Source organism: Halochromatium glycolicum, from assembly GCF_016584085.1.
In the GTDB taxonomy this organism is placed as follows: Bacteria; Pseudomonadota; Gammaproteobacteria; order Chromatiales; family Chromatiaceae; genus Lamprobacter; species Lamprobacter glycolicus.
Genome location: NZ_NRSJ01000006.1, coordinates 57,672 through 115,342, shown reverse-complemented (window position 1 = coordinate 115,342; position 57,671 = coordinate 57,672). Strand labels below are relative to the sequence as shown.

Here is a 57,671-nt window from a genome sequence, read left to right as displayed (position 1 = left end):
GGCTGACCGCTGGCAACCGCTCCAGCCAGCGGGATCAGGGCGGTCGGCAGGTAGACCGCAATCAGTGCCAGCAGGGGCCGCGCCATAATATGCTCGTCACCCTGTACTCAGCGGACGATCTCGCGGCGCCGCATCCAGCTTGACCTGCTGCGCTCGAACGCAGCCTAGCGCCGGACACGATCGATGAGGATACGGATCGTTTCATCGCTCGCGTTCGAGACAGGACCGCTCTCGCCCTCGAGGTCGCCGGGGCGCGGCATCGCCTGACCGCTCGGCGAGACACGCGCGCCGACGATCACCTGCGGAAAGTTCGACAGCTGCATCGCCGGCATCATCGCCATGCTGTCATCGAGCTGGACCGCGACCGGCAGCTGCCCGAGCGTCGTCCGCTGCACGGCCAAGGGCATCGGGGGGCCGGAGGCGGCGCGGGCGAAGATGAAGACGGTGGTGTTGGGCGGATAACGGCCGGCGAGCGCCGGATCGAGCTCGGCACGGACCTGGAGCCCACCGCTGTCGGCTGCGCTCGTCGAGCCCTGTTCCTGTTCCTGCGCCTGTGGCTGGCCTGCCGACGCGGACCCCATCTCCGCCGATGGTGCCTCGGCGGTGCGTTCGGCCGCTGCCGGATCGGCCGCCTGGCCGCCGCCGGGCGTTGTCGTCTCGGGCGCTGTTGTCGGCTCAGATCTCTGCTCAGGAGTCGGCTCCGCATCTGAGTTGCCGGAGGCCTCGGCGGCGGCCGAGCTGTCCTGGGTATCGGCCTGCGCGAGCTGTCGCGCCTCGGGCGGTACCCCGGCTCGCTGTTCGGCCTCCTCGATCAGCGAACGCAGCTCGGCTGCCTCCTCGGTGGACGGGTCCGTCGCCTCCAATAGACGTTGCCAGGTCGTCGCTGCGCTGCGGAACTGACCGCGCTGGAAGGCGACCATCGCTGCGAGCCACCGCGCGGTCGTGTTCTCGGGGTCGAGCTCCAGGGCCTCGGAGATCAGCTCGGCTGGCCGCCCCTCGAGCTGGTTGTCGTTGTTGGTCGCGATCGACTCGGCGTAGGCGAGCACGATCATCGGGTCTTCAGGATTGAGCTTGTACGCCTTTTCCAGCGCCTCCTGGGCGCCTTTGCGATTGCCGGTCGCGAAGTAGGTCCGGCCAAGCATCATCCAGCCCTCCGCGTCGTCGGGCTGTTGCTCGAGACGCTGCTCGAGCCGGGCAACGAGCTCTTCGAGCGGCGGCAGCTCGCTGTTGCTGCCGCGCTGGGCCGGACCGCTGCCGGCGGCGGCGATGCGCTCCAGCTCAGGGATGATCGACTGATTCCCGATCAGGGCATAGAGCGCCCAGGCGCTCAGTGGGATCACGAACAGCAGCGCAAGCGCAGTGATGCGCGGGCCCGGTAGGCGACCTGCGAGCGACGTCGAATCCGGTCCGGCGGCGCCGGTGGTGAGCGGGTCGCGATCGCCGAGGTCGTTCAGCAGTTCGCGCTCGAGGTCACGGCGAGCCGATTCGTAGCCGGTCTGATCGAGTTTTCCAGAGGCGAGATCGGCATCGAGCTCAGCCAGCTGCTGCTTGAACAGCGCGAGGTTCATCTGCGCCTGATCGGCGTCGGAGTCATCCGTGTCGGAGCGGTCGTCGGTGGGTTGCTTCGGTGCTTGCAGGAGCGGGGCGACGACGAAGAGGACCGCCAGGCCAGCGAGCCCGGCGGCGAGAATCCAGAAGGTGGTCATAGGGACAGCGTGTCAGGGGTCGGAGGGTCAGTCGCGATCGGCGGTTCGATCGGCGGTTTGATCGGCCGTTTGATCGGCGTTGAGGAGCTCATCGATGCGGGCCCGGTCGGCCTCGGTGACAGGCTGATCGGGGGTCGTCTTCTTGCTCAGCAGGGTGCGAATCACGACGACCGCCCCGATCCCGATCAGCACGAAGGGGCCGAACCAGAGCAGGTAGGTCGAGGGCTTGAGGGGCGGATCGTAGAGCACGAAGTCGCCATAGCGCGCGACCAGGAAGTCGAGGATCGCATCCTCGGACTGACCGGCGCGCATCATCTCATAGACCTCGTTGCGCAGGTCCTGCGCGAGCTCGGCCTGCGATCCAGCCAGGGATTCGTTCTGGCAGACCAGGCAGCGCAGCTTGCCGATCAGCTCGCGGAACTGCTCTTGCTGGGCCGGGCTATCGAACTCGAATTCCTCGAGCGTGTAGGCAGCAGCGACGCCGCCGAAGAGCAGGCCGGATAACAGACTGGCCAGCAGCAGGGCGGTGGGCAGGAGCGGAAGGGTCGGTCGGGTCATCATCAGCCTTCGGCCTTGAGCTGTGCGATCAGGGGCTGCAGGGTTTCTTCCCAGACCTTGCGGTCGACGGGCCCGATATGCTTGTAGCGGATGATCCCTTGCTGATCGACGACGAAGGTCTCCGGGGCCCCATAGACGCCCCATTCGATACCGACATCATTGTCGGGGTCATAGCCGATGCGGTCATACGGATTGCCGGTCATTCGCAGCACGCTGAGCGCATCCTGCGCATCGTCCTTCCAATTCAGGCCGACGATCTGAAAGTCCGGATTCTCGGACAGCACCATCAGCGCCTGATGCTCCTGCCGGCACGAGCTGCACCAGGAGGCCCAGACATTGACCAGCGAGATCTGGCCGCGCAGGTCATCGTCGACGAGGGTGCGGCCGGTATCGGTCAGCTCCGGCAGGCTGAACTCGGGGATCGGCTTGCCGATCAGCGGCGAGGGGACCTTGCGCGGGTCCTTGCCGAGGCCGATGACCAGGAGGATCACCAAGGCCCCGAAGATGATCAGCGGAATCAGAAAACGCCAGGATTTCGCCATCGTAGTGTGACTCGTGAGGGTTCCGTCGTTGCAGGCGCACCGGCGCGACCCGTCGCGCTGGTGCTCGTCCAGTTCTGGTTCGCTGTTTTCAGGCGCGTCTGTTTCAGGCGCGTCTGTTTCAGGCTGGGGCGGTGGCGGCAGCGGCTGGGGCGCTGCTGCGCACGCTCGCGCTGCGATAGCGTCGATCGCTGACGGCGATGGTGCCACCAAGCGCCATCAACACCGCGCCAAGCCAGATCCAGCGGACATAGGGCTTGTAGTAGAGCCGCAGTGCCCAATCACCACCGCCGACGGCCTCGCCGAGCGAGACGTAGACATCGCGGAAGAAGCCGGCGTCGATCGCCGCTTCGGTCATCGGCATGCCGCCGCCGAGATAAGACCGCTTCTCCGGATACAGCTCGGCGATCTGGCGATCACCGCGGTAGACCCGGAAATGGCCTCGGTCAGCACGGTAGTTGGGGCCGTTGACCTTCTGCGCGCCGAGGAACTCGAAGCGATAGCCGGCCATCTCGTGGCTGTCACCCGGAGACATGCGCAGATCCTTCTCGATCTGATGGTTCGAGACCATGGTCACGCCGACGATGAACATTGCGACCCCGAGGTGCGCGACGACCATGCCGTAGAAGCTGCGGCCGTTGCCGCTGAAGTCGGCCTTCAGCGCCTGCCAGAGCGGCTGCTTCTTGTGCTTGAGCCGGTCGCGCACGATGGTCAGATGCGAGAACAGCAGCCAGCCGGCCAGGGCGATCCCGATCGGCACCCAGAAGTCCCCGCCGCTGATCGACTCGCGCGAGCTCAGCGCGAGCAGTACGATGCTGAGCGCGAAGGCGAGCCAGAGCATCTTGGTCAGGCGCCAGGGCGAGTCGTGCTTCCAACGGGCGGCCGGACCGATGCCGAGGAGCAACGCCAGGAACGGCGCCAGCGCGACGAACATCTTATTGAACCAGGGAAAGCCGACCGAGATCTTGCCCAGGTTGAAGGCCTCGTAGATCAGCGGTGCCAGGGTGCCGAACAGGACCAGCACCGTGAAGGCGACGAAGATCAGGTTGTTCAGCATCAGCGCGCTCTCACGCGAGACCAGATCGAAGCGTCCGCCCTCGGAGACATCTGGCGCCCGCCAGGCGTAGAGCGCCAGCGAGCCGCCGATGACCACGCACAGGAACAGCAGGATGAACAGGCCGCGCTCGGGGTCGGTTGCGAAGGCGTGCACCGAGGTCAGCACGCCCGAGCGCACCAGGAAGGTGCCGAGCAGGCTCAGTGAGAAGGCCGAGATCGCCAGCAGCACGGTCCAGCTCTTGAACGCCGCACGCTTCTCGGTGACCGCGAGCGAATGGATCAGTGCGGTGCCGACCAGCCAGGGCATCAGCGAGGCGTTCTCGACCGGGTCCCAGAACCACCAGCCGCCCCAGCCGAGCTCGTAGTAGGCCCACCAGGAGCCGAGCGCGATCCCGATGGTCAGGAAGACCCAGGCAACCGTGGTCCAGGGGCGCGACCAGCGCGCCCAGGCGGCATCGAGCTTACCGCCGATCAACGCCGCGATCGCGAACGCGAACGCGACCGAGAAGCCGACATAGCCCATATAGAGCATCGGTGGATGGATGGCCAGGCCGGGGTCCTGCAACAGCGGATTGAGGTCGCGACCCTCCGGCGGCACCGGGAACAGCCGCTCGAACGGGTTCGAGGTCAGCAGCATGAACAGGAGGAAGCCGATCGCGACCAGCCCCATCACACCGAGGACGCGCGCGACCACCGGCAGCGGCAGATAGCGGCTGAAGACCGCCACCGCCGCGCCCCATCCGGCCATCATCAGCGCCCACAGCAGCAGCGAGCCCTCGTGCCCGCCCCAGACCGCCGAGAACTTGTAGATGTCGGGTAGGAGCGAGTTCGAATTGACGGCGACATAGTGCACCGAGAAGTCGCTCGTCAGGAAGGCCTCGACCAATGCCAGGAATGCGATGGCGACGAAGACCAGCTGCCCGTAGGCCAGGGGGCGGGCCATCGTCATCCAGGGTCGGTTCCCGGTCAGCGAGCCGGCCAACGGGAAGACGGCCTGCGCCGTTGCGAGCAACAGCGCGAGGATCAGTGCGATATGTCCGAGCTCGGGGATCATTGGGTCGGGCTCCGGGTCGTGCTCGTCGGGGCGAGGCTGCCGGCGGTCTGCTCCACGACGCCGTCGACATGGGCCGTCTGCAGCGTATCGGCAACCTCGGGCGGCATATAGGATTCATCGTGCTTGGCCAAGACCTCCTCGGCGTAGAAGGTGCCATCGGCCCCGATGCGTCCCTTCGCGACCACGCCCTGGCCTTCGCTGAAGAGATCCGGGAGGATGCCGTTATAGCTGACGGGCACGACGGCGGCGTTGTCGGTGACGTCGAAGTGCACGGTCAGTCCGTCGGACTGACGCTCGAGGGTATCCTCGACGACGATGCCGCCGACCCGGAACACCGCGTCGACCGGATGCTCGTTCGCCATCACCTGCGTCGGGCTGAAGAAGTAGGAGATGTTGCTCTGCAGCGCGCTCAGTGCCAGCGATGTCGCGCCGGCCACGCCGACCAGGGCCAGGCCGACGAACACCAACCGTTTCTGTCTTGCTTTCATCGTGCGGATTCCTCGTGGCAATCGATCGGCACGCCGCGGGCGTGCCGCGAGATCTCATTGTTGGACTCGAAGCTCATCGCTAGGGTTTCGCGCTGGCAGCGCCGGAGTCCTGCCCGGCGCCAGCGGCTGGCTTGCGCCGCGGGGTGCGCAGCCGCACCAGACGCGCGATACGGGTGAGCGTGGTGCGGTGGCTGCTGCGCAGCTGCAGGATCTCGATCAAGAGCAGTCCGAAGGTCATCCCGAACGCGCTCCAGACGTAGCCAGCATAGCCACCCTGCTGCAGGAAATCGATCATCAGACGGCCTCCTTGGCGACGACATCGCGCACCCAGGCATTGTCCGACTCACGCGACAGGATGATGTTCCGTAGCCGCGCGAACACGGCCGCGAACGAGTAGGACCAAAGCCCGAGTGTCATCGTCAGCATCGGGATCAGGATGCTCGGGTGGATGCTGCCCGGGTCGGAGCGCTGATGCAGCGCCGCGCATTGGTTTGGATCGGGGCAGTTGATCGACAGATAGATCACCGGAACCATGACCAGGCCGACGATCGCCAGCAGGGCGGCCGCGCGGTCGGCGCGGCGCATGTCGTCGATCGCCGAATGCAGGGCGATGTAGCCGATGTACAGAAAGAACAGCAGCAGCTCCGAGGTCAGCCTTGGGTCCCAGTCCCAGTAGGTGCCCCAGCTCGGCCGGCCCCAGAGGGCGCCGGTCCAGAGGGCCAGGAAGGTGAAGATCGCGCCAGTCGGCGCGACCGCCTTGGCCATCATGAAGCTCAGCCGGGTATTGAAGACCAGCCCGATCGCAGACCAGCCCGCCAGCACGAGATAGAGCCACATCGACATCCAGGCCGTCGGCACATGGACGAAGATGATGCGGTAGTACTCCTTTTGCGGGTTGCTGCCGCCGAGCCGGTCGGCGGTCTCGAAGAACCCCCAGTAGAGCGCGATCAGGACCAATGCGGCGGCGACCCCGCCGAACCAGGGGATCAGTCGGCCCGCGATCGGGTAGAACGCGGCCGGTGAGGCGAATTTGAACCAGTTGATCGTCATAATATTGCTTCGGCGTCCGGATTCTAGCAATGGTCCGAGACGTTAAGCCTTGAGCAGTGGTGACAGATTGTAAGTTGTTATCGCAATTTGCTTCGAAAAACCCGATTCTCCGGGTGGAAGCCGGGGACGTCTGTGCCCGGGCAGTCCTCGACCCGGTTCGGGTCAGCGCTCACTCGAGCGAGATCCGTAATGCCGCTGCGGCGGCCAGTGGTGCGAGCACCAAGGCGCCGAGCAGGAACGCGCCCAAAAGGTGGAAATAGGGCTCCGTATCGGCGATTTCGATCGCGCTGACGGTGACCGCGCCGGCACCATAGACCAGCACCGGGACATAGAGCGGCAGGATCAGCAGCGACAGCAGGATACCGCCCCCGCGCAGCCCCAGCGTCAGCGCCGCGCCGATCGCGCCGATCAGGCTCAACACCGGCGTGCCGACCGCCAAGGCCGCCATCATGACCCAGACCGCGGTCGCCTCCAGGTGATACTGCATCGCCACCAGCGGTGCGATCAGCACCAGTGGCAGGCCGGTGAGGAGCCAATGCGCAAGCACCTTGGCGAGGACCAAGAGCGCCAACGGCTGGCCGGTCAACAGGAGCTGCTCGAGCGTCCCGTCGTCGTAGTCGGCAGCGAACAATCGCTCCAACGCCAACATCGATGCCAGCAGCGCCGCAACCCAGACCACGCCCGGGCCCAGTGCCTGCAGCTGCTCGCGCTCGCTGCCGACGCCCAACGGGAACAGGCTGATCACGATGATGAAGAAGAACAGCGTCGTCAATACATCGGTGCGCCGCCGGAGCGCCAGCAGGATGTCCCTCGCGAGAACGGAGTAGAAGACCCTGAGCATCAGGTTTCAGGCCCGCGCAGGGTCGTCTCCAGAGGTCGGTGTCTAATCATCTGCCTCATCGAGCGTGAGTCGTTGGATCGCGCCTTGCGTCAGCGGGACCTCCTGATGGGTCGTCAGCACCACTGACCCGCCGTCTGCGACCTGCTCGGCGATCAGCTGCTGCAACAGGTCCACCGCATCGACGTCCAGCGCCGTGAAAGGCTCGTCCAAGATCCACAACGGCGCCTTGCTCAAGATCAAGCGCGTGAGCGCGACGCGCTTCTTTTGCCCTTGCGAGAGCATCCGGGTTGGCAGGTCCTCGAAGCCCTCGAGGCCGATCCGCGCCAGCGCGTCGAGGATGGCGTCATCGCCGACCGGGTCCTGATCCAGTGTGCGGGCGATCCGGAGGTTCTCGAGCCCGGTCAGATCCGCCTTGATGCCGTTGAGGTGGCCGAAGTAGAGCAGATCCCGGTTATAGTCCTCGGCCAGCTCACCGATGCTCTTCCCCTTCCAGCGGATGCGACCGGCGTCGGGCCGGAGCAGGCCGCAAAGGGCGCGCAACAGCGTTGTCTTGCCACTGCCGTTGCGGCCGCGCACGTGCAGCAGCGTCTGAGCGGGGACCTGGAACGACAGGCTGCGAAACAGCTGGCGATCCCCTCGGCGGCAGGCGAGATCGGTGACGTCGAGCATCTAGACGAGCGGGCGTATCAGGTGAGCGAGCGGTTCAGGTCCTTGCTGCATCGCGGTTCGCACTGCATCGGCAGGCCGGTCGGTCCTGCAGGCGGTCTCGGCAGGATCGGCATCCGTTCGGGCCGTCAGCCGATCCCGCGCCCGGCATCGTCGTTGGGTGGCGGCGAGCTGCTGTCGGGCGTCTCGGTCACCGCCTTCTCGGCTGTGGTGTCCACCGCTGACGCGCTGCCGGGAGCGGCCTGCCGGGCCGCTTCGGCGCGGTCGGCGCCGGCCTGTTCGGTCGGGACCGAGCTCGGGTCGAGCACCATCACGACGCCGGCGAGCGGCGGCAGGGCGAGCGGGATCGAGTGGGGGCGTCCCATCCAGCTCACCGGTTCCGATTGGACGCCGCCCTGGTTGCCGACATTGCTTCCGCCGTAGAGCTCGGCGTCCGAGTTGATCGCCTCGCGATAGAAGCCTTCGACCGGGACACCAATACGATAGTTGTCGCGCGGAACCGGCGTGAAATTGAACGCGCAGGCGACGAGCTGCTTGCCGTCCTTCGATTTGCGCAGATAGCTCAGCACCGACTGGCTGGAGTCGTGGCAGTCGATCCACTCGAACCCGCTGCTCTCGAAATCGATCTGGTGCAGCGCCGTTTCGGCCTGATAGAGCTGGTTGAGGTCTGCGACGATCTGCTTGACGCCCTGATGCGGTGGCCGCTCGAGCAGGTCCCATTCGGCCGCCGCATCGAAGTTCCACTCGCGCCCCTGGGCGAACTCGCAGCCCTGGAACAGCAGCTTCTTGCCCGGATAGGTGAACATGAAGGTGTACAACAGCCGCAGCGAGGCGAACTTCTGCCAGGCATCGCCGGGCATCTTGTCGAGCATCGACTTCTTGCCGTGGACGACCTCGTCGTGGCTGAACGGCAGCACGAAATTCTCGGTGAAGGCGTAGAGCAGGCCGAAGGTCAGCAGGTCGTGATGGTAGTGGCGGTAGATCGGGTCCTTCTCCATGTAGGAGAGGGTGTCGTGCATCCAGCCCATATTCCATTTCATGCTGAAGCCCAGGCCGCCGAGGTAGGTTGGACGCGAGACCTGCGGCCAGGAGGTCGACTCCTCGGCGACCATCAGGGTGCCGGGGTGCTGCTCGTGCGTGACGGTATTGAGCTGGCGCAGGAACTCGACCGCATCCAGGTTCTCGTTGCCGCCGTACTTGTTCGGTATCCACTCGCCGTCGTTGCGCGAATAGTCGAGGTAGAGCATCGAGGCGACCGCATCGACCCTTAACCCGTCGATGTGGTACTCGGCCAGCCAATAGAGCGCGCTCGAGAGCAGAAAGTTCTTCACCTCATGGCGGCCGTAGTTGAAGATCAGCGTGCCCCAGTCCTTGTGCTCGCCCTGGCGTGGATCGGCGTGCTCGTAGAGGGCGGTGCCGTCGTAGCGAGCGAGGGCGACCGTGTCGCGCGGAAAGTGGGCTGGCACCCAGTCGAGCAGCACGCCGATATCCTGCTGATGGAGGTAGTCGACGAAGTAACGGAAGTCTTCCGGGGTCCCGAAACGGGCCGTCGGCGCGAAGTAGCCGGTCGCCTGGTAGCCCCAGGACGCATCGAGCGGATGCTCGGTGATCGGCAGCAGTTCGATGTGGGTGAAGCCCATGCCCTTGCAATGCTCGGCGAGGCGCTCGGCGAGCTCGCGATAATTCAGGAAGCCGCCGTCGGCGTCGCGCAGCCAGGAACCGAGATGGACCTCGTAGACCGACATCGGTTGATGCTGCCAGTCGGCGCTTGCGCGCCGCTCGATCCAGTCGGCATCGCGCCATTGGAACTGGCTCGGGGCGAGCAGGATGCAGGCGTTATCGGGCCGTTCTTGGAAGGCGCCGCTGTAGGGGTCGATCTTGACCATCGGGATGCCTTCGGGCGAGCGCAGCTCGAACTTGTAGAGCGCGCCCGGCTCGAGCCCCGGAATGAATAGCTCCCAGACGCCCGAGCCCGAGCGCACCCGCATCGGATGCTCACGGCCGTCCCAGTTGTTGAAGTCCCCGACGACGCTGACACGGGCAGCACCCGGTGCCCAGACCCCGAACCGGAAGCCGGTGATGCCATCGACCTCATGCCGATGCGCGCCGAGGAAGCGATAGGCATGCCAATGGCGGCCCTCGCCGAAGAGGTGGAGGTCGAAGTCGGCGATCTGCGGGCCGAAGGTGTAGGGATCGTACTGGGTATGGACCTGGCCCTGCTTGTCGTACCAGCTGAGCTGGTAATGCCCCTGGATGGCGGCAGCGGGGCCTTCCCAAACGAAGAGGTCGGTGCCCTCGATGCGCTTCAACTCGATGTCGCCCTTGCCGACGCGGACGCGCTCGGCACGCGGCAATAGCACCCGCACGACGGCCGACCCGTCCGCTTGCTCATGGCGGCCGAGCACCTCGAAGGGATCATGATGTCGGGCCTCGACGATCTTCAGCAGCGGATCGGGTAGGTCGGGATAGCGGAGCTGGGATTCGGGCATAGCTTGTCGTGTCCTTGGGCTCTTGCCGGGTCGCTTGGGGCGCGCTAGGGCGGGCCGCTGGTGCACCCGTACTTTCGCGGGATCGCTGCGGTCAGCGTTTGCAACTCAGCGTTTGCAACGCAGGGGCGCCCAGGCCTGTCGCCCCGATCTTGTGCACCCCGATGCGAAACGTCAGAGCGATGTTACCATAGCGACGATCGGCCCCGGTTGCGGTCAGGGTTGAGATCGACGACGGCCCGCCACCGGCGATTCCCATTTCCCAACCGGCGCTCGCGCCCGAAGGTTCAGCATGCCAGAAGCGGGCCCTCGCTTCGTCAGTCGCCTGACGCGCAATACGCTGGCGCTCATCCTCGCTGGTGGGCGCGGCTCGCGTTTACGTCAGCTCACCCAATGGCGCTCGAAACCGGCGGTGCCCTTCGGCGGGAAGTTCCGGATCGTCGACTTCCCGCTCTCCAACTGCATCAATTCAGGCATCCGGCGCATCGGTGTGCTGACCCAGTACAAGGCGCACTCACTGATCCTGCACATCCAGAAGGGCTGGGGTTTCCTGCGCGGGGAATTCGGCGAGTTCGTCGAGCTGTGGCCGGCGCAGCAGCGCGTTACCGAGACCGCCTGGTATGCGGGTACGGCCGATGCGGTGTTTCAGAACCTCGACATCATCCGCAATCACGACCCGGATTATGTGCTCGTGCTCGCCGGCGACCATGTCTACCAGATGGATTACGGGCCGATGATCGCGCAGCATGTCGAGTCCGGCGCCGAGATGACGATCGGCTGCATCGAGGTCGAGCGCGAGCGGGCGAGCGGCTTTGGCATCATCAGTGTCGATGACGATGGGCGCGTGCGCGCGTTCGTCGAAAAGCCGGCTGATCCGCCATCGGTGCCGGGCAGGGAGGATGTCGCGCTGGCGTCGATGGGGATCTATGTCTTCAGCCGAGAGTTTCTATTCGAGCAGGTCATCAGTGATGCCGATACGGCCGGCTCCAGCCACGATTTCGGCAAGGACGTGATCCCGCGCGCGATCGCTCACTACCAGGTCATGGCCTATCCGTTCCGTGACCCGCACAGCGGCGCCCAAGCCTATTGGCGCGATGTCGGCACCCTGGACGCGTTCTGGGAGGCGAATCTGGAGCTGATCGGTGTGACGCCGCCGCTCAGCCTCTATGACGAAAACTGGCCCCTTTGGACCTATCAAGAGCAGCTTCCCCCTGCCAAATTCGTCTTCGATGACGACATCCGCCGCGGAATGGCGGTGGACTCGATGGTCTCCGGGGGTTGTATCATCTCGGGTGCACTCGTGCGCCACTCGCTGCTGTTCTCCAATGTGCGCGTGCACTCGTTCGCGCATGTCGAGGACAGCGTGATCCTTCCGAACGTCGATATCGGGCGCGGCTGCATCGTCCGGCGAGCGATCGTCGACCACTGGTGCCGGCTGCCCGAGGGGATGCGCATCGGCTGTGATCGCGCCGAGGACGCGGCCGCCGGCTTTGAGGTCTCGGAGGGTGGGGTCACGCTGGTGACACCCGAGATGCTCGGCCAGACGATCAACCGGGTGAGCTGAGCCCTGCTGAGCTGTTGCCAGGCCGCGCCAGGATCGACTAGTGCAAGACAGCGGACATCCCGAGGCCGATTGTCGCCGCTCCCAATGGTCGTGGGGTAGGAGCCCGCTTGCGGGCGATTGTCGCCGCCGCGAGTGCGGCCTGGGTCGCCCGCAAGCGGGCTCCTACAACGCTGAGAGCCAGATGGCAGGAAGAGGGTCTCGGCATTTCTGACGCGATGCACTAGTCCCTTGCTGGGCTCCCGTTGAGCTCTCGTTGGGCTCCCGTTGGGCTCCCGTTGGGCTCCCGCTGGGCTCCCGTTGGGCTCCCGTTGGGCTCCCGTTGGGCTCCCGCTGGGCTCGCGTTGGGCCGGCTGCCTGGCATGGCGCTGTCATCACGGGGGGAGGACCCGCGAGAGGCGCAACCACTCTGATCGCCGTTTCCACCACGCCTGTAAACCACTTCCGCTGTTCCTGTATCTGCTATGGACGATGCCCCTGCCACCGATTGCCTTGATCGACGCCGCGCCTGCGTGCTGCTGCATCTGACCTCGTTGCCCGGCGGCGGCCCCTGCGGGGACCTTGGGCCGGAGGCCTACAACTTCGTGAGCTTCCTGGCCGATTGCGGCGTCACTGTCTGGCAGATGCTGCCGGTTGGTCCGCCGCAGATCGGTGATTCGCCCTATCAAACCAGCTCGGCGCATGCCGGCAGCCCCCGACTGATCGGACTGGAGCCGCTTGCCGAGGCGGGTTGGATCGCGGGCGAGCTGCCGGCCGATCTGAGTGACGCAAGCAAGCGTGCGCTGTTGCTCGATGCCTACAAGGGCTTTCAGCGCTCGGCGACGGATCAGGATCGCGCCGCGCTGGACGCGTTCTGTGAAGCGCAGCGATTCTGGCTGGAAGACTATGCGCTGTACCGAGCCATCCACGAGGAGCGCGAGAGACCCTGGTGGGAATGGCCGAAGGGCCTCAGGGATCGGGATGGGCGCAGCCTGGGTCAGGCGCGCCGCCGCCTGGCCAAACAGCTTGGCTATATCCGCTTCGAGCAGTTCCTGTTCTTTCGCCAATGGGACGCGTTACGTGCGTATGCGAACGCGCGCGGGGTGCGTCTGTTCGGCGATATGCCAATCTTCGTTGCCCATGATAGCGCCGAGGTCTGGGCGCGACCCGGCGACTTCGATCTCAACGCCGATGGGTCCTGCCGGGTCGTCGCCGGCGTGCCGCCCGATTACTTCTCGGCAACCGGACAGCGCTGGGGCAACCCGCTCTACCGCTGGGATCAGTTGAAGAAGAACGGCTTTCGCTTCTGGTTGGACCGGATGCGCACCCAGCTGCGGCTGTTCGATATGATCCGGATCGACCATTTTCGCGGCTTCGAGGCCTACTGGGAGGTTCCGGCCGAGGAAGACACGGCGTTGAATGGCAGCTGGGTCAAGGCCGAAGGCGATGCGCTCTTCGCGCAGCTCAAGCAGGAGCTAGGGACCTTGCCGCTGATCGCCGAGGACCTGGGCGTGATCACCGACGAGGTCGATGCGCTGCGGCGCAAATACCGGATGCCGGGCATGAAGGTGCTGCAGTTCGCGTTCGAGGGTGGTCCCGATAACCCCTATCTGCCGTTTCATCATAGCCGCGACTCGGTGACCTATACCGGCACCCACGACAACGACACGACGCTGGGCTGGTATGAGGCGCTGGACGCCGGGCTGCGCGCCCATGTCGACGACTATCTGGGCCATTCTCAGGAGCCGATGCCCTGGCCGATGATTCGCGCTGCATTGGCCTCCCGAGCCGACTTGGCGGTGGTGCCGATGCAGGACCTGATGGGGCTCGGTGGTGCGCACCGGATGAACCGCCCTGGGGTTGCGATCGGGAATTGGCAGTGGCGCTTCCAATGGGACGAACTCGATGACGCGCTGCCGGCCCGGTTCGCGCACCTGGTGGCGCTCTATGGGCGCAGGCCTGGCTAACGTTCATCGCACGGTGCCACCCCGGACGATGAATCCCGCGTGATTCACGGTAATGATCATGACGGCGCGTTGATAGGGCCGGTGCTCAGGGCCTGTGCTCCGGGCTGGTGCTCAGGGCTGGTGCTCAGGGCTGATGCTCAGGGTTGGGCTCAGGGATGGCTAAGGGCCGGCCTCGGCAGCGCCTGCGGTCACGCACCGGCAACAGGTCCGTCTTCTGACTGCCACGGAATCGTCACATGCGCTTGGTAGCCTTGAGCGGTTTATTTGCCACCGGGGCGCCAATGCCATGCCCGTATCGACCAAGCCCAGTCTCTCGGATCGCTTCGATCAGAAGGTCTTCGATGCGATCTACTCGCGCGCCCTGGTCTACAACACCTGCTGGGAAGACCCGGCGGTCGATCGGATGGTGCTCAATATCGCGCCCGAAGACCGCATCCTGGTCATTACCAGCGCCGGCTGTAACGTGCTCGATTACGCGCTGGTCGGTCCGGCCGAGATCCATGCCGTCGATGCCAACCCGCGCCAGAATGCGCTGCTGGAGCTGAAGCTGGCCGGGATTCGGCATCTCGAATACGAGGATTTCTTCGCTGCCTTTGGGCACGGGCATCATCCGCGGTTCGAGGCACTCTACCGGCGCACGCTGCGAGCCGACCTCTCGCCGTTCGCGCGCGGCTTCTGGGACAAGCGCATCCGCTGGTTCGGGAATCCGCGCGGCAGCTTCTATTTCCACGGGCTCTCGGGCATCGTCGCCAAGGGATTCCACACCTATCTGCGGATGCGCCCGCGGCTTGCGGCCAGCATCGCGGAGCTGTTCGAGACCCGGTCACTGGATGACCAGCGGCACGTCTACGAGACCCGCGTCCAGCCGCTGATCTGGTCGCCGACGATCAACTGGACGCTGTCTCGTCAGTTGACGATGAGCATGCTCGGCGTGCCGCATCCGCAGCGCAAGGAGGTCCAGGATCAGCACGAGCGCGGTGTCGCCGGCTTCGTGCGCGAATCGATCGACTATGTCTTCGGCCAGCTCCCGGTCTGGACCAACTACTTCTGGGCGGTCTATGTGCGCGGCCGCTATACCCAGGACTGCTGCCCCGAGTACCTGAAGCCGGACAACTTCAGTGCGTTGAAGGCTGGACTCGCGGACTGTATCCAACTGCATACCGCGACCGTCTCCGAGCTGCTCACGACGACCGAGCAGCGCTTCTCGAAGTATGTGCTGCTCGATCACATGGACTGGATGAGCAGCTACGCGCCCGAGGCGCTGACCGAAGAATGGCGGCTGGTCCTGAAACGGGCGCGCGCCGACGCCCGGATCATCTTCCGCAGCGCCCATGCGGCGCCGGCCTACCTGCAGGATCTTGAGCTTGGCGCCGGGCATGGTCGTCTGCGCGACTGTCTGCGGTTCCATCCGGACCTGTCGGCGCGGATGCAGCCGTTGGATCGGGTGCACACCTACGCCGGTTTCCATATCGCCGACGTTGCGGTCTGAACGATGGCGGTGGGCTCGCTGGCATCGGACCTCCGGGTGCTGCTCGCGATGCTGCGCGGGCAGCCGCGCACTGGCTCCCACGCCGAGCGGCTGCAGGCGTTCTATGCACCACAGGCGGAGCGCTACGACGCCTTTCGCGCGCGTTTGCTGCATGGCCGGGCCGAGCTGATCGCGCAGCTCGGCGTTCCCGCTGGCGCTCATGTGGTCGAGCTCGGGGCTGGAACCGGCCAGAATCTTCTGTTCTTCGATGAGCGCCTGGCCGCGTTGGGGCGGGCGGACCTAGTCGATCTCTGTCCGGCCTTGATCGCTGCGGCGCGCCGGCGCACCGCGGCGATGGCGAACGTGCGGGTGCACGAGGCCGATGCCTGCCATTGGCAGCCCGAGCAGTCGGTTGATGCGGTCTATCTGGCCTACGCGCTGACGATGATCCCGGACTGGGCGGCAGCGATCGAGAATGCGATCCGGATGCTAAGGCCGGGCGGTGTGTTGGGCGTGGTCGATTTCTATGTCTCGGCGTCGGCGCCGGAGGCGGGGCAGGTGCGGCACTCGGCATTGACGCGGGCGTTCTGGCCGCGCTGGTTCCGGCACGATGGCGTGCATCTCGACCCGCAGCGCCTGCAGCGGTTGCGCGAGCGGTTGCCACAGCATCAGCTCGTCGAGCAGATGGCGCCGGTCCCCTATCTCCCGGGGCTGCGGGTGCCTTACTATCGTTTCGTCGGGCGTAAGCCCGGGTGAGCAGGTCGGTGCGCGCGTCGCCGACTCGATCTGGCTGAGCCGATGCGATCTGGCAGAATTGGGCTGCGTCGCTTCGTTTTGACCGAGTTGAGGTCGGTGATCGCGGCGGTGCACATCGACCGCGAAGCGTTCAGATGCTTTCAGTCGCTTCAGCCTCCTGTCTGCTCAGCGCGGCCGCCAGCGGCCGTTTCGAGGTGTATAGCCATTCCGCCTGATCGCCGGACAGAAAGCGCCGGAACAGTCAGCACCGATGGGCTCAGCTTGTCCGGAAACCAGGGCGAGTGACTATATACCCAAAGCACGTCAATTTTCGGCACGGCAGAGCGGAGGGTCGGGTGACGGCGAGCGGGGGTGTCGACGGCATGGATGCCGTCGTCAAGCCTCCACGGAGGGATTCACGGCGTCCCCCGAGCGCCGTGACGCGACGCGGAGCGGTCGAGCAAAACCGGAAAACTGATTTGAGATGGGTATAAGACCCTCTCGGTGGATGGCGGCTATTGCTGGATCAGCTGACCTGCTGAGTCGAGCAGTTGCTGCCCCTGATGCCTCATCGCCTCGGCGACGGCGCGGGCGAGGGCGGACCCGCTCAGGGTCTGGCCATTGATGATGACCTTGCTCGGTGAGGTGGCATAGGCGGTCAGTGGGTCGGCGAGCTGCTGGGCGGTGTCGTCGACCGCGTTGTACGGGTAGTAGCAGCGTGCCGCGCCGTTGCCGCTGGGGGCGGTCCAACCGAGCTGGATCACGGCGTCCTGATAGCCTGGGGTCTGGGTGGTGACCTTGGACCATGTCGGCGTCGCGCCTGAGCCGAGCTGTCCTCGGACCAGGTCCTTGCAGAGGGTGATGCGGACATCCTCGCCCGGGTTGCCGCAGCTGACCAAGAAGGCGATGGGCAAGAGCGCGGTCACGAGGGATCGGCGGGGCCGTTGCTGTCGAGCCTGAGGGGCAAGCAGGCTTGCGGGCGTGATCGGGGGCATGGGTTGATCCTTGTTTTGGAGCGGCAGCAGGTTTAGAGCGGCAGCAGGTTCAGAGCGGCAGCAGGATACGGTCGCGGCGCTCGGGGTTGGCGCGGAAGTAGCAGGCGGTGTTGCCGATGCGTTGCACCAGGTCGGCATTGGCGCGCTCGGCGATCGCGGTGACGATCCCATCGCGCTCGTCGTGGTCGCCGCCTGGGACCTTGACCTTGACGAGCTCGTGATGATCGAGTGCGAGCTCGATCTCGGCGAGGACGGCGTCGCTGAGGCCAGCGGCGCCGAGCTGGACGATGGGCTTGAGGTGGTGCGCCTGCTTCTTCAGCCAGCGGCGTTGATGGTCGGTGATGGGGATCGGTTGTGGCACGTTGGTCTACTTGGGCGTTGGTGCGTCGGTCGATAGGTTGCCGAGGAGGGGCTGAACAGGGCTTGGTTGTAGAGCCATTCCGCTTGATCGCCGGACAGAAAGCGCCGGAACAATCAGCACCGATCGGCTCAGCCTGTCCGGAAACCAGGGCAGGTGACGGTAGAGTCTAACAGGCGATCACAGAATGGCCGCTGTGCCCAACGATATCGGCCGCTTGCGCAGGTCGGGCGGGCGGTGGTGGGCCCGGGACGGGCAGCGCCGCGCGGGGGACGCCGTGAATCCATCCTTGGAGGCTCGGCGATCGCCGTCCTGGCGATCGACGCCCCCGCGCGGCGCCGCCCGTCCCGGACCATCGGCTGTCGTGCTGGCTGCGGACGCTGTGGCGGCTGACTCGAGCGCTAGTGCAAGACAGCGGAAACCCCGAGACCGATGGTCGCTGCCGCCAATGGTCGTGGGGTAGGAGCCCGCTTGCAGGCGACCAGGCCGCGCTTACGGCTGCGAAGATCGCCCGCAAGCGGGCTCCTACAGCGCTGAGAGCCAGATGGCAGGAAAGGGGTCTCGGCATTTCTGAGGCGATGCACTAGGCGATCGGGATTAGACATTGGTGTTGGCTGCGCTCAGGTTTGGGAGGGCGCTGGGTTTGCGTGGCTGCTGGCACGCATTTAGCCGGGCCTGACCAGGATGCGGCCGTGGGTCTCGCCGGCGAGCATCCGGTCGAAGGTTGCGGGGAGGGCGTTCAGGTCGATCTCGTCACTGACCAGGGAATCGAGATCGGCCGGTCGCCAGTCGCTGGCAAGATGGCGCCAGAGCTCGGCGCGCAGCGGGAATGGGATCTCGACCGAATGACAGCCGAGCAGGCTGATGCCGCGCAGGATGAAGGGCATCACCGTGGTCTCGAGGTCGCTGCCGCCGGCGAGACCGATGCTGGCGATGTTGCCGTAGGTGACGACGGTGCGGGTGATCCGTGCGAGCATCGGGCCGCCGACGTTGTCGACGGCGCCGCCCCAGATGGCCTTCTCGAGCGGGCGGTCGCCGCCGGGGAGTTCGTCGCGGCCGATGAGGCGGCTGGCGCCGAGTTGGGTGAGCCAGTCGTGGAGATCGGCCTTGCCGGAGACGCCGACGACCTCGAAGCCGAGCTGCGCGAGGATCGCGATCGCGAGGCAGCCGACACCGCCGCTGGCGCCGGTGACCAGGATCGGGCCGAGTCCGGGGTGCTGGCCGTTGACCAGCAGTCGGTGCACGGCCAGCGCGGCGGTGAAGCCGGCGGTGCCAAGGATCATGGCCTGGCGCGGGTCGAGACCGTCCGGCATCTTGGCGAGCCAGTCGCCGGGGACGCAGAGGGTCTCGGCATAGCCGCCGTCGTGATCGAAGGCCATGCCGAAGCCGGTGGCGATGACCGCGTCGCCCGCCTTCCAGCAGGGGTGGCGCGATTGCTCGACCTGGCCGGCGGCATCGATGCCGCCGGTGATCGGAAAGCGCTTGATCACCTTGCCGCGGCCGGCGCCGGCGAGGGCGTCCTTGTAGTTGACGCTGGAATGGCTGACGCGCAGCAGGACCTCGCCCTCACGCGGGGTAGGTGTGGCGATGCGCTCGACGCCGGCGCGATGGCCCTGGTCGTCTTGATGGATGCGGAAGGCGGTTTGCTCACTCAATGCGCTGGCTCCTGGTGGTGGATGCGTTGACCGGTCAGGCGGCCTCGATGATCAGCCGATGCCGCTCATTCCACACGGATTGGGATCTCGGCGATGCGCGAGCGCCATTGGCGCGGGCCGGTCTCGTGGACCGAGACGCCCTCGGTGTCGACGGCGACGGTGACCGGCATGTCTTCGACCTCGAACTCGCGGATCGCCTCCATGCCGAGGTCCTCGAAGGCGACCAGGCGGGCGGATTTGATCGCCTTGGAGACCAGATAGGCGGCGCCGCCGACCGCGATCAGATAGACGGCGCGATGGCGGCGGATGGCGTCGATCGCCTCCGGGCCGCGCTCGGCCTTGCCGATCATGCCGATCAGGCCGGTCGCGGCGAGCAGCCGCTCGGTGAACTTGTCCATCCGGGTGGAGGTCGTGGGGCCGGCGGGGCCGACGACCTCGTCGCCGATCGGGTCGACCGGGCCGACGTAGTAGAGGAAGCGGTTGCTCAGGTCGACGCCGTCGGGCAGCGGCTCGCCGCGCTCGATGAGCTCGATCAGGCGCTTGTGGGCGGCGTCGCGGCCGGTGAGCAGTTTGCCGGAGAGCAGCAGCCGTTCGCCCGGCTGCCAGCGGGCGATCTCGCCGCGGGTGACTGTGTTCAGGTCGACCCGGCGCGCGCCGGCGGCGGCGTCCCAGGTGATCTGCGGCCAGGTGTCGAGCTTCGGCGGGTCGAGCTGCGCGGGGCCGGAGCCGTCCAGGGTGAAGCGGCAGTGGCGGGTGGCAGCGCAGTTCGGGATCAAGGCGACTGGCAGCGAGGCGGCGTGGGTCGGGAAGATCCGGATGTGGACGTCGAGCACCGTGGTCAGGCCGCCGAGCCCTTGGGCGCCGATGCCGAGCGCGTTGACCTTTTCGTGCAATTCGAGGCGCATCGCCTCGATCGCGTCGGCCGGACCGCGCGCCTTGAGCGCATGGATGTCGATCGGGGCGTTGAGCGCCTCCTTGGCCATCAGCATCGCCTTCTCGGCGGAGCCGCCGATGCCGAGGCCAAGGATGCCGGGCGGGCACCAGCCGGCGCCCATGCTCGGCAGCTGCTCGAGCACCCAGTCGACAACGCTGGCGCTCGGATTCAGGATCGCGAAGCGGGCCTTGTTCTCGGAGCCGCCGCCCTTGGCCGCGAGCTCGACCTCGAGGGTCTCGCCGGGGACGAGCTCGGTATGGACGATCGCCGGGGTGTTGTCGCCGGTGTTGCGGCGGCCGCCGATCGGCGGGTCGACGATCGAGGCGCGCAGGATGTTGCTCGGATCGGTGTAGGCGCGGCGGACGCCTTCGTCGATCAGTGCCTGCAGGCTGCGACGGCTGTCCCATTGCAGCCCCATCCCGACCTTGACGAAGGCGATGACGATGCCGGTGTCCTGGCAGATCGGGCGGTGGCCTTCGGCGCAGAGACGGGAGTTGATCAGGATCTGGGCCATCGCGTCCTTGGCCGCGGGCGATTCCTCGGCCTCGTAGGCGGCGGTCAGGGCACGCAGGTAGTCGGGCGGATGGTAGTAGGAGATGTATTGCAGCGCGTCGGCGACGCTGGCGATCAGGTCCTCTTCGCGGATTCGGGTCATGGAAGGACGGCTCTCTAGGGGTGTGCTCGGTGCCGCATTGGAGGCGGTGGTGCTGAACCGGCCTCTCAGGCGCGCGCGCTGGAGGTGAGGTCGCAGACGCGGTTGCGCCCTGCCTGCTTGGCCGCGTAGAGCGCCCGGTCGGCGCGATTGACTACAGCGTCCTGGCTGTCGCTTCCGAGGGCGCAGGCGGCGAGGCCGGCGCTGCTGGTGATCGTCAGTGCGTGTCCCTCGACCTGAAAGCGTGCTTGGGCGATCTGCTCGCGCAGGCGCTCGGTCAGGACGCGGCCTTGCTGGATGTCGGTATCGGGCATCAGGATCAGGAACTCTTCGCCACCCCAGCGGGCGATCCAATCGGCCTCGCGGCTCTGGCTGCTCAGCAGCCGTGCGATCTCGCGCAACAGCGCATCGCCTGCGACGTGGCCATAGGTGTCATTGACCTGTTTGAAGTGATCCAGATCCAGGATCGCGATGCAGTAGGGATGGTGTCCGCGGGTGCATTGCGCGTGGATACGGCGGATCGAGCGCCACATCCCGCGGCGGTTGAGGAGGTCGGTCAAGGGGTCATGATCGGCGTTGTAGGCGAGCTTCAGCTCGGCCTCCTTGCGCCGGGTGATGTCGAGGTGCAGGCCGGTGGCCGCCAGCGCAGCCCCGTCTGCGTCGCGCTCATAGACGCGCGCATGATCCTGAATCCAGACCCAGTGTCCGTCGCGGTGCCGAATGCGATACTCGGCCGTGAAGTCGTCCAGTCCGCCGTAGAGCACCTGGTCGGTCTGGTCGGCGAAGCTGGCGATGTCGTCCGGGTGGACGTTCTGCAACCACCAGTCGTAGTCGACCTCGAGTTCGCCGGGCTTGTAGCCGAGCTGCTCGAGATAACGCTCGTCGACGCTGACCTCACCGGTCTTGAAGTCGGCCGTAAAGGTGCCGATGCCACCGGATTCGAGGGCGAGGTCGAGCATGCGCTGAGCACGCGACAGGGCCAGCTCGGCAAGCTTGCGCTCATGGATGTCGCGCCCGACACCGACGATCGCGGTCACCTGCCCCTGCTCGTCGAGGATGGCCGAGTCGGACCAGCCAAGCCAACGCCAGCCCTGGCTCGTCATCGCCCGCTGCTCGAGGTAGCACTGGTGCGGGGGGCGATAGAGATCGGCCATCGCACGCTCGGTCTGGGCGCGATCCTCCGGGTGCACCAACGGCATGAACTTCCGGCCCAGGAGCTCGTGCTCGCCCTTGGCGAAGGTGCGGCAGTAGGCGGGACTGACGAACAGGAAACGCCCTGCGGCATCGACCTTGACGATCAGGTCGGTCTGTTGCTCGACCAGCAGGCGGTAGTTGGCCTCGCGCTCGCGCAATGCGGTGTTCACCGCCTGTTGTGCAGTGACGTCCTGAATGAAGCCGGCGAGCTTTCGGATCGAGCCATCGGTCTCCCGCATCGCCGTGCCATAGACGCGTGCATGGCCCTCGCTGGCGTCGTCGCGGCGGATGCGGAAGGTCAGGTCGTAGGGGGTGCCGTGCGCGCCGCAGGCGTCGATGGCCTGCTTCAGCTGCGGCCAATCCTCGGCGTGGAGATAGCGCCGGAGGTCGCTGATCAACGGCTCGCCGCGCTCTGGATCACGGCGGAAGATCGCGAAGACCTGTTTGGACCAGATCGGGCGCTGGGTCGCGACATCCAAGAACCAGTGACCGAGCTGCGCCATCCGCTCGGCCGCGTCCAGCATCTCCTCGACCTGGTCGGGGGTCAGCGGAAAGGCTGGCGCTTTGGTCGGCTGGTCGGTGTCCATGTCTCTCCGCGGCGACTCGTCTCGTCAATCGGTTACTGCATAGTGCTGGTCGCGCAATGCACCGGCTGCCATCGGTCTTGCGAACAGGTAGCCTTGGACCGCATCGCAGCCTTCGTTCTCGAGGAAGCTTGCTTGTGCCTGTGTCTCGACGCCTTCGGCGATGACCTCGAGGCCCAACGCCCGGCCTAGGACGATGACCGCGCGCGCAATGGCGCTGTCGTTCGCGTCGGTATCGACCCCGTCGACGAAGGTCTTGTCGATCTTCAACCGGCTGATTGGGAGCTGCTTCAGATAGCCCAAGGATGAGAACCCCGAGCCGAAGTCGTCGACGGCGAGTCTGATGCCAAGATCGCGCAATGCGTTCAGGTTCTCGACCACCCGCTCGACGTTGCGCATGAACACCGATTCGGTGACCTCGAGCTCGAGCCGATCCGGGTCCACGTCCGTCGCCGCGATGATGCCCTTGATCTCATCGATCAGATCGATCCGCTCGACCTGATGGACCGAGACGTTGACGGACAGGCTCGGGACCCGGAACCCCTCGGCGTCCCAGCGTGTAAGCTGGTTGCAGGCCTCGGTCAATACCCAGCGCCCAAGCTCGCTGATCATCCCGATCTCCTCGGCGACCGGGATAAACTTGGCCGGCGAGATGGTGCCGAGCTCAGGGTGGGTCCAGCGCAGCAGGCTCTCGACGCCGCAGAGGTCGCCGTTCGCGAGCCGAAATTGCGGCTGGTAGACCAGCTCGAGCTCATTGCGGGCGATGGCCCCGCGCAACGCCGTCTCGAGATGGAGCCGTTGCACCGCGCGCTCGGTCATCTCGGTCTCGAAGAAGTGGTAGGTGTTGCGGCCTTGATCCTTGGCCCGATACATCGCGAGATCGGCGTTGCTGAGAAGCGTATCCATGCAATCGCCATCGTCGGGAAACAGGCTGATACCGATACTGACGGTCAGTTGCAGCTCGCGTTCAGCGACCTGTAACGGCTGCGATACGCGCTGACAGAGGCGCTGGGCGAGATGGGCAACGGCCTCAGCCCCGTCGCTGAGATCATCCATCAGGATCACGAACTCGTCGCCGCCGATCCGGGCGACCGTGTCTCCGGCACGGACCTGGCTCGTGATCACCTGGGCGACCTCGATCAGCAGCTCATCGCCGACCGAATGGCCCAGGCTGTCGTTGACGTTCTTGAATAGGTCGAGGTCCATGAACAGCAGGGCGAGCGCATGGTGATCACGTTTCGCGCGCAGCAGGGATTGCTCCAGGCGTGCCCGCAGCAAGGCGCGGTTCGCCAGTCCGGTCAGGGAATCGCTGTGGGCGAGCCGGTACAGCTCTTCCTCGGAACGCTTGGCCTCGCTGATGTCGCTGAACAGCCCGACGTAGTTGCTGAGCTCGTCGGCGTCATCGGTGACCCGGCTGATGGTCATGCGCGCCGGATAGACCTCGCCGTTCTTGCGGCGATTCCAGATCTCGCCGCTCCACGAGCCGGTGCGCTCCATCGTGAGGTTCATGCGCTTGAAGAACGCCGCATCATGATGACCGGAGGCGAGCATGCGCGGGGACCGCCCGCTGACCTCCGGTTCCTCGAAGCCGGTGATCTGGGTGAATGCGCTGTTGACCGCCAGGATGCGCTGCTCGGCGTCGGTGACCATGATCGCCTCGGCCGTGTTCTCGAACACGGTCGAGGCCTGGATCTCGCGCTGGCGTGCCTTCGCCTCCAGCGTGCGGTCGTGCCAATGGACGAAATACCCTGGATTCCCCTCGATCGCGACCGGCACCAAGGTGACCTCGACCGGCACGGCTGACCCGTCTGCATGCAGATGCACCCAGTCGAACCGCTGTGTGCCGCCCGCTGTGGTGTCGTTCGTCGCACCACCGATCAGGCGCTCCACCTCGCGGCTCGAGCTGCGCCCGCCGGGCTGCATCGGCGGTGAGATCTCGTCCGGGCGCTTGCCGAGCAGGGCCTCGGGCTGCTCATAGCCGAGCATCTTCAGGGCGGCGGTATTGATTGCGGTGATCCGTGACGCCTGCAGCACCAGCATCCCTTCGGCTGCGGACTCGAACAGCGCCCGATGATGGCGCTCGCTCTCCTCGAGACGGGATTTGGCCTCGACCTCGCTGGTGATGTCGACCACGGTCCCGCGAACCTGGAGCGTTCGTCCGCCGTCATCGCGGACCACTTCGGTGCGGGTGCGCACCCAGCGGGTGCTGCCATCATCGGCGCGCCGGATGCGGTACTCGAGCTCGTAGCCTTCGCCTTGGTCGTCGAATGCCTGGCGCAGCGCAGCCGCGACGCGCTCGGCGTCATCTGGGTGTGCAAAGCCGCGACTGAGCTCGTCGAGACTGTAGGCCGAGCGGTCAGCGGCATGGATATGCTGCCAGCCCGGTGAGACCTGGATCAGCTCGTCACCCTGCTGCCAGGAGCAGGCACCGGCCTTGGCGATGCGCTCGGCGTCGACCAGCATGTTGCGCAGTTCCCGCACGCCGGCCTCGGCCTCTTGCCGGGTCGTCACATCCCGGTTGACGCCCCGCCGCCCGAGATAACGACCGTCGTCGGCGATGACCGGACAGCACTCGTGCTCGATCCAGCGCCAGCCGCCGTTGCGGTGCCGAAGCCGGAACAGCATCGGTGCTTCGTCGCGGTGGACAGCCCTGATCGCCTTCTCGAGATGGGCCTCCCAACGCGGGCGGTCGTCGGGGTGGATCAGGCGATTGATCAGCCCGGAATCGTCGAGGAAGGCGCCGGCGCTATAGCCGGTCACAGCTCGGCAGCCCGGCGAGACATGGATGAACCGTCCCTCGGGGCTGAGCCAGTAATCCCAGTCCGGGCTGTACTCGGCCAGCACATGATAGGCCTCCTGGCTGCGGGCCAGGCGGTCGTAGGCGTGCTTGAGCTCGCGCTGCTGCCGGGCGATCGCGGTGCGGTCGACCACCGCGCAGAGGATGCGCGGCTCGCCGCTGGTGGTGTCCGGCAGGCGTGCGCCGTGGAGGTCCCCGATGAACTCGTTGCCGTTGGTGGTGCAGAGCCTGAGGTCGGTGCGCTCGGCGCTCGGCGCTTCGCCCTGCGTCAGCGTTCTCTGCAGGTCCAGGAAGCTGCCGCGGTCGCGTTCTGCGACCAGCCGAAGCAAGAAATGGTGGTGAGCGCTCAGATCGCGCAGCGCGAACAGCTCGCTCGCGGCCGGATTGGCCTCGATGATGAGCCCGTGCCGGTCGACGACCATCTCGGCGATCGGCGTGTTATGGAAGAACGCCGAGAAGCGCTCGAGCGCCTGTGCGCTGAGCTGTTGGCTGCGGGTCAGCTCCTCGTTCTGGATCTCGAGCTCGGCCTGATAGATCCGGACATTCTCGATCAGCGTCTCGAAGCTGACATCGCCGTTGGCGATCAGCTCTTGGGCCAGGTCGAAGCGGCCCTCACGGAGTGCCGCGAGTGCACGTTCTCGAAACCGCTCGAGCTCATGCGCCTCGTCTCGGGCCGTTTCTCGCTTGGGCTCGTGGTCCTGGTTCATAGGTCGAGCAGATGCTGTCTTGGGCAGGGGTGCCGACTCGCATTGGGACGACCGGAAGCGAGCGGTCGGAACCGTCTAGTCTGCCGATGTTCTGCCTCGGTTCCACGCGCTGATGTCGATGTGACTGACGACGACACCGCGAGCAGGATGTTTGATCGGGGCGGCGTGCATCACGAACCAACGCTCGAGATCCGGGGAATGGCAAGGGTACTCCATTGAAAACTGCTCGCGCTCGTCGTTTAACAGGGCCTGCAGGCCCTCGGCGGCGGCCTGGGCATACTCGGCGTCGGATGCGTTGGTGCCGGATTGACAGGCCTCGAGGTAGCTGCTCCCCGGGCCGCTCGCCTGCAGATTGGGATCGCCGTTGCCACAGGCGAACGCGCGCCAGGCGTGGTTGATCATCGTGATGCGGCCCTGGGCGTCGAGCACTGCGATGTGCTCGGGCAGCGAATCGAGCACCGCCTGCATGCGCTCGATATCGCGCAATGTGGTCACGTCGACGAAGGTCGCGACCGCCCCGCGCGGTGCGCCCTGGCGCACGGCATAGGGCAGCACCCGTGCGAGGTAGACCCGGTCATTGCCGGCCGTGACCTCGCGCTGGAGCATCTCGCCGTCCTCGATGGTCTTCTTCAGCTCGGCGTAGAAGTCCGGATAATCGAGCAGATTGGTGAAGTCGTCGATCGAGCGGCCGAGGTCGGCATCCCGAATCTTGAAGAGCTTGGTGGCCTCCGGCGTGAAGCGCGTCAGCTTGAGCTCGTTATCGACGAAGACCGTCGCGATCGCAGCGGCCTTGGCCATGCTGTCGAGATCGGCATTGAGGCGATTGAGGATCTCGATCTTCTCCTGGTTCTCCGAGTTGACGGTGTAGAGCTCCTCGTTGACCGACTGCAATTCCTCGTTCGAGCTCTGCAATTCCTCGTTCGAGGCCATCAATTCCTCGTTGGTGGCCTGCAGCTCCTCGTTGGCCGTCTCGAGCTCCTCGATCGTCGCCTGCAGGCTCTCGCGTGTGACCGCGAGCTCGCGCTCGAGTGTCTGCAGGCGGTCGGATGACTCGGCGTCCATATCCATGGTCTGAACCGCTTCGTCGGTCGGCGGCTCAGACGCTGGCTCCGGCTCGGGCTCGAACGAGAGCAGCAGCCAACCGTCGCCGCCGTCCTGCGGGACATGGCGCACCACCAAGCGCAGCCGCTCATGCTCACCATTGGCGAGCTCAACGCGGACGATATCGGAGCGCAGCGGCTCCTTGCTCACCATGACCTTGTGCAGCAGCGCTTGGGCGACCGGGGCCAATGAGCCGGGCAGGAGCTTGCCGATGTCGAGCGAGACCGTCCCTTCACCGATGCTGAGATAGCGCGAGACGTCACCGAACACGTGCATCAGCTCCTGATTGCTGTTGAGCAGGAGGCTGATCGGTGCGTAGCCGCGCAACAGCACCGACTGGCTCGCATCGATGGCCACGGCATCGCTGTTGGCACGGGCGCGCTGGGTGGCCGGACGCGAGCTTGGTGCGCTCAGACGTCCGCTCGGGAGGTTCGACTCCAGCGGAGGGGCGCCGTGGCGCAGGACGCGGTAGAGCTTGTGCTTGGAGCTGACCGCGCTGAAATCGCGCTGGACGCTGGAGATGGTCTCGCTGGAGCCGAGGAAGAGATAGCCGCCCGGCGCGAGGGCGTACTGCAGCCGGCGCAGCGCTCGTTCCTGCGCATCGTTGCGGAAATAGATCAGCAGATTGCGGCAGGAGATCAGGTCCATCCGCGTGAACGGCGGGTCTTCGAGCAGGTTGTGCTTGGCGAAGACGATGTTATGACGGATATCGTTCTTGACGACGTAATGGTTCCCGCGCTTGAAGAAGAAGCGCTCGAGCCGCTCCGGCGAGACCTCGGCCGCGATCGACTCCGAGAACATGCCAGCGCTGCCGGTGTCGACGTTGTGCTGCTCGACATCGGTTGCGAAGAGCTTGAAGTCCGGCCAGCGGCGCAGTTTATCGAAGGCCTCGGCGAACAGGATCGCGATCGAATAGGCCTCTTCGCCGGTCGAGACGCCTGGCACCCAGGCGCGGATCGGTTGATTCTCGGTGTGCTCCTTGACGATCGGCATGATCACCTTCTCCGCGAGCGCCTCGAAGGCCTCGGTATCGCGGAAGAAATTCGTGACCGGGATCAGCAGCTCACGCCGCAGCGCATGGAGTTCGCTGATGTCGCCGTCGAGCAAGCGGACATAGTTGCCGAGATCGGGCACATGGCGGACCTGCATGCGCCGCTCGACCCGACGCATCACCGTCGCCGGCTTGTAGTCGCGGAAGTTGATCCCGCCTTGGTGGTGCAGCAGATGCAGTGCTTCCTCGAGTGCGCCTTCATGGTCATAGCTGACAGCGGCGCTGGCACGGGGCGGCGTCTGCCGGCTCGGGGCATGGCTGATATGGTCGAGGATGCGCGGGCCGAGCTCCTCGGGCGGCAGGATGGCGTCCACCAGGCCGGTGGCGATGACGCTGCGCGGCATGCCGTCGAACTTGGCCGTTTCCGGGTCTTGCGCGAGCAAGAGTCCGCCGGCGTCGTTGATCGCGACCGCGCCACGGGTGCCGTCGGAGCCGGTTCCGGAGAGGATGACGCCGATCGCGCGCTGCTTATAGGCGCGTGCGAGCGTGCCGAAGAACAGATCGATCGGCAGCGCGAGACCGCGCGGGCTCTTCGGGCGCAGGTGCAGCTCGCTGCCCGAGACGCTCATCATGCTCGCCGGTGGGATCAGGTAGATGTGATCCGGCTCGATCGTCATCCCGTCCTCGACCGTCGCAACCGGGATCGATGTATAGCGCCCGAGCAGATTGCCCATCATGCTCTTGTGATCGGGCGAGAGGTGCTGGATGACGACGAAGGCCGCGCCGGTCTGCACCGGCAGTGCCTGGAAGAAGCGCTCGAGCGCGTCCAGTCCGCCCGCCGACGCGCCGACGGCGATCACATAAGGTTCCATGCTTGGGCTCTCTTCGCCGGTCGGGGCGGCTGTGGAGTCTATTGCGGACTGATCAGGCATCGAGGGGCTCGAGTTGGGGTGACAGACACTGCCGTCGCGCCAACATTCTGCACCGGCGCGTGCCGAACCGTTAATTGTCGGATGCTCGGGCGGATGACGGCACTGATCAGGCTCAATAATACGCCGTTTGCCAGTTGACGCCCGTTGGCGCAAAACCCTACCTTGAGCGTGTTATGCAGTGAGGTGCCTCGCCGTGATGGCGAGGTGAAACGGGAAGCCGGTCCAGCGGACACGCGATGCGTCCGTCAGTCCGGCGCTGCCCCCGCAACGGTAGGCGAGTGATCGGCGCGATCGAAAGCCACTGCGGACCGGTTTAACCGGACTGTGGGAAGGCGTCGCTGCCGCGATCCCTGAGAGGCTCCGTGAACCGGAGCGGCGCGGTGATCGGCTCGCAAGCCCGGAGACCGGCCTTCTGCCACATGCTGGGACCGCGGAGGGCGGTGTCCGGTGGCAGTGCGCATTGCTCCCACCCTGCAGTCCGTTGCCGTCGGTGTCCTCAGGCGGGCCTTGAATCGCCCAATGCTTCCGCGGGTGTGCGGAGGCCTGCCAGGACATCTGCTATGCATCACCCCCCCTCGTCGAGCGCCTGTCTTTCGAGCGCGCGCTTCCCGCGCGCTCTATTGGCGCTTCCGCTCTCGATCATCGTTGCCGCTGGTCTCGGCGTCAATCCGTCGGCCCGGGCGCAGGTGGAGGATGTGACCGAACTGAGCCCGGTGGTGGTGACTGCGGCAAGGACCGCCGAGACCGCCGACGAGACGCTCGCCTCGGTGACGGTGATCGATCGCGCCGAGATCGAGCAGCGCCAATCCAAGACGATGCGTGATGTGCTGCGCGGGCTGCCGGGTGTGGCGCTCTCGAGCACCGGCGGGCCGGGAGCCAGTACCTCCCTGTATCTGCGCGGCACCGAGTCCGATCATACGCTGGTGCTGATCGATGGCATCAAGGTGGGTTCGGCGACCACGGGCGCGCCCCCTTGGCAGCATATCCCGGTCGAGCAGATCGAGCGCGTCGAGGTCGTGCGCGGCCCACGCTCGAGTCTCTATGGCTCGGAGGCGATCGGAGGCGTCGTCCAGATCTTGACGCGCCGTGGTCAGCAGGGTCCGTTGACGCCGCGCCTCAGCCTGGGGGCTGGCACCCACAATACGATCCGCGCCAGCGGCGGCCTCTCGGCCGGCACCGAGCGCGGCTGGTTCGATGCGGGCCTCGGCTTCGAGCAGACCCAAGGGTTCAACGCCTGCGATGGCGAGCCCTTCGTCGGTGGCTGTTTCGTCGATCAACCGGACGATGACGGCTATACCAACAAGAACGGCCGTCTCAGCGGCGGTTGGGATCTCGCCGATTGGCTCGAGGTCGAGGCCAGCTTCATGCGCTCGGAAGGGGAGACCGAATACGACGGGGGCGCCTTCGCCGGGAACCGCGACAAGACCGCGCTGCAGACCGCGCGGCTGCGCTTCGATCTCCAGCCGTTGGCGATCTGGTCGAGCCGCATCGAGATCGGTCGCAGCTGGGACGACTCGAAGATCTATCATGAGGATGATTTCCTCGATCGTTTCGACACCCGGCGCGATCTGCTGAGCTGGCAGAACGACATCGCGGTGGCGCCCGGTCACCAGCTCACGTTAGGGGTCGACCATCAGCGCGATCAGATCTCTACAACCCTCATCTATAACGACGACGCGCGCGATAACACCGGCTACTTCGCCCAGTACCTCGGGCGTTTCGGAGCGCTGGATGCCCAGCTCAGTCTGCGGCAGGACGACAACTCCCAGTTCGGGGGCCATGGCACCGGCAGTGCCGCGCTCGGTTATCGTTTCGGCAACGGTCTGCGGCTCTCGGCAAGCTATGGCACCGCCTTCAAGGCGCCGACCTTCAACGAGCTCTATTTTCCTGGCTTCGGCAATCCGGACCTGAAGCCGGAGCAGTCGCGCACGGCCGAGGTCGGACTCGCCGGCGGTCATCCCTGGGGGCGCTGGGCGGCCAATCTCTACCAGACCGACGTCGATGAATTGATCGCGACCAACCTGGTCGGGACCCAGTACCTGCCAGAGAATATCGATGAGTCGCGTATCCGCGGACTGGAGCTCTGGACCACCGCTGAGCTCTCCGGCTGGCTGCTGGACGCCAACCTGACGCTGCTCGACCCGCGCAACGAGTCCGAGGGTCCAAACAACGGCAATCTGCTGGCGCGCCGTCCGGAGCAGACCTTCCGGCTGGATGCCGACCGGCAGTTCGGGCGGATCGGTGTTGGCGGAACCCTGTTCGTCTCGGGGCGGCGCTTCGACGAGTCCGCCAATCGGGTTCGGCTCGATGGCTACACCCTGGTCGACCTGCGGGCCGACTATGCCTTCAGTGATGCGTTGCGCCTGCAGGCGCGGGTCGAGAACCTGCTCGATGAGGACTACGAGACCGCCGCCTACTACAATCAGCCGGGCCGCACGTTGTTCGTGAGCTTGCTCTATCAGCCCTGAGGTCTTCGCCTTTCTAATGTCTGCTCAAGACGAGGCAAGTGGTCGCACCCTGATCCTCGGCGGCGTGCGCTCGGGCAAGAGCCGGCTCGCCGAGCAGCTGGCACGGGCTTCCGGGCTGCCGGTGACCTATGTCGCCACCGCGACGGCGAGCGATCAGGAGATGGGGGCGCGGATCGCGGCGCACCGGCAGCGGCGGCCGGCCGACTGGGGGCTTATCGAAGAACCGCTGGCGCTGGCGGCCGTGCTCGAATCCTGCTGCGGTCCCGGCCGGTGCGTGCTGGTCGAGTGCCTGACGCTCTGGCTCGCGAATCTGCTCTGGGCCGAGGAGGCCGGGCGCCTGCAACGCGAGTTGGACGCACTCGATGCCCTGCTGCCGGTGCTGCCGGGACAGGTGATCTTCGTCGGCAACGAGGTCAACATGGGCGTGATCCCGGTCAATGAGCTGGCGCGCCGGTATGGCGATCTCGCCGGGAGCCTGCATCAGCGCATCGCCGCGCAGGCGCAGCGCGTGGTGCTGACCGTCGCCGGCCTGCCGCTGGTGCTCAAGGGGCCGCCGTTGGCGGGAGTCGCCTAGACGGCATGCGTGACCCTGAATCACGCGACATTCATCGTCCGCGGTGGCACGCCGTGCGATGAACATTCGCGCTTGTCCGCGAATAACTTGAACATTTTCGCAAAGCGGGCCTTGCGTGATGGGGGCCAGCAGGCCAGACCTGTTCAGGTTGTTTGCGGACGGACCCTTAGCGTGAAACGTCGGCTGTGAGCGTCTGATTCGCCGGGTTGGCGGGCCGCCGTGATCGTTAGGCGGTACTGGGCCTTCTCGCCGATGTCGTCTGGCGAGCCCAGATTGCGCGCAATGATTGCGCGCAATCTCGAAACGGCCATCAATCGATGGCTCCATGCGCAGCGGAACAGCTCGATCAGATGCTGCTTACGCTGGATCTGCGCGCAGATCGGGGCCACCTCCCACGGCAGAGAACGCCGCAACCGAGCGAGACCCTGATGAACCAACCGAATCAGAGCGCAGCTGATCAGAGCCAGGCCGATCAGAGCAAAGTTGGCCAGAACAAAGCCGACCAGAGCCAAGGAAGTCACAGCATCGGCGAGGCCGGCGCTGACGCACGCAACCGGCTGGCCGAGACCACGAGCCCTTATCTCCAGCAGCATGCCGAGAATCCGGTGCACTGGTGGCCCTGGTGCGATGAGGCGCTGGCGCTGGCGCGCGCCGAGGACAAGCCGATCCTGCTCTCGATCGGCTATTCGGCCTGTCATTGGTGCCATGTGATGGCGCACGAGTCGTTCGAGGATGCCGAGACGGCGGCGCTGATGAATCGGCTCTTCATCAACATCAAGGTCGACCGCGAGGAGCGGCCGGATCTGGACAAGATCTACCAGACCGCGCACCAGCTCTTGGCCCAGCGTACCGGCGGCTGGCCGCTGACCGTGTTCCTGACCCCGGATGATCGGGCCCCTTTCTTCGCCGGGACCTATTTCCCGAAGGCGCGTCGTCACGGCCTGCCGTCGTTCCAGGAGCTGTTGGTCGGCGTCGAGCGGGCCTACCGCGAGCAGCCTGAGGCGATCCGCGAGCAGAACGAGTCGCTGCGCGCTGCCCTGGCGCAGCTCGAGACCCCCGGCGGCGATGCACTCGCTGACCTCTCCGCGCTCGATCAGGCCCGGCGGCAGCTCGCCGGCAGCTTCGACAAGACCCATGGCGGCTTCGGGCGGGCGCCCAAGTTCCCGCATCCGACCAATCTCGAGCTGTTGCTGCGCCACTATGCGGCCAGCGCTGCCGCTGGTACTCCGGATCAGCAGGCCCGCGAGATGGCCCGGTTCACACTCGAGCGGATGGTCCGCGGCGGGCTGAACGACCAGCTCGGCGGCGGCTTCTGTCGCTATTCGGTCGACGATCAGTGGATGATCCCGCACTTCGAGAAGATGCTCTACGACAACGGGCCGCTGCTCGCGCTCTGCGTCGACGCCTGGCAGCTGACCGGTGATCCGCTGTTCCGCGATGCCGCGCTCGGCACCGCCGACTGGGTGCGGCGGGAGATGCAGGTCGTGGAGGGTGGCTACTGCTCGTCCCTGGATGCCGACAGCGAGGGCGAGGAGGGCCGGTTCTACGTCTGGGATCGCGATGAGGCTGCCGCGCTGCTCAATGCCGATGAGCTGGCGCTGATCAGGCCGCTGTTCGGGCTGGATCGGCCGCCAAACTTCGAGGGGCGATGGCATCTGCATGGCTATCGCACGCTCGCCGAGATCGCCGCAGAGCTGGGGCTGTCCGAGGATCAAGCCGAGGCGCGACTTGCCAGCGCCAAGGCGAAGCTGCTCGCGGCCCGCGCTGAGCGGGTGCGTCCGGGCCGCGACGACAAGGTGTTGACCTCCTGGAACGCGCTGATGATCAAGGGGATGCTGCGCAGCGGTCGACTCCTCGAGCGGGCCGAGGACCTCGACTCGGCCGATCGGGCGCTCGGGTTCATTCGCGAGACCCTGTGGCGCGACGGCCGGCTGCTGGCGACCTACAAGGACGGCAAGGCGCACCTGAACGCCTATCTCGATGATTACGCCTTCCTGCTCGATGCCTTGCTGGAGCGCTTACAGATCCGCTTCGATGCTGCGGATCTGGATTGGGCGGTCGCGCTCGCCGAGGTGCTGCTGAGCCAATTCGAGGACGCCGAGCACGGCGGCTTCTTCTTCACCAGCGCCGACCACGAGACCCTGCTGCAGCGCCCGAAGCCGATGGCCGACGAATCGATGCCATCCGGCAACGGCATCGCCGCGCTCAGCCTGCAGCGGCTCGGCCATCTGCTCGGCGAGCCGCGCTACCTCGATGCCGCTGCGCGCACATTGCAAGCGGCCTCCGAGGCGATCCGGCGCATCCCCTATGCGCACGGCACCTTGCTGATGGCGCTCGATGAGCATCTGCGCCCACCCGAGTTCGTCGTGATCCGCGGTGCTCAGGCGGCTGCGTCCGAGAGAGGCTCCCAGACCGGCTCCGAGACAGACGCCGAGACCGGCGCCGTTGCGGGCGCCCTTGTGGACCCCCGAGCGACGGACGCGCTCGACGCCTGGCGCGCCGCAGCGCAGCGCGCCTATGCACCTCGGCGTCTGGTCTTCGCGATCCCGGCTGCAGCAACCGGGTTGCCGTCCGCGCTGGCCGCGATGGCGCCCGGCCCCGACATCCGGGCCTATCGCTGCCGCGGCACCCAGTGCGAGCCGCCGGTGACGAGCCTCGAGGCCCTCGAGGCTCGGCTGACGGACGACTGAAGGTGACCGTGAAACAATGGGGGTGATCGTCTCATGCTGCGGGATGGCTGGCCGCCGTGCGCACTAGGGCGGCCGCCTCTGGCTGCGGCTCCCGCTCGGGCGCCAACATTCTTCTGCCGGCTGGTGCTGATCCGCTCAAGCTTGCTGAATCCATGCGCTTGAGCGATTCCCCGAGCAACGATCGCGATGGGGCGCCCAGCGTCCGCACGGGTTCTGCTCGCTCGGTGGGCGATCGGGCATGAACCGCTGGCCATGAGTACCGCGGCTTGTTCGGGCTCGGGCAGGCTGCTAACTTGCGGCCCTCCCGATCCCGAACGGCCCGCGATAGCGAAGGAGTCTCCCCATGGCCACCAGCCTGCTGGCGCTCATCGATGATGTGGCGACCGTGCTCGATGACGTCTCGGTCCTGGCCAAGGTCGCGGCCCGTAAGACCGCCGGCGTGCTCGGCGATGATCTGGCGCTGAACGCCCAGCAGGTGACCGGCGTGCGCGCCGAGCGCGAGCTGCCGGTGGTCTGGGCGGTGTTCAAGGGCTCGCTGGTCAACAAGCTGATCCTGGTGCCGGCGGCGCTGCTGATCAGCGCGATCGCGCCCTGGCTGATCACGCCGCTGCTGATGGCAGGCGGACTTTTCCTCTGCTACGAAGGCTTCGAGAAGCTTGCGCACACGTATCTGCACGATGCCGAGGCCGAGGCGTCGCATCACGAGGAGATCACCCAGGCGCTGAACGACCCGAACATCGATCTCAAGACGCTCGAGCAGGACAAGATCCGCGGTGCGATCCGGACCGATTTCATCCTCTCGGCCGAGATCGTCGCGATCACGCTCGGCACCGTCGCCGGCGCGCCGTTCCTGACCCGGGTGCTGGTGCTGTCCGGGATCGCGCTGCTGATAACCGTCGGCGTCTACGGCCTGGTGGCCGGGATCGTCAAGCTCGATGACGCCGGGCTGGCGCTGTCCGAGACCGAGGGCGAGGCCGGAGCGGATCGGGCCAAGCGCGCGCTCGGCCGGCTGATCCTGTTCGTCGCGCCCTACATGATGAAGGCGTTGTCGGTGCTCGGGATGATCGCGATGTTCCTGGTCGGCGGCGGTATCCTGGTGCATGGCGTGCCGGCGCTGCATCATGGCCTGGAGCATCTGGCGCACGGCTTCGGCGGCGCCTTCGAGGCGCTGATGCCGTTGCTCGTGAACGGACTGGTCGGGGTGCTCGCCGGGGCGCTCGCTGTCGCTGCCGTGACCCGCTTTCAGCGCTGGCGCGCGGCGTGAATCCGCTGGCGGCCGAAAGGGTTACCGTGAAACAGTACCCTTGTAGTGAGAGGCCCAACAGGCCGCAATGTGCTGCGCCTCCTGGCGTCGCCCCAATCGACCGCCCCGTTTCATGCTCCGGGGTGGCGCTCCGCCATGAGCGTTACCGTGCGACGAGGAACCGCCGGAGGACGAACCGCCCGAGCAAGTGGCGCTCCGCCATGAGCGTTACCGTGACTCACGCGGCATTTATTGAGCGATGATCCGTCCCTGTCTGCTCGCTGCGCGTTTCCTGACCCGGGCGCCCTTGCCTGATCCGGGCGCGGCCGATGCGGCGACCCTCGGCCGCTCGGCCCTCTGCTACCCGCTGGTCGGGTTGCTGCTCGGTGGCGGATTGGCCGTCCTCTGGCTCGCGACGACTGTGCTGCCGGGCGGCGCGCCATCGCTAGCAAGCGCGGCGCTGCTGCTCGTAGCCTGGACCTGGGGAACGGGCGGATTGCACCTCGATGGGCTGAGCGATTGCGCCGATGCCTGGGTCGGCGGTCTCGGCAGCCGGGAGCGCACGCTCGAGCTGCTCAAGGACCCATTGACCGGCTCGATGGGCGTGGTCGCTATCGTACTGGTGCTGCTGGTCAAGCTCGCCGCGCTCGCGTCGCTGCCTGCCGGACCGGCCGCCGGCCTCATTCTGCTATTGGCCCCGACGGTGGCGCGTCTGCAGCTGTTGGTCCTTGCGTTGACCACGATCTCGGCCCGGCCCGAGGGACTCGGCACCGCGCTGCGCCAAACCCTGCCGCGCCGTGCGGCCCAGGGCGTGGTCGGATTCAGCGTCGGTGCGCTGCTGCTGGTGCTGGCCTTGGCTGGGCTTGGGCTCGCCGGGCTCGTGTCCCTGATGGTCGCCGGTTTGCTGCTGTGGCGCTGGCGCCGGAGCCTGTTGGAGCGACTCGGCGGCTTCACGGGCGATACGGCGGGCGCCTTGGTTGAGCTGACCGAGGCCGCCGTCTTGCTGACGCTGGTCCTGCTCGTGCGCGGCTGATCCGGTTGCCGGCTCTGGACGCTGGCTCGTGCAGGATAGCGGAAATCCCAAGACCGATTGTCGCTGCCCGCTATTGTCGTGAGGTAGGAGCCCGCTTGCGGGCGATCTTCGCCGCCTTGAGCGCGGCCTGGTCGCCCGCAAGCGGGCTCCTACAGCGCTGAGAGCCTGGCCTTCCCGTTGCCTGGAACAGCCGATATCCTTGAGAGACCAGCTCAAGGGAGGAGACGATGACGCTCACCCAAGAAGACATCGATTTCATCAAGACCAACATGGCCGGTTGGCTGGCCGAGCAGAGCTTGGGCAAGCCAACCGCGGTCTACGAGATCGAGCTGCGCGAGCGCATGGCGCGGGTGGAGGAGGAGCTTAAGCATCAGCGTGAGCTGATGCGCGAAGGTTTCGCCCAGATGGAGCGGCGCTTCGAGCAGATCGATAAGCGCCTCGAGCAGGTCGACAAGCGCTTCGAGCAGATCGACAGGCGCTTCGAGGAATCGCGGCAGGATATGCTCGATCGCTTCGAGCAGATCGACAGACGCTTCGAGCAGATCGACAGACGCTTCGAGCAGATCGACAGGCGCTTCGAGGAATTGCGGCAGGATATGCTCGATCGCTTCGAGCAGATCGACAGACGCTTCGAGGAATTGCGGCAGGATATGCTCGGTCGCTTCGAGCAGGTCGATAAACGCTTCGAGGAATCGCGGCAGGACATGTTGGCTCGCTTCGAGCAGGTCGATAAGCGCTTCGAAGACCTGCGCGAGGACATGATGATGCGGTTCGATCAAGCCGATAAGCGCTTCGAGGCGCTGACCCGCCGTATCGACCATTTCATGATCTGGTCCTTCGGGATCGTTCTCGGCGTCGGCGGCATCGTCGTCGGTCTGATCAAGTTTTGGAATCCTTGATCCCGCCGAACCGAGACTGTGTCGGGGCAGGCTGCGATCGCCTGGCCCTGTGCGAGGAGTGCGATCTGCTGCAGCGCAATCCGCCGCTGCCGCCGCGTGGGGCCTCGCGCTGCGTGCGCTGCGGATACCGGCTGCATCGCCACCGGCCGGCGAGCCTGGATCGCACCCTGGCCTTGGCGTTGACCGGCATGATCCTGTTCGTCGTCGCCAACAGCTTCCCGTTCCTGTCGTTCGAGATGCAGGGGCAGCGCACCGAGACGACGCTGTTCACCGGCGTCGCCGATCTGGCCGAACAGGGCAAGCCCGTGGTCGCAGCGGTGGTCTTCTTCACCGCGATTCTGGCCCCTGGACTGCAGCTGTTACTGCTCCTGATCGTACTGACCCCATTGAAGCTGGGCGGTCGGCTGCCTCCGGGGTATCCGACGCTGTTCCGCTGGTTCAAGACCATGCTGCCCTGGGGCATGATGGATGTGTTTCTGATCGGCATCCTGGTCTCGGTGGTCAAGCTCTCGGAGATGGCGACCATCGTGCCGGGGACCTCGCTGTTCGCGTTCGTCGCGCTGATCTTCGTGCTGGCGGCGGCCCACTCGGCGCTCGACCCGGATATCGTCTGGGAGCGGGTGCCACTGCCGGCACGCCTGCGCCGAACCCCGCGCCGCGGTGAGCCGGTGCTCGGCTGCGACGTCTGCGAGCTGGTCGTGCCGGAACAGGAGGCCGAGCGTGAGCGCGCCGGGCGCGGCCGCCAGTTGCGCCTGCGCTGCCCGCGCTGTCGGGATGTCTTGCATCGGCGCAAGCCGCGCAGCCTGCAGCGCACCTGGGCGCTGGTGCTGGCGGCGCTGGTCTTCTACGTGCCGGCCAACGTCTACCCGGTGATGACCGTGACCAGCCTCGGGCAGACCCAGTCGGACACCATCTTCAGCGGCGTGGTGTTCCTGCTCGAGCACGGGATGCTGCCGTTGGCCGCGATCCTGTTCATCGCCAGCATCTTCGTGCCCTTGCTGAAGCTGCTGATCCTGATCTTCCTGCTGCTCTCGGTCCAGTTGCGCTCAGACTGGCGACCGCGTGATCGGACGCGGTTGTATCGGATCACCGAGGCGATCGGCCGCTGGTCGATGGTCGATGTCTATGTGGTGACGATCCTGGTCGCGCTGGTCCATCTGGGCAATCTGGCCAGCATCCAGGCCGAGGCCGGGGCGGTGTTCTTCTGCGCCGTGGTGATCCTGACGATGTTCGCGGCGATGGCGTTCGATCCGCGGCTGATCTGGGATTCGCTGCGCCAGGCCGGGTGTTGGGGCGAGGGCTGGGGCGAGGGCCGGGGCGAGCAGCTGGGTGAGCAACGGGCCGATGAGCGGGCGGACGACCGGCCTGACAACCGAGGCGGGAGCCCGACCCAAAGCCCGGAGCGCAGCCAGACCCCGAAGCGCGGCGCGCTCCCGAGCGAGGCACCGGCCAATGCCGTCTGAAGGCCAAGCCCAGCGACCGGCGGGTTCGGCCGAGCCGGCGCTGCCGGAGGCCGAGGTCATCCAGCGCGACCGCTTTTCGCTGGTCTGGCTGCTGCCGCTGATCGCGCTGATCGTCGGCGGCTGGCTCGCCTACAAGACCTGGTCGGAGCAGGGGCCGACGATCACCATCAGCTTCAAGACCGCCTCCGGCCTGCAGGCGGGCAAGACCAAGGTCAAGTTCAAGGATGTCGAGATCGGCCAGGTCACCCGTATCGACGTCACCGATGATCTCGAGGGGGTGAAGGTCACGGCCCAGCTCACCAGCGGCTCTGAGCGCTATCTGACCGAGGAGACCCGCTTCTGGGTCGCGCGACCGCGGGTGACCGCGAGCCGGGTCTCGGGGCTCGAGACCCTGCTCTCGGGCGCCTATATCGCGATCGATCCAGTGATGGACGGCCGTTCGACCCGACACTTCAAGGGGCTGGCGGAGCCGCCGGTGATCACCACCGACGAGCCCGGGACCCGCTTCCGATTGCGCTCGCCGACGCTCGGCTCGTTGAATCTGGGCTCGCCGGTCTATTACCGCCATATCCAGGTCGGCCAGGTGATCAACTACCAGCTCGACGACGATGGCGCGGCGGTCACGATCGATGTGTTCGTCACCAAGCCGCATGACCGGTTGGTCTATACCAATACCCGCTTCTGGAACGCCAGCGGCATCGATCTCGACCTCTCGGCGGACGGGGTGGCGCTGAATACCGAATCCTTGGTGTCGATCCTGCTCGGCGGGGTCGCCTTCGATACCCCGGACACGCTCGAGACCAAGGGGGCGCAGGCGTCCGCGAATCAATTCTTCCCGCTCTATGCGAGTCGCGCCGCCGCGCACGAGCGCACCTACCTGAACAAGGAGCGCTACCTGATGCTGTTCTCCGGTTCGGTGCGGGGCCTAAGCATTGGCGCACCGGTGATGCTGCACGGGATTCAGGTCGGCGAGGTGCTGGATATCCAGCTGCGGTTCGATCCGGATCGGCTCGCGTTCTCGATCCCGGTCCTGATCGAGATCGAACCCGAGCGGATCAGCGTCGATCAGGGCGTCGATCAGGTGCTTGCCGGGGACTCGGATGTGCTCAAGAAGCTGATCGCGGCCGGGATGCGCGGGCAATTGAAGACAGGCAGCCTGCTGACCGGTCAGCTCTATGTCGACCTCGACTTCCATCCCGATGCGCCGCCGGCCGAGCTGAGCGAACGGAACGGCTATCGCGTGCTGCCGACGGTGCCGGCCCCGATCGAGGCGATCACGACCAAGCTCAGGGACGTCTTGGCCAAGGTGGATGCCTTCCCGCTCGAGCAGATCGGAAGCGAGCTCACCGTCATCCTTGGTAGTATCCGCGAGATCGCCACTGGGCCCGAGCTGAAACGCGCCATTGCGGATCTGGAACAGACCCTGACCGATCTCAGCGCACTGGCCGAGCAGCTTGACACCCGGATTGCGCCCGAGATGACGGCGACCTTGACCGAGGCGCGTCGGGCGGTCGAGAACATCAATGGGCTGGTCGGGCCGGATGCGCCACTGAACAATGAGATGGTCCGCACCCTGCGTGATCTGAGCTCGGCGGCGCGCTCGATCCGGACCTTTGCAGACTATCTGGACCGGCACCCGGAGGCCTTGATTCGGGGTAAAGGGGGGATGCGGCAATGATGAGGCAGAATCGGGTGGGGCGATGTCAGGGCAGCCGGCTTCTCGGTTGGGGAATGCTCTGTTGCGCGTTGCTGACAGCATCCTGCGCGAGCTCGCCGCCATCGCGCTTCTATACGCTGACGCCGTTGCCCGAGGCGGCGCAGCGCAGCGTCGAGATCAGCGGAGGCGCGCTGGCCATCGGTATCGGGCCGGTGGTGTTCCCACAGTTTCTGGACCGGCCGCAGCTGGTCGTGCGTGATGGCGCGAACCGCCTGGCGTTGGAGGAGTTCAACCGCTGGGGCGGCACGGTGCAGGACGATTTCCTGCGCGTCTGGGGCGAGAACCTGGCCTATCTGCTGGATACCAGCCGCATCCTGATCTTTCCGTCGGAGTCACGCATGCCGCTCGACTTTCGGGTCACGGCCGAGGTCGTGAGCTTCGAAGGCCGCGCCGATGCCGAAGCGGTGCTCAAGGTACGCTGGTCGGTCATGGATGAGCGCCTCCAACGCGCGCTGGCCTCACGGGAGGACGTCTATCGCTGTCCGGTCCGCGGCGGCGAAGCGCCCGAGCAGGCGGGGCCGGGCATCGGGCTCAGCGGCGGCGCGGGAGTGGGCCTGAGCCCGCAACGCTCGGAGGCGATCGTCGCAGCGATGAGCCGCTGCCTGGGGCGGTTCAGCGAAGATGTCGCGACCGTGATCCGGGCCCTGCCGAAGCCTGCGCCGCCTGATCGGCCCGACTATGGATGACGCGCATCGCCTCTGGCCATCGCCGCGCCCGCACCGGAACACCCTTTGGCTCAGCGTTTGGGCGCGGCATCGAGTGCGGCCCCCAGAGCAGCGCATCACCAGCAGCGCATCACCAGCAGCGCATCACTTCTACAAGAAGCCTCGAGGAGTCAGGAGCTTATGGCATCGATGCAAATGGGACAGCCGGATCTGGAAGCGATAAGAGGGGGCGGTGCCAGCAGGCGGCGACCTGGATCGGTTCGGGGTCCGCTTGGCCTGCGGCGGCAGACGGTTGGGATCGCGATCGCTGCTGCGGCGGCGCTCGCTGCCGGGGTCGCCGGCGCAACAGATGGGGCCGGGGACGGGGCTGGTCAGACGCCGCCGCCTTCGGTCGTGGTGGCAGCGGTCGCGGTTCAGGACGTCAGCGCTGAGCACCGCTACATCGGTACCATCAAGGCGATCCAGTCGGTCGACCTGAAGGCGCGCGTCGAGGGATTCCTCGAGCGGGTCGCGTTCGATCAGGGCAGCGCGGTCGAGGCCGGGCAGATGCTGTATCGGATCGAGCAGGCGCCGTTCCAGGCCAAGTTCGCCAGTGCCGAGGGGCAGCTCGCTGCAGCCAAGGCCCAGCTGGCGAGTGCGCAGGCGACCCTTGAGGACAAACAGGCGGACTTCGAGCGCCAGGCGACCCTCGTCAAGCAGGGCGATGTCTCGAAGACGGCCTTTGATCGGGCCAAGGCCGAGCGCGATGAGGCCAAGGCCGCGGTCGAGGAGGCGAAGGCCAGTATCCAGCAGGCCCAGGCCGGCATCGAGAGCGCTGAGATCGACCTCGGCTATACGATCATCCGCAGTCCGATCGACGGACGCATCGGTGCGACCCAGTACACCCAGGGCAACCTGGTCGACAGCAGCAGCGGCACCCTCGCGACCGTCGTTCAGCTCGATCCGATCCGCGCCGTGTTCTCGATCCCGAGCTCGGATTTCGTGAAGGTGCAGCAGCGTGCCGCCGGCGCGACTGGCAAGGATAAGGCGCAGGTGCAGTTCGTGCCGGAGCTGATCCTGCCGACCGGACAGACCTACCCGCATCAGGGCAAGCTCGCGTTCGTCGACAACCAGGTCGATCCGGGCACCGGCACCATCGCGGTCTATGCCGATTTCCCGAATCCGGATCATCTGTTGCTGCCTGGGCAGTTCGTCACCGCGCTGGTGCGCAGCGCCGAGCCGCAGCGCGAGCCGGTGGTGCCGGCCGCCGCGATCCAGCGCACCCGTGACGGCGCGCAGGTCTACCTGGTCGGTCAGGACAACCGCATCGCGGTGCGGCAGATCAAGACCGGCGTACAGACCAGCAACGGCTATGCGGTGACCTCGGGCCTGCAAGGTGGCGAGATCGTCGTCGTCTCCGGTATCCAGAAGGTCAAGCCGGGCGTCAAGGTGAAGACGGTCAAGCAGAGTGAGGCCGCACCGATGGGCAAGGCGCTGTCGATCGACTCCAGCGGTACTGGCTCGAGCGGTGACGCCGCGACTGACAAAGCCGATCAGCCAGCCGGCAGCCACGACGGCCAATCGGGCGATGCCGACGGCAGCGCCGATTCTGCACGGACCGACTCCGATCCGGCTTCCGGTTCGGACGCAAGCGGCACCTCAGAAGGTCGGCCGACCCAGAGCACAGCCAACGCAGCGGACGACAACTGATGATCTCCAAGACCTTCGTCGAGCGGCCGCGGCTCGCGGCCGTGGTCTCGATCGTGCTCGTGGTCGCCGGTCTGCTGGCGATGTTCGCGATCCCGGTCGCGCAGTATCCGCCGATCACACCGCCGGTGGTGCAGGTCACGGCGACCTATCCGGGCGCCGATGCGAAGACCATCGCCGATACGGTCGGCGGTCCGATCGAGGAGCAGGTCAACGGCGTCAAGGGCATGACCTACATGTCGGCGACCGCCTCGAGCGCCGGGATCTACAGCCTCTCGGTGACCTTCGATGTCGGCGTCGATCCCGATATCGCCCAGGTCAACACCCAGAACCGGGTCTCGCAGGCGCTGGCGAAACTGCCGCAGGAGGTCCAGGAGCTGGGCGTGACGGTCCAGGCGCAGTCGACCAATCTGCTGTTGGTGATCTCGGTCTATTCGCCCGATGACAGCAAGGATGCGCTGTTCCTGTCGAACTACGCGACCATCAACATCCAGGACGAGCTGGCGCGGGTCAACGGGGTCGGCGAGGCGAAGCAGTTCGGGCCATTGGACTACTCGATGCGCATCTGGCTCGAGCCCGAGCGCATGGCGGCGCTCGGCATCACCCCGCAGGATGTGAAGCAGGCGATCCAGGCGCAGAACATCCAGGCCGCGCTGGGGCAGATCGGCGCTCCGCCGATCGGGGCGGATCAGGTCTCGCAGCTCACCATCGTCACCAAGGGGCAGCTGGCGACCCCGGAGGAGTTCGAGCAGATCGTCGTGCGCACCAGCCAGGATGGCGGGATCGTCCGAGTCGGCGATATTGCGCGGGTCGAGCTCGGCTCCGAGTCCTATGACGCGGTCACGACCTTCAACGGGAAGCCGGCGGCGGGCATCGCGATCTATCAGGCGCCCGGCGCCAATGCGCTGACCGTCGCCGACGCCGTCCGCGCCGAGCTCGAGACGCTTAAGGGGCGCTTCCCGGATGGGGTTGCGGCCGAGGTGATGTACGACTCGACCCTGTTCGTGACCGCCTCGATCCACGAGATCCTCGTCACGCTGGCGATCACTGCGGTCATCGTGCTGCTGGTCGTGTTCCTGTTCCTGCAGGACCTGCGCGCGACCATCGTCCCGGCGGTGACCATCCCGGTCTCGCTGATCGGTGTGTTCATCGTCCTGCTCGCGGTCGGCTTCTCGGCCAACACCATCAGCCTGTTCGCGGTGGTGCTCGCGATCGGCCTGGTCGTCGATGATGCGATCGTCGTGGTCGAGAACGTGCAGCGCCTGATGCTCGAGGAGGGTCTCGATCGGCGGGCGGCAACCCTCAAGGCGATGCGGCAGGTCACCGGGCCGATCATCTCGACGACCCTGGTGCTGTTCGCGATCTTCGCGCCGGTGGCCTTCATTCCCGGGATCTCAGGCGAGCTGTTTCGCCAGTTCGCGGTGACGATCTCGGCGGCGGTCGCGATCTCGGCGGTCAATGCGCTGACCCTGTCGCCCGTGCTTACCGCGCTCTTCCTCGGCACGCCGAAACAGCCGAGGCGCGGGCCGTTCAAGTGGTTCAATTCAGGGCTGGACGGCGCGCGCAACGGCTATGTGTGGATCGTCGCGTTGATCGCCCGGCGTTCCGCCGTCGCCGGGCTGATCATCATCGCGGTCGGGCTGGGCTCGGCGTTGGTGCTCGAGCGGCTGCCGAGCGGCTTCCTGCCGAACGAGGACCAGGGGGTGATCTATCTCGATGCGAGTCTACCGAGCGGGGCCTCATTGCCGCGCACCGCCGAGGTCCTGGAGCAGACGCGCAAGATCGCCGAGCAGGCGCCGGGGGTCGAGAATGTGCTCTCGGTCGCCGGCTTCAGCATCCTCACCAATTCGGTGGCCTCCAACAGCGGTCTCGGTGTCATCGTGCTCGAGCCCTGGGAGGAGCGCACCTCGCCGGAGACGAAGCTCGGCGCGCTGATCGGCAACCTGAGCGCGCAGTACAGCGCGATACCGGGTGCCAACGTGCTGGTCTTTCCGCCGCCGCCGATCCCGGGCCTCGGCAACGCCGGCGGCTTCACGCTGCAGCTCGAGGCGCTCGGCGGCCAGTCGCCGGAGGCGCTCACCCAGGTCCTGAAGGGGCTGCTCGCGACCGCCAATCAGGACCCGCGGATCGCGCAGGCCTATTCGACCTTCAGCGCCGACACGCCAAGGCTGTTCCTGGACCTGGATCGGACCAAGGCCGAGTATCTTGATGTGCCGGTCGCGACCCTGTTCGAGACCATGCAGTCGGTGTTCGGCAGCACCTATGTGAACAACTTCACCTACCTGGGGCGGACCTTCCAGGTCAACCTGCAGGGCGAGCAGGATGCGCGCAACGCGGCCGAGAACATCGCCAGCACCTATGTGCGCTCGACCTCGGGCAAGATGGTCCCGATCGCTGAGCTGGCCGAGGTGCGCACCGAGCTCGGTGCCGACCAGGTCTTCCACTACAACCAGTTCCTGACCGCGTCGATCAACGGCAGCCCGGCGCCCGGCTATTCGACCGGCGATGCGATGGCGGCGATGGAGGCGGCTGCAAAAAAGGCGTTGCCGTCCGGTTATGGCTACGAATGGACCGGGATGTCCTACCAGGAGGCGCAGCAGGGTGCGGGCGCCGAGCTCGCGATCTTCGCGCTTGCGGTGCTGTTCGGCTATCTGTTCCTGGTGGCCCTCTATGAGAGCTGGGCGATCCCGTTCTCGGTGCTGACCTCGGTGGTGGTTGCGATCTTCGGGGCACTGTTGACGCTGTGGCTCGTCGGCCTGACCAACGACCTCTACACCCAGATCGGTCTGGTGCTGCTGATCGGTCTGGCGGCCAAGAATGCGATCCTGATCGTCGAGTTCGCCAAGGAGCAGCGCGACGACGGCAAGAGCCGCTTCGAGGCCGCGCTGGCCGGCGCGCAGATGCGTTTCCGGGCGGTGCTGATGACCGCGATGGCCTTCATCATCGGCCTGCTGCCCCTGGTACTGGCGAGCGGCGCCGGGGCCAATTCGCGCATCCATCTCGGCTTCACGGTGCTCGGCGGGATGCTGGCCGCGACCCTGTTCGGCATCCTGGTGATCCCGGGGCTCTACGTGATGTTCCAGTGGATTGGCGACCGCGTCGGCGGGTGGATCCGCCCGGGTGCATCGACCGGTGGATCATCGCGAGAATCGACCGGTCGTGCAGGCCGTGGCGCAGCGGGCGGAACGTCACCGGCGGCGAGCGAGCGGGGCGCCGGGGGCGTCTGAGGGCGCGCGCCGAGCTCCGAGACCTGGGATGGCGCGGTCATCTGAGCGCCCCCTGAATCTGGGTCTGCTGGTCTTGCTCGGCGGCGTGGTCGGGCTGCTGGTCGGGCTGTTGTCGGCCAGCTTCGTGCTGGCCGTGTTCCAGCTGAACGATTGGCTGCTGATCTCGCCGCGTAGCCGAATGATGTTCGAGCACCAGGGCTGGCTGGTGGCCGCGACCATTGCGGTGCCAACCCTCGGCGGATTGGTGGTCGCGCTGCTGCATCGGCTGATCCTGGAGCGTCGCCCGCACGGGCCGCCGGATGTGATCGCCGCCGTTCAGACGCGGAGGGGGCGGCTGCCGGTGCGCCCTGGACTGATCTCGGCCTTGAGCAGTCTGGTCGCGCTCGGCAGCGGCGCATCGGTCGGACAGTACGGTCCGCTGGTCCATCTCGGTGGCACCCTCGGCTCGCTGAGCGCGCGGCTGCTGCGCGCGAGCCGTTCCGAGGACAATATCGCGATCGCCTGCGGGGTCGCGGCCGCGATCGCGACCGCGTTCAAGGCGCCGCTGGCCGGTATCCTGTTCGCCCATGAGGTCGTGCTGCGCCATTTCGCGTTGCGCGCGTTCGCCCCGGTCGCGGCGGCCGCGCTCGGCGGTTATCTGGTCGAGAGCCTGATCTTCGACCGACCGCCGTTGTTCTATGTCGCCAGCGCCGAGATCCAGTTTCGCTGGGAGTATCTGCTGTTCCTGGTGATGGGCGCTGTGGGGGCATTGGTCGCGGTGACCTATATGCAGGCGCTGCTGGCCGCTGCCAGGTTGGCGCAGCGGAGTCGAATCCCAGCGCTGTTGCAGCCGGCTGCGGCCGGTGCCTTGCTTGGCACCGCCGCGCTGTGGGTACCGGATATCCTTGGCATCGGTGCCGAGACGCTGCGCTTCACGACGATCGCCGACGCCATCGGGTCGGCCGAGCTCGTGCTGCTGCTGGTCGCCAAACTGCTCGCGACCGCCCTCTGTCTCGGGTTCGGTTTCAGCGGCGGGGTGTTCAGCCCGGCCCTGCTGATCGGCGCGCTGTTCGGCGCCCTCTGCGGTAATCTTGCCGCACTCGTGACCGGCGGGCCGGAGGCGAGCATGGTCGTCTATGCGGTGGCCGGAATGGTCGCGGTCACGGCGCCGGTGATCGGGGCGCCCCTGGCGACGGTGCTGATCGTGTTCGAGCTCACGTCCAGTTACACCCTGACCACGGCGGCCTTGGCCAGTGTCGCGCTTGCCAATCTGGTCGGGTTCCGGTTGTTCGGACGCTCGTTGTTCGATCGCCAATTGGCGAATCGGGGGCTGGACCTCTCGGCCGGGCGCAGCCGGACGCTGTTGCAGGGGCAGCCGATCGATGCCTATGTGCGGCCGGCCGCGGTGATCCTCAGTCCCGAGACCCCGCTGCGGCAGGCCATTCTTCGGCTTGGTGCCGGCGGGCATGGGGAAGGCTATCTGGTCGATGACGACGGCCGCTATCAGGGTACCGTGACCCTGGCCGCGCTCGAGGCCCGCCACCGCGCCGGTGCCGAGACCGCCGCCGAGGCGCGGGAGCCAGGGCGGCCTGTGGTTGCGGCAGGCAGCTCGTTATGGGTGGCGCTGGAGCAGGCGAGGTCGCTGGAGGGGGCCGCGCTGCCGGTGATCGAGCGCGGTGGCAAGGGGCGTCTCGTTGGTGTGCTGCCTGAGGTGGCGCTCTCCGGCGCCCATGTCGAGACCCTGGACGCGGTGCGGCGCGAAGAGCATGGCGTCGGCTGAGGGACGCGCCGCTTGGTATCGGGCCTGCTGCCGGCCGGGCTGGGGCCTCATGCTGGTGGTGCTCGTTGCGCCCGCTCTCGGGCTGGCTGCGCCGGATAACGCGGCACCGGTGTTGCGGATCGGTACTTGGGGCGGCGCCTACGCGAGGGCGCAGCGGGAGGCGCTGTTCAAGCCCTTCAGCCGCGCGACCGGCATCGAGATCGCGGTGCGGCGCTACGACGGCGGTCTGGCCGAGCTGCGCCGGCAGGTTGCTGGAGACGGCGACGAGGTGCCCTGGGACCTGGTCGATATGACCATGAGCGATACCCTGACCGCCTGCCGTGAAGGCCTGTTGCAGCCATTGCCGCACGAGCAGCTGCCGCCGTCACCGGACGGCGTTCCGGCGGCGCGCGATTTCATCGCCGATGCACTGACCCGCTGTGGCGTCGCGCATACCGCCTATGCGACCGTCATCGCTTACGATCGCCGCGCCTTTCCCGGTATTCGACCGACCCGCGTCGCGGACCTCTTCGATCTGGAGCGCTTTCCTGGGCAACGCGCATTGCAGCGCGCACCCTTCGGCAACCTGGAGTGGGCGCTGCGGTCCTATGGCGTGCCCGCAGCGGACCTCTACAACCTGCTGAGTACCCGCCGCGGCCTCGGACTGGCGCTCGAACGGCTCGATGAGATCGCATCTGAGGTGCGCTGGTGGCGGGATGGGGGCCGACCGGTAGAGCTGTTAGCCGCTGGCCAGGTGGTGATGGCGAGCGGCTACAATGGCCGCTTCTTCGATGCCGTCGCCGAGCGTGACGCCCCGATCGAGATCCTCTGGGATGGCCAGATCCAGGAGCTCGAGAACTGGACCATCAGCGCCGCGAGCGCTCAATCGAGCGCGGCCTGGGACTTCGTGCGCTACGCCACCAGCACCGATGCGCTGGCGCGTTTCGCCCGCTATCTGCCCTATGGCCCGGCCCGACGCTCCGCGAGTGCGCGGGTCAGCGACCATATCGATCGCGGCCTCGACATGCAGCCGCATCTGCCGACCCACCCCCGCAATGCCCGGACACGGATCATCAAGGATGTGGAATGGTATGCCCGAACGCACGACCGCATCCGAGCAATCTTTACGCAGTGGCTAGAGCGTCGCGGCGCAATCGGAACCTCGCACGAGTGAGAGACGAGGTCTGTCCGTAAGCCTCAATCCAAGCGGTTGTCCGATCGGCGCAGCGGTCAACGGCCGGTTTTCGGATCACCCCGAATCAGCAGCGTCGCTGTTGCGTCACTCGGGGCGGTCGGAAACGGGCTTGGCAGGGCCGTCCAGCCCGGAGCGGCGCCTCTTTCGGGCCGCTACCGGCAGGTCTTGGAAGACGCTTGCGCTGTCAGGTGCGGGGGCTGTCGAGCGCGTAGGCCGAGGGCGGCAGAATCGGCTCGCGTTCGAGGACGATGTCGCTGATCAGGCGCGCCGAGGCCGGGCCGGTCACGAGCCCGTTGCGGAAGTGACCGGCATTGACGTAGAGCCCTTCGACGCCTGGATAGGGACCAATGTAGGGGATGCCGCTCGGTGATCCAGGGCGCAGACCGGCCCAGTGGTCTTCGATCGGTGTGCGCTTGAGCAGCGGGTACATCTCGACCGCGATCCGATACAGCTCTTCCTTGGCCTCGGCCGTCGTCCGCTTCTCGAAACCGGCCTCTTCGAGTGTGCTGCCGATCAGCACGCGGCCATCCTTACGCGGGATCACATAGCGCTCTCGGAAGAGCGTGACATGGCGGATCTGGCTCGGCTTCGCGTAGAACAGGATCATCTGGCCACGAACCGGTCGGATATCGGGCTTGTGGCCGAGTTTCTCGAGCAGTTGGGCGGTCCAGGCGCCGGTGCAGACGATCACATGCTCGGCGTCCAGCGTGCCCGAGATGGTCTTGACGCCCTGGACCCGGCCATTCTCGACCCGCAGGTCCACGACCTCTTCGCGCTCACGTAGCTCGATCTGCTTGCCGATGCTCGCGTGGAGGGCCTTGGTCAGCCGCGGGTTCCGGATCTGCCCGATCTCGGGCAGCCAGAGGGCCGCATCGGTCTCGAAGTGCAGGCCGGGCTCCTTCTCGGCGATCTCGGTGCGGTCCAACAGCTCCATCGCGACCTGCTCGGTCGCGGCCCAGTTCAGGGCCAGGTCCGGGGCATCGGGGTCGAGGATCATCATCCCTGAGCGGCTGTATTCGGGATCGACGCCGGTCTCGTCGAACAGGTCCTCGCAGAAGGCCGGATAGGCGGCTTGGCTCCAGGAGGCCAATGCCGTCACGGCGCCGCGATAGCGCCAGGGGTAGAGCGGGGAGAGGATGCCGCCACCGGCCCAGGAGGACTCCTTGCCGGTCTGGCCCATCTCGACCAGGGTCACTTTGCAGCCGGCTTGCGCCAGCTCGCGGGCGGTCATCAGGCCGATGACGCCGCCGCCAACGATCAGGATGCTGCTCATCGTCAGGCCTCGCCCTCCAGAGCGGCGTCGGGCTGAAGCTCCTTGGGCAAGGCAAAGACCACCTGTTCACGGATGCCGCTCTGCTCGACGACCGCGTCTGCGCCCAGTGCCTTGAGCTTCGCGATCACCTGTTCGACGAGCAGCTCCGGTGCCGAGGCACCGGCGGTCAGGGCAACCCGGTCCCGGTGCTCGAGCCAGGCTGGGTCGATGTCCTCGGGTCCGTCGATCAGATAGGCCGGGACGCCCTGCTTCTCGGCCAGCTCGCGCAGGCGATTGGAATTCGAGCTGTTGGTCGAGCCGACCACCAGCATCAGATCGGCCTGCTCGGCGAGTGCGCGCACGGCGTCCTGACGGTTCTGGGTCGCGTAGCAGATGTCGCTCTTCTTCGGTCCGGTCAGGTTCGGGAAGCGCGCTTGCAGCGCGGCGATGACGCCGGCGGTGTCGTCGACCGAGAGCGTGGTCTGGGTGACATAGGCGACACGATCCGGGTCCTGTACGCTGAGGGCCTCGACCTCGTCGGCGGTCTCGATCAGGTGCATCCGGCCGCCGTCGGCGCGGCATTGGCCCATGGTGCCTTCGACCTCCGGATGGCCGCGATGGCCGATCAGCACGACGTCGAAGCCGGCCTTGCAGTGACGCGCGACCTCCAGGTGGACCTTGGTCACCAGCGGACAGGTGGCATCGAAGATGCGCAGGTCGCGCGCGGCCGCCTCCTCGCGCACCTGCTGCGAGACGCCATGCGCACTGAAGATGCAGGTGGCGCCGTTCGGTATCGCGGCGACCTCATCGACAAAGATGGCGCCGCGGTTGCGGAGATCATCGACCACGTAGCGGTTATGGACGACCTCGTGGCGGACGTAGACCGGTGCGCCGTAGATCTCGAGCACGCGCTCGACGATGTCGATCGCGCGGTCGACGCCGGCGCAGAAGCCGCGGGGGTTGGCAAGCAGTATTTCCATCGGGCAGTGGCCTTGGGGCTAGGCTGGGCAAACATGCCGCCATTCTAGCAGCCGTGTCGCAGTAGGGCAGTCGGGTTATTCCGAGGGCGCGTCAGTTCCCGCGGCCTCGGGTTTCGGCAGGAGGTCACGGTTGCTGTATCAGGCCCAGTCCGGTTGCTCTCAAGCTCCGGTCGGTCTCAAGGCGCAGGATAGAGCGGCTGCCCCACACGTTCGATGTGCGCCAACAAGTCGGCGCTTTCCAAGGTGTCGACGAGGCAGAGATCGACCTGATAGGGCAGCAACAGGTCGTCGATGCGGCCTTCCAGGTCGAGCAGATCCGCGTCGGTCAGTTCCGAGCCGAAGAGGGCGAGGTCGATATCCGAACCATGACGGTAGTTGCCCTTGGCGCGCGAGCCAAAGACGACCGCGCGTTGCAGATGCGCAGTGCGGCCCAGCTCGGCGCGCAGCTTGGTGATGACGTCGGAGGTCAATCCGAAGGGCTGTTGCTCAGACATCCTGAGTCTGCGTCAAGGTCTGCATGCGTGCGGCGAAGGCCTGAAAGAGGCTCAGGTAGCGATCGGCGATGCGCTGCGTCAGCTGATCGGCGCGGGCCTCATTGGGCGAGCGAGCGGTGGCGCGCAAAGCCTGCTCGGGCCTCAACGCGAAGCCCGCCAAGCCAGCCAAAGCTTACGCAGCGGCGTGAGGCCGATGCGCTGGTCGGCGACGTCGAAGCCGCTGCGCTCGAGGACCGCGAGCAGGTCTTGGTGCAGGCGCAATTGAATGCGCACTGCCCGCGTGAGTTCAGACGGCTGGACAGGCGACCCGGTTGTTGGCTCGTTTGCCGGCCGGTTCGGCAGTTGCGAGCGGAGCTGCTCAGCCAGCGCGCGCAGCAGCTCGGGCAGCCGCTGTCGGCCCTCGGGGCTGGCTAGCGCCTCCTGGCTGAGACCGGCGGCGGCGAGCTGGTCGGCCGGCAGCACCGCGCGTCCCTGGCGCAGCAGCAGGCCGGCATCGCGAAGACGGCGTACCTGGGCACACCAGCCGCCAACACGGCGGGCCTGGGTGAGTGGGTGCCTGTCGACGACGCCTTCGCAGTGGGCGAGCAGCTCGAACAGGGCGCCGCGATCCTGCTCGTCGGCATCGCGCTGGGTACCGAGGTCGGGCTGACGCGGATTCTGCAGCGCCGTTTCGACTCCGGCGATGATCGCGATGAACGGGGCTTCGGGCAGCCGGTGGGCGGCCACGACCGGGGCCAGGACCTCGCTCAGCGGATGGCGTGGCGTGCCGGCGAAGATGCGCTCGAGCTCGCTGCGCCACCAGTCGAGCTTGATGCGGGCGACACCGGGGTCGGAGACCTGATCCAGGATCGCGCGCAGCTCGGCACGCCAGGCGAACAGGGCGGCCAAGGCATCGCGCCGTGGGGCGGCGGCGAGCCGCACGCTGTAGTAGGCGCTGGAGCCAGGGGGGGTGGCGCGGTTCGGAAACCGCCATTCGGCGCTGGCCGCGCTGGCTGATCCTGCCGCATGGGCCGAGCCTGCCGCGCCGACCGGGCGGGCCGCGCTTGGGCGGATGCGCTCAGGCGACATCGGCCGGGCCGCTGGCAGGGGCTGGACTGATCGGGGGCGGATCGGGCGCCAGGAAGCGCAAGACCTCGAGCGGATGCTCGAGCAGGCCGTCGGCGCCCCAGTCGCGGGGATGCAGCTCGATGCCCAGATAACCGTAGAGGGCGGCCAGCGTCCGCATCCCGGCGGCGCGACCGGCCTGGATGTCGCGCTGGTCATCGCCGACATACCAGCAGGCGCTCGCCTCACGGTCGATCAGGCCGCAGGCGTGGAACAGCGGGTCCGGATGCGGCTTGGGGCGCGGCGTGGTATCGCCGCTGACCACGCAGGCGGGTCGGATCGGCAGCGCCATCGCCTCCAGCAGTGGATCGGTCAGCCAGGCGGGCTTGTTGGTGACGATGCCCCAGCAGATCCCTTGCGCGTCGAGCGCTTCGACGAGCTCGGCGATACCGGGGAATAGGCAACTCTCGCAGTGGATATCGGCCGCATAGAGGGACAGATATTCATCCCGAAGCGCGGCATAGCGCGGGTCCTCGGGGCCGATGCCGAAGCCGACTGCGAGCATCCCGCGCGAGCCGGATGACACATGACGGCGCGCCTGCTCGAACGGGACTGCAGGCCGATCGTAGCGTGCCAGTAATCGGTTCAGCGCCGCCGCCATATCGGGGGCGGTATCGGCGAAGGTGCCATCCAGATCGAACAGCACCGCGGCAGGGCCGAGGGGGTCAGCCATCCTGCTCACAACCGGTCAATGCATCAGGGCGCCGCTTCAGGCATGCTCGGCTCGCGGTCTCCGGCAGGCTGCCAGATAGTTGACATCGATGTCCTTCGCCAGCCGGTAATGGCGGGTGAGCGGATTGTAGGTCAGTCCGGTGAGGTCGATGATCCGCAGCGGCGTTGGCCGGACCCAGCGATCGAGCTCCGAGGGTCGGATGAAGCGGGCGTAGTGATGGGTACCGCGCGGCAGCAGATTCAGGACGTACTCGGCACCGATGATCGCGAACAGATAGCTTTTAGGATTGCGATTCAGCGTCGAGAAGAAGACATGGCCACCCGGCCGCACTAGGCGGGCACAGGCATCGATCACCGAGCCTGGGTCCGGGACATGCTCGAGCATCTCCATGCAGGTGACGACATCAAAGCTCGCCGGACGCTCGTCGGCGAGTGCTTCGACCGGCATCTGCCGATACTCGACCTCGACGCCGGTCTCGAGGGTGTGCAGGTCGGCGACGCGCAGCGGCTCTTCGCCCATGTCGATGCCGGTGACCTTGGCGCCTTCGAGTGCCATCGCCTCGGATAGGATGCCGCCACCGCAGCCGACGTCGAGGACCTCGCGGCCAGCGAGGGAGACATGACGCTGGATATAGCTGAGCCGAAGCGGGTTGATCTCGTGCAGCGGCTTGAACTCGCTATGCGGGTCCCACCAGCGCGCGGCGAGGGCCTCGAATTTGTTGACCTCGGCGTGATCGACGTTGGGTGCGGTCTCGGACATTGGACTGAGGGCTCGTTTCTCAACAAGGTGATATTGGCGGGTTCCACTGGTCGCCGCATTGTACGCAAGCCGCGATTGTTACCCCACGGCAGGCGCGCTCTCAGACAAGGATTCTGGGTGCGCTCTTTAGATGCCTTAACAGAATGCCCTCTACGGCCTAGCAAATCAGCGGCTTGTGCAGGTTAGCCGGGCGTTTTGATAGGGCCTCTTAGGCGATTTCTGTCAAAGCTCATACCGCCTTGCTGGTCTTTTCGCTCGCCTTCTTCGTCGCGCCGCCGGTCACATAGCCCGGCTATGCTCCCGGCGACGCTCCTCGAAGGCAAACGAAAATCCTGCGCAATTCGGTACGAGCTTTTCCGGCAATCGCCTTAGGACGATCCGGGGCTCCCTTTTTACCGTCACTTTGGGGCTGACTTCGGTGAACGGCACTTTGATTGCGCGAGCTCTGGCTCGGGTGTTCGTTTGCATGTCGAATCAGACCTCGGCGGGAAACCCATAGGGCGGCGGGCTGACCTCGAGCGCCGGCCCGTCGGTACCGCCGAGTCGCAGATCACCCGACTCAGCAGCGCTGATCTCGCCGACGACGAGCAGCTCATAGCGGCCTGGTGCGGTCGCACAGGCGTTCACGACCCGGCCTGGCGCTTGCTCCGAGCTGCTCGAGGCAGCGCCAAGCGGCGTTCCAGGTGCCGGCGGCTCGGCGTCTGGGGGCAGCTCTGCGCGGGCGATGTACATCCGGCGCTTGAGCTTGCCGAGGTACTGCATCCGCGCGACGACCTCCTGACCGGTGTAGCAGCCCTTGTGGAAGCTGACCCCATCGATCAGCTGCATGTTCGCCATCTGCGGCACGAAGCTGTCGCTGGTCTCCGGAAGGACGGTCGGGATGCCGGCGCGAATGTCGTGAAGCGTCCAGTGCTCGGGATTCGCGGGCACGGCGCCGGCCGCCTTGGCAGCGTCCCAGGTGGCACGGGCGGAGTCGACTGGGCCGAGCACCAGGTATCGAGAGGGCGTGCCGGCGACGCGGATCAATGCGCTATCGCCGGCGCGGATCATCCCGTTGACTGTTTCCGGCAGATCACCGTATGCGTGTCTCAGCGAGTCGTCGACGCAGTCGCCAACGATGCCGAAGCAGACCAGCGCATCACTGACGTCATCGATGGTCGCCTGTGACCGGAGCAGGAACATCCGTAGCCGCTTCAACAGGGTGTCCATCATCGAGCGTGGCAGCACCAGGAACAGGCTTTCTTCGAAACGCAGCACGCGGAAGCTTGCGAGCATGCGGCCTTTGGGACTGCAATGGCTGTTGAACTGTGTATGGGTCTCGGAGAGCTCGCGCAGATCATTGCTGAGCTGTCCCTGCAGGAAGTCGATGGCATCGGGGCCGGCGACCGCGATCACGCCGAGATGCGATAGGTCGACGAGCGCGCACTCGGGCTCGGCTGGGGCATCGTCGAAACGGGCGGCGCCGTCGTCACCGGGACGACCGCTCTGGGACTCGAGAAAGGCTTGCCAATCGGTATGCATGGTCGGGTCTCGCTCGCTGGCCGATCCATCGACTGCTAGGTTGGTGTGACCTGGCTTCTGCGACAGGGCCAGCTCGGTACATGGTCAGGTCTCGCTTGCATCCATCATAGCGGAATGCGCCCCGCGCCGGGTGCAGCTGATATAGTGACGGGTTCGGCTCCCTTCAGGCGGCTGCCGAACAGTCGCGCCTAGCACGAGAGGTAACACCGCCTTGTCCTTCCATCAAGCCACGCCGCGCACTGGCAGCCTTGTTGTCTACAAGAGCCGCCCGGCCCGGGTCCTCGCCACAGCGGACAAGATCGAGATCGAGATCGAGGGCGGGCAGACCAAGCGCGTGCGCCCCAAGGACGTGCTGCCGCTGCATCCGGGGCCGGTCACGAGCTTGAGCAACCTAAGGCCATCGGAGGTTGATCCGCAAGAGGCCTGGGAGCTGCTCGAGGGCACGGAGAGCGATCTCAAGGAGCTGGCCGAACTGCTCTACGGCGAGCACACGCCGGGGGCGGCCTGGGGCGCGTGGGAATGGCTCAGTGAGGGGCTTTGGTTCGAGGGAACCACCGCGGTGCTGCGACCGCGCGCGGCCGAAGCGATCGAGCGCGATCGCGCCGAGCGCGAGGCCAAGGCGAGCGCGGAGCGCGCCTGGGCCGAGATGCTGGAGCGGCTTCGGGAGGGCCGGTTTGCCGACACCGACCGGGAATCGCTCCAAGAGGTCGAGCGGCTGGCGACTGCCCAGGGTGAGCATAGCCGCATCTTGAAGGCGCTTGGTTACGAAGAAAACCCGGCTAGCGCCTATCGGCTGTTGGTCGCGGTCGGCTACTGGGAACCGGAGCACAACCCCTATCCGGTTCGGGTTGGCGCGCCGCAGGAGGACAGCGCAGTACCGGTTCCAAGCCTCGCGGTCGCCGCTGATGCAGCGCCTGATGTGGGGCGCGAGTCGGATCGGCTCGATCTGACCTATCTGCCGGCACTCGCGATCGACGATGAGGGCAACCAGGACCCCGATGATGCGATCAGCGTCGATGGCGAGCGGGTCTGGGTCCACGTGGCCGATGTGGCGCACCTGGTCGCTGCCGATAGCGAGCTCGAGCAGGAGGCGCGCGCGCGTGGCGCCAACCTCTATCTGCCCGAGCGCACGATTCATATGCTTCCTCCGGCAGTGACCGAACAGCTCGGGCTCGGGCTCCAGGAGCGGTCGCCGGCGCTGTCGTTCGGTATCACCCTCGATGCCGAGGGGGCGAT

44 protein-coding genes and 1 riboswitch (2 of these 45 cut by a window edge) are annotated in these 57,671 nt (G+C 66.5%); of the genes, 18 read left to right on the top strand and 26 right to left on the bottom strand.

The window, feature by feature from the left end; translation table 11 throughout:
• The 11 genes from CKO40_RS05430 to glgB all read right to left on the bottom strand — a co-directional run.
• Positions 1 to 86, bottom strand: partial view of a hypothetical protein gene (locus tag CKO40_RS05430; protein WP_200345175.1) — the 5' portion only. Its footprint begins 1,090 nt before the window's first position; 86 of the gene's 1,176 nt are visible here — the first part of the coding sequence; the start codon lies at positions 84 to 86; its stop codon lies beyond the left edge, outside the window.
• Positions 87 to 164: 78 nt separating this feature from the next.
• On the bottom strand, positions 165 to 1,706 hold the full coding sequence (ccmI, locus tag CKO40_RS05425; RefSeq protein ID WP_200345174.1) for a c-type cytochrome biogenesis protein CcmI: 1,542 nt from the start codon (positions 1,704 to 1,706) through the stop codon (positions 165 to 167).
• 27 nt (positions 1,707 to 1,733) lie between these two features.
• The gene (locus CKO40_RS05420; RefSeq protein ID WP_200345173.1) at positions 1,734 to 2,264 is read right to left on the bottom strand and encodes a cytochrome c-type biogenesis protein; all 531 of its coding nucleotides are present in this window, start codon (positions 2,262 to 2,264) and stop codon (positions 1,734 to 1,736) included.
• Positions 2,265 to 2,266: 2 nt separating this feature from the next.
• Positions 2,267 to 2,806, bottom strand: a complete 540-nt coding sequence (locus CKO40_RS05415) for a DsbE family thiol:disulfide interchange protein (RefSeq protein ID WP_200345172.1) — start codon at positions 2,804 to 2,806, stop codon at positions 2,267 to 2,269.
• 118 nt (positions 2,807 to 2,924) lie between these two features.
• A complete protein-coding gene (locus CKO40_RS05410; RefSeq protein WP_200345171.1) occupies positions 2,925 to 4,913 on the bottom strand; it encodes a heme lyase CcmF/NrfE family subunit in 1,989 nt (662 codons plus the stop codon).
• A complete protein-coding gene (ccmE, locus tag CKO40_RS05405) occupies positions 4,910 to 5,401 on the bottom strand; it encodes a cytochrome c maturation protein CcmE (protein WP_200345170.1) in 492 nt (163 codons plus the stop codon). Before ccmE ends, CKO40_RS05410 begins: the two co-directional genes overlap by 4 nt.
• 79 nt (positions 5,402 to 5,480) lie before the next feature.
• Positions 5,481 to 5,696, bottom strand: coding sequence for a heme exporter protein CcmD (gene ccmD / locus CKO40_RS05400; RefSeq protein ID WP_200345169.1), 216 nt, complete (start codon positions 5,694 to 5,696; stop codon positions 5,481 to 5,483).
• A complete protein-coding gene (gene ccsA, locus CKO40_RS05395) occupies positions 5,696 to 6,451 on the bottom strand; it encodes a cytochrome c biogenesis protein CcsA (protein ID WP_200345168.1) in 756 nt (251 codons plus the stop codon). Before ccsA ends, ccmD begins: the two co-directional genes overlap by 1 nt.
• A 169-nt stretch (positions 6,452 to 6,620) precedes the next feature.
• Positions 6,621 to 7,292: a heme exporter protein CcmB gene (ccmB, locus tag CKO40_RS05390; protein ID WP_200345167.1), complete on the bottom strand. Its 672-nt coding sequence runs from the start codon at positions 7,290 to 7,292 to the stop codon at positions 6,621 to 6,623.
• 42 nt (positions 7,293 to 7,334) lie between these two features.
• Complete coding sequence (gene ccmA, locus CKO40_RS05385) at positions 7,335 to 7,961, bottom strand: cytochrome c biogenesis heme-transporting ATPase CcmA (RefSeq protein ID WP_200345166.1); 627 nt, start codon at positions 7,959 to 7,961, stop codon at positions 7,335 to 7,337.
• 125 nt (positions 7,962 to 8,086) lie between these two features.
• Entirely contained in the window at positions 8,087 to 10,447 is a 2,361-nt protein-coding gene (glgB, locus tag CKO40_RS05380) for a 1,4-alpha-glucan branching protein GlgB (RefSeq protein WP_200345165.1), read from the bottom strand.
• Positions 10,448 to 10,736: 289 nt separating this feature from the next.
• Here glgB and glgC point away from each other — a divergent pair, with 289 nt between their 5' ends.
• From glgC to CKO40_RS05360, 4 genes are all read left to right on the top strand, one after another.
• Complete coding sequence (gene glgC / locus CKO40_RS05375; RefSeq protein WP_200345164.1) at positions 10,737 to 12,008, top strand: glucose-1-phosphate adenylyltransferase; 1,272 nt, start codon at positions 10,737 to 10,739, stop codon at positions 12,006 to 12,008.
• Positions 12,009 to 12,469: 461 nt separating this feature from the next.
• Positions 12,470 to 13,951 carry a 4-alpha-glucanotransferase gene (gene malQ, locus CKO40_RS05370; RefSeq protein WP_200345163.1) on the top strand — a complete coding sequence of 494 codons (1,482 nt, stop codon included), beginning with the start codon at positions 12,470 to 12,472 and terminating at the stop codon, positions 13,949 to 13,951.
• A 286-nt stretch (positions 13,952 to 14,237) separates the two neighbouring features.
• Positions 14,238 to 15,440, top strand: a complete 1,203-nt coding sequence (locus CKO40_RS05365; protein ID WP_200345162.1) for a BtaA family protein — start codon at positions 14,238 to 14,240, stop codon at positions 15,438 to 15,440.
• A gap of 3 nt (positions 15,441 to 15,443) precedes the next feature.
• On the top strand, positions 15,444 to 16,175 hold the full coding sequence (locus CKO40_RS05360; RefSeq protein ID WP_200345161.1) for a class I SAM-dependent methyltransferase: 732 nt from the start codon (positions 15,444 to 15,446) through the stop codon (positions 16,173 to 16,175).
• Between the two features lie 494 nt (positions 16,176 to 16,669).
• Here the strand turns inward: CKO40_RS05360 and CKO40_RS05355 are convergent, their stop codons facing one another.
• The 7 genes from CKO40_RS05355 to CKO40_RS05325 all read right to left on the bottom strand — a co-directional run bounded on the left by CKO40_RS05355 (position 16,670) and on the right by CKO40_RS05325 (position 28,994).
• Positions 16,670 to 17,149 (bottom strand): hypothetical protein, encoded by a 480-nt coding sequence (locus CKO40_RS05355; protein ID WP_207173419.1) that lies wholly within the window; start codon positions 17,147 to 17,149, stop codon positions 16,670 to 16,672.
• Between the two features lie 49 nt (positions 17,150 to 17,198).
• Positions 17,199 to 17,510, bottom strand: a complete 312-nt coding sequence (yhbY, locus tag CKO40_RS05350; protein ID WP_420827359.1) for a ribosome assembly RNA-binding protein YhbY — start codon at positions 17,508 to 17,510, stop codon at positions 17,199 to 17,201.
• 662 nt (positions 17,511 to 18,172) lie between these two features.
• Positions 18,173 to 19,162 (bottom strand): YhdH/YhfP family quinone oxidoreductase, encoded by a 990-nt coding sequence (locus tag CKO40_RS05345; protein ID WP_200345159.1) that lies wholly within the window; start codon positions 19,160 to 19,162, stop codon positions 18,173 to 18,175.
• Positions 19,163 to 19,227: 65 nt separating this feature from the next.
• Positions 19,228 to 20,751 carry a fumarate hydratase gene (locus tag CKO40_RS05340; RefSeq protein WP_200345158.1) on the bottom strand — a complete coding sequence of 508 codons (1,524 nt, stop codon included), beginning with the start codon at positions 20,749 to 20,751 and terminating at the stop codon, positions 19,228 to 19,230.
• Between the two features lie 65 nt (positions 20,752 to 20,816).
• The gene (locus tag CKO40_RS05335; protein WP_200345157.1) at positions 20,817 to 22,529 is read right to left on the bottom strand and encodes a sensor domain-containing diguanylate cyclase; all 1,713 of its coding nucleotides are present in this window, start codon (positions 22,527 to 22,529) and stop codon (positions 20,817 to 20,819) included.
• 24 nt (positions 22,530 to 22,553) lie between these two features.
• Positions 22,554 to 26,030, bottom strand: coding sequence for an EAL domain-containing protein (locus CKO40_RS05330; RefSeq protein WP_200345156.1), 3,477 nt, complete (start codon positions 26,028 to 26,030; stop codon positions 22,554 to 22,556).
• A 75-nt stretch (positions 26,031 to 26,105) separates the two neighbouring features.
• On the bottom strand, positions 26,106 to 28,994 hold the full coding sequence (locus CKO40_RS05325) for a chemotaxis protein CheB (RefSeq protein WP_242476842.1): 2,889 nt from the start codon (positions 28,992 to 28,994) through the stop codon (positions 26,106 to 26,108).
• Between the two features lie 224 nt (positions 28,995 to 29,218).
• Positions 29,219 to 29,481: riboswitch (cobalamin riboswitch) on the top strand.
• A 133-nt stretch (positions 29,482 to 29,614) separates the two neighbouring features.
• Here CKO40_RS05325 and btuB point away from each other — a divergent pair.
• The 13 genes from btuB (at position 29,615) to CKO40_RS05260 (ending at position 49,631) form a co-directional block, all read left to right on the top strand.
• On the top strand, positions 29,615 to 31,522 hold the full coding sequence (btuB, locus tag CKO40_RS05320) for a TonB-dependent vitamin B12 receptor (protein ID WP_200345154.1): 1,908 nt from the start codon (positions 29,615 to 29,617) through the stop codon (positions 31,520 to 31,522).
• 16 nt (positions 31,523 to 31,538) lie between these two features.
• Positions 31,539 to 32,096 carry a bifunctional adenosylcobinamide kinase/adenosylcobinamide-phosphate guanylyltransferase gene (gene cobU / locus CKO40_RS05315; protein ID WP_200345153.1) on the top strand — a complete coding sequence of 186 codons (558 nt, stop codon included), beginning with the start codon at positions 31,539 to 31,541 and terminating at the stop codon, positions 32,094 to 32,096.
• 428 nt (positions 32,097 to 32,524) lie between these two features.
• Positions 32,525 to 34,786: a thioredoxin domain-containing protein gene (locus CKO40_RS05310; RefSeq protein ID WP_200345152.1), complete on the top strand. Its 2,262-nt coding sequence runs from the start codon at positions 32,525 to 32,527 to the stop codon at positions 34,784 to 34,786.
• A gap of 343 nt (positions 34,787 to 35,129) precedes the next feature.
• Entirely contained in the window at positions 35,130 to 36,050 is a 921-nt protein-coding gene (locus CKO40_RS05305) for a DUF808 domain-containing protein (RefSeq protein ID WP_200345151.1), read from the top strand.
• Between the two features lie 238 nt (positions 36,051 to 36,288).
• Entirely contained in the window at positions 36,289 to 37,062 is a 774-nt protein-coding gene (gene cobS, locus CKO40_RS05300; protein WP_200345150.1) for an adenosylcobinamide-GDP ribazoletransferase, read from the top strand.
• A 227-nt stretch (positions 37,063 to 37,289) separates the two neighbouring features.
• Positions 37,290 to 37,961: an AAA family ATPase gene (locus CKO40_RS05295; RefSeq protein WP_200345149.1), complete on the top strand. Its 672-nt coding sequence runs from the start codon at positions 37,290 to 37,292 to the stop codon at positions 37,959 to 37,961.
• A complete protein-coding gene (locus CKO40_RS05290) occupies positions 37,958 to 39,424 on the top strand; it encodes a paraquat-inducible protein A (protein ID WP_242476849.1) in 1,467 nt (488 codons plus the stop codon). Before CKO40_RS05295 ends, CKO40_RS05290 begins: the two co-directional genes overlap by 4 nt.
• Positions 39,414 to 41,102 (top strand): PqiB family protein, encoded by a 1,689-nt coding sequence (locus CKO40_RS05285; RefSeq protein WP_200345148.1) that lies wholly within the window; start codon positions 39,414 to 39,416, stop codon positions 41,100 to 41,102. Before CKO40_RS05290 ends, CKO40_RS05285 begins: the two co-directional genes overlap by 11 nt.
• A gap of 68 nt (positions 41,103 to 41,170) precedes the next feature.
• Positions 41,171 to 41,827, top strand: coding sequence for a PqiC family protein (locus CKO40_RS05280; protein WP_242476841.1), 657 nt, complete (start codon positions 41,171 to 41,173; stop codon positions 41,825 to 41,827).
• 159 nt (positions 41,828 to 41,986) lie between these two features.
• Positions 41,987 to 43,495 (top strand): efflux RND transporter periplasmic adaptor subunit, encoded by a 1,509-nt coding sequence (locus CKO40_RS05275; RefSeq protein ID WP_200345146.1) that lies wholly within the window; start codon positions 41,987 to 41,989, stop codon positions 43,493 to 43,495.
• Complete coding sequence (locus tag CKO40_RS05270) at positions 43,495 to 46,719, top strand: efflux RND transporter permease subunit (RefSeq protein ID WP_200345145.1); 3,225 nt, start codon at positions 43,495 to 43,497, stop codon at positions 46,717 to 46,719. The genes CKO40_RS05275 and CKO40_RS05270 overlap by 1 nt, the downstream gene beginning before the upstream one ends.
• A gap of 28 nt (positions 46,720 to 46,747) precedes the next feature.
• On the top strand, positions 46,748 to 48,478 hold the full coding sequence (locus CKO40_RS05265) for a chloride channel protein (protein WP_200345144.1): 1,731 nt from the start codon (positions 46,748 to 46,750) through the stop codon (positions 48,476 to 48,478).
• A complete protein-coding gene (locus CKO40_RS05260; protein WP_242476840.1) occupies positions 48,465 to 49,631 on the top strand; it encodes an extracellular solute-binding protein in 1,167 nt (388 codons plus the stop codon). Before CKO40_RS05265 ends, CKO40_RS05260 begins: the two co-directional genes overlap by 14 nt.
• 205 nt (positions 49,632 to 49,836) lie before the next feature.
• Here CKO40_RS05260 and thiO read toward each other — a convergent pair whose 3' ends face one another.
• The 8 genes from thiO to ygfZ form a co-directional block, all read right to left on the bottom strand.
• Positions 49,837 to 50,925, bottom strand: a complete 1,089-nt coding sequence (gene thiO / locus CKO40_RS05255) for a glycine oxidase ThiO (protein WP_200345143.1) — start codon at positions 50,923 to 50,925, stop codon at positions 49,837 to 49,839.
• Positions 50,926 to 50,927: 2 nt separating this feature from the next.
• Positions 50,928 to 51,884, bottom strand: coding sequence for a 4-hydroxy-3-methylbut-2-enyl diphosphate reductase (ispH, locus tag CKO40_RS05250; protein ID WP_200345142.1), 957 nt, complete (start codon positions 51,882 to 51,884; stop codon positions 50,928 to 50,930).
• A gap of 176 nt (positions 51,885 to 52,060) precedes the next feature.
• Complete coding sequence (locus tag CKO40_RS05245) at positions 52,061 to 52,378, bottom strand: nucleotidyltransferase family protein (RefSeq protein WP_200345141.1); 318 nt, start codon at positions 52,376 to 52,378, stop codon at positions 52,061 to 52,063.
• The gene (locus CKO40_RS24850; RefSeq protein ID WP_276570782.1) at positions 52,371 to 52,505 is read right to left on the bottom strand and encodes a hypothetical protein; all 135 of its coding nucleotides are present in this window, start codon (positions 52,503 to 52,505) and stop codon (positions 52,371 to 52,373) included. Before CKO40_RS24850 ends, CKO40_RS05245 begins: the two co-directional genes overlap by 8 nt.
• A 14-nt stretch (positions 52,506 to 52,519) precedes the next feature.
• The gene (locus CKO40_RS05240; protein WP_200345140.1) at positions 52,520 to 53,446 is read right to left on the bottom strand and encodes a squalene/phytoene synthase family protein; all 927 of its coding nucleotides are present in this window, start codon (positions 53,444 to 53,446) and stop codon (positions 52,520 to 52,522) included.
• The gene (locus CKO40_RS05235; protein ID WP_200345139.1) at positions 53,436 to 54,155 is read right to left on the bottom strand and encodes an HAD family hydrolase; all 720 of its coding nucleotides are present in this window, start codon (positions 54,153 to 54,155) and stop codon (positions 53,436 to 53,438) included. The genes CKO40_RS05240 and CKO40_RS05235 overlap by 11 nt, the downstream gene beginning before the upstream one ends.
• A gap of 36 nt (positions 54,156 to 54,191) precedes the next feature.
• Positions 54,192 to 54,914, bottom strand: coding sequence for a bifunctional 2-polyprenyl-6-hydroxyphenol methylase/3-demethylubiquinol 3-O-methyltransferase UbiG (ubiG, locus tag CKO40_RS05230; protein ID WP_200345138.1), 723 nt, complete (start codon positions 54,912 to 54,914; stop codon positions 54,192 to 54,194).
• 474 nt (positions 54,915 to 55,388) lie between these two features.
• Positions 55,389 to 56,435 (bottom strand): CAF17-like 4Fe-4S cluster assembly/insertion protein YgfZ, encoded by a 1,047-nt coding sequence (gene ygfZ, locus CKO40_RS05225; RefSeq protein WP_200345137.1) that lies wholly within the window; start codon positions 56,433 to 56,435, stop codon positions 55,389 to 55,391.
• Positions 56,436 to 56,646: 211 nt separating this feature from the next.
• On the opposite strand from ygfZ, the gene CKO40_RS05220 reads away from it, so the two are divergent.
• Positions 56,647 to 57,671: the 5' portion of an RNB domain-containing ribonuclease gene (locus tag CKO40_RS05220; protein WP_200345136.1), read on the top strand. 838 nt of this gene lie beyond the right edge of the window; only the first 1,025 of its 1,863 coding nucleotides appear in the window; it begins with the start codon at positions 56,647 to 56,649; its stop codon lies beyond the right edge, outside the window.

Bases quoted from the DNA above. Each gene is read 5' to 3' on its own strand.
- ccmB (WP_200345167.1), bottom strand. From the start codon at position 7,292: ATGCTCAGGGTCTTCTACTCCGTTCTCGCGAGGGACATCCTGCTGGCG.
- CKO40_RS05270 (WP_200345145.1), top strand. From the start codon at position 43,495: ATGATCTCCAAGACCTTCGTCGAGCGGCCGCGGCTCGCGGCCGTGGTC.
- btuB (WP_200345154.1), top strand. From the start codon at position 29,615: ATGCATCACCCCCCCTCGTCGAGCGCCTGTCTTTCGAGCGCGCGCTTC.
- CKO40_RS05265 (WP_200345144.1), top strand. From the start codon at position 46,748: ATGGCGCGGTCATCTGAGCGCCCCCTGAATCTGGGTCTGCTGGTCTTG.
- CKO40_RS05420 (WP_200345173.1), bottom strand. From the start codon at position 2,264: ATGACCCGACCGACCCTTCCGCTCCTGCCCACCGCCCTGCTGCTGGCC.
- cobU (WP_200345153.1), top strand. From the start codon at position 31,539: ATGTCTGCTCAAGACGAGGCAAGTGGTCGCACCCTGATCCTCGGCGGC.
- CKO40_RS05310 (WP_200345152.1), top strand. From the start codon at position 32,525: ATGAACCAACCGAATCAGAGCGCAGCTGATCAGAGCCAGGCCGATCAG.
- glgC (WP_200345164.1), top strand. From the start codon at position 10,737: ATGCCAGAAGCGGGCCCTCGCTTCGTCAGTCGCCTGACGCGCAATACG.
- CKO40_RS05240 (WP_200345140.1), bottom strand. From the start codon at position 53,446: ATGTCGCCTGAGCGCATCCGCCCAAGCGCGGCCCGCCCGGTCGGCGCG.
- CKO40_RS05355 (WP_207173419.1), bottom strand. From the start codon at position 17,149: ATGCCCCCGATCACGCCCGCAAGCCTGCTTGCCCCTCAGGCTCGACAG.
- cobS (WP_200345150.1), top strand. From the start codon at position 36,289: ATGATCCGTCCCTGTCTGCTCGCTGCGCGTTTCCTGACCCGGGCGCCC.
- ccmI (WP_200345174.1), bottom strand. From the start codon at position 1,706: ATGACCACCTTCTGGATTCTCGCCGCCGGGCTCGCTGGCCTGGCGGTC.
- CKO40_RS05275 (WP_200345146.1), top strand. From the start codon at position 41,987: ATGGCATCGATGCAAATGGGACAGCCGGATCTGGAAGCGATAAGAGGG.
- CKO40_RS05410 (WP_200345171.1), bottom strand. From the start codon at position 4,913: ATGATCCCCGAGCTCGGACATATCGCACTGATCCTCGCGCTGTTGCTC.
- glgB (WP_200345165.1), bottom strand. From the start codon at position 10,447: ATGCCCGAATCCCAGCTCCGCTATCCCGACCTACCCGATCCGCTGCTG.
- malQ (WP_200345163.1), top strand. From the start codon at position 12,470: ATGGACGATGCCCCTGCCACCGATTGCCTTGATCGACGCCGCGCCTGC.
- CKO40_RS05235 (WP_200345139.1), bottom strand. From the start codon at position 54,155: ATGGCTGACCCCCTCGGCCCTGCCGCGGTGCTGTTCGATCTGGATGGC.
- ccmD (WP_200345169.1), bottom strand. From the start codon at position 5,696: ATGATCGATTTCCTGCAGCAGGGTGGCTATGCTGGCTACGTCTGGAGC.
- CKO40_RS05415 (WP_200345172.1), bottom strand. From the start codon at position 2,806: ATGGCGAAATCCTGGCGTTTTCTGATTCCGCTGATCATCTTCGGGGCC.
- CKO40_RS05365 (WP_200345162.1), top strand. From the start codon at position 14,238: ATGCCCGTATCGACCAAGCCCAGTCTCTCGGATCGCTTCGATCAGAAG.
- ccmA (WP_200345166.1), bottom strand. From the start codon at position 7,961: ATGCTCGACGTCACCGATCTCGCCTGCCGCCGAGGGGATCGCCAGCTG.
- CKO40_RS05330 (WP_200345156.1), bottom strand. From the start codon at position 26,030: ATGAACCAGGACCACGAGCCCAAGCGAGAAACGGCCCGAGACGAGGCG.
- ccmE (WP_200345170.1), bottom strand. From the start codon at position 5,401: ATGAAAGCAAGACAGAAACGGTTGGTGTTCGTCGGCCTGGCCCTGGTC.
- ubiG (WP_200345138.1), bottom strand. From the start codon at position 54,914: ATGTCCGAGACCGCACCCAACGTCGATCACGCCGAGGTCAACAAATTC.
- CKO40_RS05295 (WP_200345149.1), top strand. From the start codon at position 37,290: ATGACGCTCACCCAAGAAGACATCGATTTCATCAAGACCAACATGGCC.
- CKO40_RS05325 (WP_242476842.1), bottom strand. From the start codon at position 28,994: ATGGAACCTTATGTGATCGCCGTCGGCGCGTCGGCGGGCGGACTGGAC.
- CKO40_RS05260 (WP_242476840.1), top strand. From the start codon at position 48,465: ATGGCGTCGGCTGAGGGACGCGCCGCTTGGTATCGGGCCTGCTGCCGG.
- CKO40_RS05305 (WP_200345151.1), top strand. From the start codon at position 35,130: ATGGCCACCAGCCTGCTGGCGCTCATCGATGATGTGGCGACCGTGCTC.
- CKO40_RS05245 (WP_200345141.1), bottom strand. From the start codon at position 52,378: ATGTCTGAGCAACAGCCCTTCGGATTGACCTCCGACGTCATCACCAAG.
- thiO (WP_200345143.1), bottom strand. From the start codon at position 50,925: ATGAGCAGCATCCTGATCGTTGGCGGCGGCGTCATCGGCCTGATGACC.
- CKO40_RS05340 (WP_200345158.1), bottom strand. From the start codon at position 20,751: ATGACCCGAATCCGCGAAGAGGACCTGATCGCCAGCGTCGCCGACGCG.
- ccsA (WP_200345168.1), bottom strand. From the start codon at position 6,451: ATGACGATCAACTGGTTCAAATTCGCCTCACCGGCCGCGTTCTACCCG.
- CKO40_RS05360 (WP_200345161.1), top strand. From the start codon at position 15,444: ATGGCGGTGGGCTCGCTGGCATCGGACCTCCGGGTGCTGCTCGCGATG.
- CKO40_RS05335 (WP_200345157.1), bottom strand. From the start codon at position 22,529: ATGGACACCGACCAGCCGACCAAAGCGCCAGCCTTTCCGCTGACCCCC.
- CKO40_RS05285 (WP_200345148.1), top strand. From the start codon at position 39,414: ATGCCGTCTGAAGGCCAAGCCCAGCGACCGGCGGGTTCGGCCGAGCCG.
- ygfZ (WP_200345137.1), bottom strand. From the start codon at position 56,435: ATGCATACCGATTGGCAAGCCTTTCTCGAGTCCCAGAGCGGTCGTCCC.
- ispH (WP_200345142.1), bottom strand. From the start codon at position 51,884: ATGGAAATACTGCTTGCCAACCCCCGCGGCTTCTGCGCCGGCGTCGAC.